The sequence below is a fragment of the Pseudomonas lactucae genome, assembly GCF_016937615.1.
Classification (GTDB): domain Bacteria; phylum Pseudomonadota; class Gammaproteobacteria; order Pseudomonadales; family Pseudomonadaceae; genus Aquipseudomonas; species Aquipseudomonas lactucae.
Genome location: NZ_JAFHKI010000124.1, coordinates 1 through 45,570, shown reverse-complemented (window position 1 = coordinate 45,570; position 45,570 = coordinate 1). Strand labels below are relative to the sequence as shown.

Sequence of the window (45,570 nt, the reverse complement as noted above, 5' to 3'; positions counted from 1 at the left end):
TCGACTGCGCCGGAAGTGGGCGAATTATAGGCCTCCAGAATCTGCCGTCAACTATTAATTTTGATTTTCTATCAAAGACCTGGACTTGATTAAAAAACCACCAACATACTTCTATATATTGAAGAAGCCCTCAGATGACTCCAGCCTCCCTCAGCACGGCCACATTTGCTGGCGCCAGACCCAACACACCCTGCAGCACCTGCGCGGTGTGCTCTCCCAATAAAGGAGGCGCACTCCGATACTCCACGGGCGTCTTGGATAACCGAATCGGACTGGCGACCTGCGGCACCATCCCCGCCAGCGCATGAGGCAACTGCATCGCTAGCCCACGCGCCCTGACCTGAGGATCGGCAAATACCTGCGCCAGGTCATTGATCGGCCCACAAGGCACTCCCACCCGCTCCAGCGCCGACACCCACTCAGCCGTCGTCTTGAAGACAGTCGCCTGGCGAATCAGCGGAATCAGCTGCGCCCGATTAGCCACCCGTGCCTTATTGGTAGAGAACTGCGGATCATCCGCCCATTGCGGTTGCCCAGCCACTTCAGCGAACTTGCGAAACTGCCCGTCATTACCCACCGTCAGGATGAAATCTCCATCAGCCGTAGGGAAATCCTGGTAAGGCACAATGTTTGGATGGGCATTGCCTAACCGCTTCGGCGCCACCCCCGTCGTCAGGTAGTTCATCGCCTGATTGGCCAGGCACGCCACCTGCACATCCAGCAGCGCCATATCGATATGCTGCCCACCGCCGTCATGATCCCTATGCGCCAGCGCAGCAAGCATCGCAACCGTCGAGTAGAGCCCGGTGAGGATGTCAGTCAACGCCACCCCCACCTTCACCGGACCGGCCCCCTCATCACCTTCCGGCCGACCGGTCAGACTCATCAGCCCGCCCAAGCCCTGGATCATGAAGTCATAGCCCGCACGCGCTGCATAAGGTCCTGTCTGACCAAAGCCAGTGATCGAGCAATAGATCAACTCCGGATTGATCTCCTTTAGCGACTCATAGTCGAGCCCATAAGCCGCTAGGCCACCGACCTTGAAGTTCTCGATCAGAATGTCGGATTTGGCCGCCAGATCTCGCACCAGCTTCTGGCCCTCAGGTCGCGTGAAGTCGATAGTCACCGACTCTTTATTACGATTGGCAGACAGGTAATACGCCGCCTCACTGGTGTTTTCACCATAGGCATCCTTAAGGAAGGGAGGCCCCCAGGCACGTGTGTCATCACCATTACCCGGCCGCTCGACCTTAATGACCTCAGCCCCAAGGTCCGCAAGGATCTGCCCTGCCCAAGGGCCCGCCAACACTCGCGATAAATCCAGCACCCGCAGATGCGAAAGCGCGCCCATACCGTGCTCCTATTAATAGAACGCCTGAAGACCGGTTTGCGCACGCCCCAGGATCAGGGCATGTACGTCGTGAGTACCTTCATAGGTATTAACCACCTCCAGGTTCACCAGATGGCGCGCGACTCCGAATTCGTCGGAAATGCCGTTGCCCCCCAACATGTCCCGCGCCATACGCGCGATATCCAGGGACTTGCCGCACGAGTTGCGCTTCATGATCGAAGTAATCTCTACCGCAGCCGTACCTTCATCCTTCATGCGGCCCAGCCGCAGGCAGCCTTGCAGGGCCAGGGAAATCTCAGTCTGCATATCAGCCAGCTTCTTCTGGATCAACTGAGTCGCAGCCAAGGGTCTGCCGAACTGATGACGGTCCAAGGTGTACTGGCGAGCGGTATGCCAGCAGAACTCAGCGGCGCCCAACGCGCCCCAGGAGATGCCATAGCGCGCCGAGTTCAGGCAGGTGAAAGGCCCCTTTAACCCCCGCACATCCGGGAAAATGTTCTCTTCGGGTACGAACACGTTATCCATCACGATCTCACCGGTGATGGAGGCGCGCAGACCGACCTTGCCATGAATCGCCGGCGCACTCAGGCCTTTCCAACCTTTCTCAAGGACGAAGCCGCGGATATCACCCGCGTCATCCTTGCCCCACACTACAAACACATCCGCAATCGGGCTGTTGGTTATCCACATCTTCGCGCCGGTCAGGCTGTAACCGCCCTCCACTTTGCGCGCACGCGTGATCATTGCGCCCGGATCAGAGCCATGGTTGGGCTCGGTCAGACCAAAACAACCGATCCATTCGCCAGAAGCCAATTTCGGCAGGTACTTCTGTTTCTGCGCTTCGGTACCGAACTCATTGATAGGCACCATCACCAATGACGACTGCACACTCATCATCGAACGGTAACCGGAGTCGACGCGCTCGACCTCCCGCGCAATCAACCCATAGCTGACGTAGTTCAAGCCACTGCCACCGTACTGCTCCGGGATCATCGCCCCCAGCAAACCGGTTTCTCCCATCTCGCGGAAGATCGCAGGGTCGGTCTTTTCATGACGGAAGGCCTCGAGGACACGCGGCGCCAGCTTGTCTTGAGCGAATTGCTCAGCGCTGTCGCGCACCATGCGCTCTTCTTCGGTGAGCTGTTGATCCAGCAGCAGCGGATCGATCCAGTTGAAGCTTGCCTTGCCAGCCATGAATAAGTCCTCGCACAGAAATCAGAAGTCGTGGAAGGAGCCTAGGCCGAGGGAGCGACTAGAGCAAACGAGGATTGCGCATAAGGTTGTGCTAATTTCTCACTTCGAAACCCGATAAAGCGCCACATATGCGATTCATAAGTGAGGACAAGGTACATGCGCAGAAAAATTCCCAGCACCACCGCCCTTGTCAGTTTTGAAGCAGCAGCCCGCCACGAGAGCTTTACCAAGGCGGCACAGGAGCTTTCCATCACCCAAGGCGCCATCTGCCGCCAGATCGCCAGTCTTGAGGAGTTTTTGAGTGTCGAGCTGTTTCGGCGCTCACGTCGCGGAGTAAAACTGACAGAAGCAGGGCTGTCCTATAGCCGCAGAGTCGCCGCACAGTTGGATGCCGTGGAGCGCGATACGCTGTCAGTGATGGGACAGCAAGGCGCGAATACCATTGAGCTGGCTGTAGTTCCCACGTTTGGTACGCAATGGTTGATTCCCCGCCTTAAAGACTTCCAACGCCAGCACCCGGAAGTGACGGTCAACCTCACCAACCGTACCCGGCCCTTTCTGTTTGCCGATACCGAGTTTGACGCAGCGATCTATTTTGGCGATGCCGAGTGGTCGGGCACCGAATCGCACCGATTGATGGGAGAAAACCCTGTCCCCGTGTGCAGCCCGCGAATCCTGGGCAAACGCGCGCGCCTCACCCCTCACGAAATCGCCGAACTTCCATTGCTGCAACAAACCACCCGCCCTTACGCCTGGCGACAGTGGTTCAACGCCCAACAGTTGAATATCCCACGCGACATGACAGGCCCGCGTTACGAACTATTCTCGATGTTGTCCCAAGCCGCCATGCATGACATGGGCATTGCGCTGATTCCGCCGTTCCTTATCCAGCGAGAGCTCGAAGAGCGACAGCTGGTGGTTGCAAGCCCTAAGGCACTGACCAGCCTGAAGGCTTATTACTTGATGATTCCTGACCGAAAAGTCGAATCAGCCTCGCTGCACGCATTCAAGGACTGGCTGGTCGATCAATCGAAGCGCTTCAACTCCAGCATTTAGTGATCAATAGTGATTTGCTGACTTTGTAGTCAATAAATAAAATTCCCTACAGATATAAATATATGTCGCATTTAAACAGACTGTACTTGTCGTTGATAAATATGGCCCAACGCTATGATTTTCAGGGCTTGTAGCGACTATCACAGGCCAATGCACGACTATTCACAGCGGCGATGTAAAAACCACCTTGAATTCCATAGACCTCTTTAATTACCTGTATTTAAAGAGATTATTCCAGGGCATTGCGACAATCAGTCACAGGGTGACTTGTAGTTAATTTTTCGTCACCCGTCATAATCCCTTGAAGGCCGTAAAGTTCGCCTGCAAAATGCCGCGCCCCGCTGTCATTTCAGCGGGATCGTGCTGATCGGCCGCCCCAGTTGTGCCACTCGCGGTGCACTGGCCTTTTTACAAAAAGATCAAAAGCAAAAAGATCATGCAGGAGATTTGACGTGCACATTGGTGTTCCTCTCGAAACCCAGACCGGTGAAACGCGGGTGGCTGCCACCCCGGAAACCATCAAGAAGCTGATCGGCCAGGGCCATAAGGTCACTGTACAAAGCGGCGCAGGCATCAAGGCCAGCGTTGTCGACAGTGCCTATGAAACGGCAGGCGCAACGATTGGCAGTGCCGACGATGCATTTGGCGCCGAGCTGATTCTCAAGGTGGTTGCTCCCAGCGACAGCGAATTGGCGCTGATCAAAAGCGGCACCGTGTTGGTGGGCATGCTCAATCCGTTCAGCAACGAAACCATCGCCAAGCTGGCCGAGCGCGGTATCACTGCCTTCGCTCTCGAAGCCGCACCACGCACCTCTCGGGCCCAGAGCCTCGACGTGCTGTCCTCGCAAGCCAATATTGCCGGCTATAAAGCGGTGTTGTTGGCGGCACATCACTACCCGCGTTTCATGCCGATGCTGATGACTGCCGCCGGTACGGTCAAAGCCGCCCGCGTGTTGATCCTCGGTGCAGGAGTCGCAGGCTTGCAGGCCATCGCCACGGCGAAACGCCTGGGTGCGGTGATCGAAGCGTCTGACGTACGTCCGGCAGTAAAAGAGCAAATCGAATCCCTCGGCGCCAAGTTCGTCGACGTACCTTACGAAACCGATGAAGAGCGCGAATGCGCCGTCGGCGTCGGCGGTTACGCACGACCGATGCCGACCAGCTGGATGCAGCGCCAGGCCCTGGCCGTCCACGAACGCGCCAAGCAAGCCGACATCGTCATCACTACCGCCCTGATTCCAGGTCGCAAGGCGCCGACCCTGCTCAGCGCCAAAACCGTCGCCCAGATGAAACCCGGCTCGGTGGTCATCGACCTCGCGGCAGCACAGGGTGGCAACTGCCCGCTGACCGTTGCCGACCAGGTGGTTGTGGAAAACGGCGTGATCATCTGCGGCCCGACCAACCTCGCCGGCGCTGTCGCCGCCGACGCGTCGGCCTTGTACGCGCGCAACCTGCTGGACTTCCTGAAGCTGGTCTTCACCAAGGAAGGGCAGTTTGAAATCAACCTCGAAGACGACATCGTCGCCGCGTGCCTGATGTGCCGCGACGGCCAAGTCATCCGCAAAAACGCCTAAGCAGGGATTCAGACGATGGAAGAGCTTATCTCCCCCGGTATCTACAACCTGATCATCTTCGTGCTGGCGATTTATGTCGGTTACCACGTGGTCTGGAACGTTACGCCTGCGTTGCACACGCCGTTGATGGCAGTCACCAACGCGATCTCGGCGATCGTCATCGTCGGCGCGATGCTCGCCGCCGCACTGACCGTCACGCCGCTGGGCAAAACCATGGGCACGCTGGCCGTAGCGCTCGCAGCGGTCAACGTCTTCGGTGGCTTCCTGGTCACCCGCCGCATGCTTGAGATGTTCAAGAAGAAAGCCCCGAAAGTAAAAGAAGAGGCGCCATCGTCATGAGCATGAATCTCGTAACGACGCTCTACCTGATCGCGTCGATCTGCTTTATCCAGGCCCTCAAAGGCCTGTCGCACCCAACCACGTCGCGACGCGGCAACTTGTTCGGCATGCTCGGCATGGCGCTGGCGGTACTCACTACCGTGGGCCTCATCTATAAGCTCGGTGCCGAGCTTGCGACTGCCGGCATTGGCTACGTGATTGTCGGCCTGCTGGTCGGCGGCACCGCCGGTTCGATCATGGCCAAGCGCGTCGAAATGACCAAAATGCCGGAACTCGTGGCATTCATGCACAGCATGATTGGTCTGGCTGCGGTGTTTATCGCGATTGCCGCCGTGGTTGAGCCGCAATCCCTGGGTATCGTCAAACACTTGGGCGATGCGATTCCTGCGGGCAACCGCCTGGAGTTGTTCCTCGGTGCCGCCATCGGTGCAATCACCTTCTCCGGCTCGGTGATCGCCTTCGGCAAGCTGTCGGGCAAGTACAAGTTCCGTCTGTTTCAGGGCGCACCGGTACAGTTCGGCGGCCAGCACAAGCTGAACCTGGTGTTGGGTCTCGCTACGCTGGGCCTGGGCCTGGCATTCATGCTCACCGGCAACCTCACCGCGTTCGCGCTGATGCTGGCCCTGGCGTTCGTGCTCGGTGTGCTGATCATCATCCCGATCGGCGGCGCCGACATGCCGGTGGTGGTGTCGATGCTTAACAGCTACTCCGGCTGGGCAGCGGCAGGCATCGGTTTCTCGCTGAACAACTCGATGCTGATCATCGCCGGCTCCCTGGTGGGCTCCAGCGGCGCGATCCTGTCGTACATCATGTGCAAGGCGATGAACCGTTCCTTCTTTAATGTGCTGCTCGGCGGTTTCGGCAATGCGCCGGATGCCGGAGCCGCCGCAGGCGCCAAAGAGGCGCGCCCGGTCAAGTCCGGCTCGGCCGACGACGCAACCTTCCTGCTGACCAACGCCGACACCGTGATCATCGTCCCGGGCTACGGCTTGGCGGTAGCGCGGGCGCAACACGCGCTGAAGGAACTGACCGAGAAACTGACCCACCACGGCGTCACCGTGAAGTACGCGATCCACCCGGTGGCAGGCCGTATGCCCGGGCACATGAACGTGCTGCTGGCCGAGGCCGAAGTCCCTTACGACCAAGTGTTCGAAATGGAAGACATCAACTCCGAGTTCGGCCAGGCCGACGTGGTGCTGGTGCTGGGCGCGAATGACGTGGTCAACCCGGCCGCGAAGAACGATCCGAACTCACCGATCGCCGGCATGCCGATCCTGGAAGCGTTCAAAGCCAAGACCATCATCGTCAACAAGCGCTCGATGGCCAGCGGTTATGCCGGGCTGGATAACGAACTGTTTTACCTGGACAAGACCATGATGGTTTTCGGTGACGCCAAGAAGGTCATTGAAGACATGGTCAAAGCCGTCGACTAACACTGCTTCAGCGCAATACTCCAAACCCCGGCCTCACGTAGGCTGGGGTTTTTTATTACTGCGTGAAACCCGACCAAAGGCTCTAAATCGCGGCCTCACATTCGACCATGGTAGCGGGCCGAAATCTTTTGAAATCACTACACTGCCCACCTTGCTTCCGTAGCCTGAGATAACCATTCATGTACCGTGATCGTATCCGCTTGCCTTCGCTGTTGAACAAGGTCATGAGCGCGGCAGACGCCGCCGCACTGATCGAGGACGGCATGACCGTCGGCATGAGCGGCTTCACCCGTGCCGGTGAAGCCAAGGCCGTCCCCCACGCCCTCGCCGAACGCGCCAAGACCTCGCCGCTCAAAATCACCTTGATGACCGGCGCCAGCCTGGGCAATGACCTGGACAAGCAACTGACAGAAGCCGGCGTACTGTCCCGACGCATGCCGTTCCAGGTCGACAGTACCCTGCGCAAGGCGATCAACGCCGGCGAAGTAATGTTTATCGACCAGCACCTGTCGGAAACCGTCGAGCAACTGCGCAACAACCAGCTCAAGTTACCGGACATTGCGGTGATCGAGGCAGTTGCCATCACTGAGCAAGGGCATATCGTGCCCACCACCTCCGTCGGTAACTCGGCCAGCTTTGCGATTTTCGCCAAGCAAGTGATCGTTGAGATCAACCTGGCGCACAACCCGAACCTGGAAGGGCTGCACGACATCTATATCCCGACCTACCGGCCGACCCGCACGCCGATCCCGCTGGTGAAAGTTGACGATCGCATCGGCAGCACCGCGATCCCGATCCCGCCGGAAAAGATCGTCGCCATCGTCATCACCAACCAGGCGGACTCCGCGTCCACCGTGACGCCGCCCGACAGTGACACCCAAGGCATCGCCAATCACCTGATCAACTTTCTCAAGCAGGAAGTGGACGCCGGGCGCATGACCAACAAACTCGGCCCGCTGCAGGCGGGTATCGGCAACATTGCCAACGCGGTGATGTGCGGTTTGATCGACTCGCCGTTCGAAGACCTGACCATGTACTCGGAAGTCTTGCAGGACTCGACCTTCGACCTGATCGACGCCGGCAAACTGAGTTTCGCCTCGGGCAGTTCGATCACCTTGTCGGAGCGGCGCAACGCTGATGTGTTCGGCAATCTGGAACACTACAAGGACAAACTGGTGCTGCGTCCGCAGGAGATCTCCAACCACCCTGAAGTGGTGCGACGCCTGGGCATTATCGGTATCAATACCGCGCTGGAGTTCGACATCTACGGCAACGTCAATTCCACCCATGTCTGCGGTACGCGGATGATGAACGGGATTGGCGGCTCCGGCGACTTCGCACGTAATGCGCACCTGGCGATCTTCGTGACTAAATCGATCGCCAAGGGCGGCGCGATTTCCAGTGTGGTCCCGATGGTCAGCCATGTGGACCATACCGAGCACGACGTCGACATCCTCGTCACCGAAGTCGGCCTGGCGGACCTGCGCGGCCTGGCACCGCGCGAGCGCGCTCGAGTGATCATCGACAACTGCGTGCACCCAGCCTACCGCGACGCGCTGAACAATTACTTCAATACCGCCTGCGCTCTCGGCGGGCATACCCCGCATATCCTGCGTGAAGCACTGAGCTGGCACATTAACCTGGAAGAAACCGGGCATATGCTCAAGGCTTGATTGATACCGATCCGGGCTGATGCAAACACAGTTTCATCAGCTTGGCGCGCTCGGCCTCACTTCTTGAAAAAACTGTACTGCTGTACTGGTGTTTTCCTACCGAAAACTCCTACTAACTCATGCGAAATTGCCCATTTCGCACTATTTCAGTGCAGACAGGTACAGTTGCCCCATTTCCGTACAGTACAGCACCTATAAACAGTTAACTGGCCCCTCACAATACAAGTGAACTGTATCTAGAGAGTCTTGCGCCGGAGGAGGATCATTGGCATCAGTTAAACCACTACCTAATCCCGCCACAAGCGGAAGGATGTCATCATGGAACGTACACTCAGTTCCGAACTGTTCTTCGAAGAAAAAGCTGTAAACTCCCAGGCTTCCCTGCCTTTGCGCGTTCTCGCCAACCTGATGTTGTGGCAGCGCCGCATCTCCAGCCGCCATCAACTGGCTCGTCTGGATTCGCGTCTGCTGGCTGACGCCGGCATCAGCGAAGCTCAACGCTACGAAGAGCTGAGCAAGCCGTTCTGGCGCTAATGGGCGCCCGCTGGCCCTGACCCAACGGGTCCACTGCCAGCACTGATTATTCAAAACAAAGCCCGCCCCGGGAGACCGGAGGCGGGCTTTGTTGTTCTCGGGTCTTGCACTATGAACAGCGAATTTATCGACACAGGTACAGTTTAGAAAATTTACAATATAATAGGTACAGTTATGCGCGCTGCATAAAATCTACCCGAATTGATAAGCCGCAGCCTAATATCCAGTCAGCATCTGGATACCGCCCTGCACCACATTCATTGTTCACTTACAGGAGTCACCCCATGTCCCGCCTTCGTCTGCTCAGCGCTGCTGCCTTGTTGGCCCTGGCTGCCAACGCCAATGCAAGCAGCTTCATCGTGACCACCGACTCCATCGTCGGCGCGCTGAAGGCTACTTCCGACGCTACCTCCGATGCGACTTCATCCCTGCGTGACAACAAGATCGTGCGCGCCGCACGTGACGACGCCGCCAGCTTTGTCGCCAGCGAAGGCGCCATTCGTGGCGTGAAACTGGAAAGTGCGCTGGCACAGATCCGCCAGCAAGCACCGCAATTGAACACCGCAACGGATGCACAACTGGCCCAGGCCATCCTGGCCATTTGAAACGGCCACACAAGGGGAGCGCCCGCTCCCTGACACCTTCACTGGCTCTCGCCCAAGCATTGCGCTAGCCTTGGCGCTCGTTTTCAGTAGTCGAGTCCCATGGCTTTTTCATTCCGTCTGTTCCTGGTCCCCGTATTGTTTTTTGCCTGCTGGTCGCCTTTGGTTTCAGCCTTTGACTTGATCACCCAGGGCACCGTCGCGAGCGCATACGCCACCAGCAAGGTGACCTCGGCGCCCTTCGATCGCAAAGTGATCATGGCCGCTCACGATGACGCTGCCGCGTTTATCGCCACTGATGGCCAATGGAGGAGCGCACGACTGGAATCAGCGCTTGATTACCTGCGTCGCACCCAACCAAAACTTCATGCCGGCGACCTTGAACTGGCGCAGGCAATTCTCGTCCAATAATCATCCTCGTATTTATATCTTTGTAACTGGAGTAATTCCATGCGTAGCCCGCTGATCGCCGCCACCCTTGGCCTGCTGTTGTTGGCCGACGTTGCCCAGGCGCATACCCTGGTGGCCACCAGTAACATCATCGTTCGTGCCTCTGGCCGCACTATTGATTTCACCTCGGACACCACCACCTCCATCCGCGATTCCAAAGTCGTGCGTGAAGCCCACGATGATGCGGCGAGCTTCGTCGCCAGCAACGGCGAAATCCGCGGTGCACAGTTGGAAGCCGCCTTCGACACCTTGCGCACCCGCCTGCCGGAAGCTCGCGACGCCAGTGACCAGACCCTCGCCGAAGCTATTCTCGCTCTGTGAGGCGCCTTGTCGCCTGGCTCCTGGCCGGGATGGTGCTGCTCTGTGCCGGCGCAGCCCAGGCCAGCCTGCAACTGCGGCTCAAGACAGATGGCTTGAGCCGGCCCAACAGCAGGCCAGCCAGGCATTGCTCGATGAAGCGCTGCGTTCGTTGCCACCGCGCTTCGTCGAGCAGTTGGACCGGCGCATCGACGTAGGCTGGACCGACAAGATGCCCGAGAACGCCTATGGCCAGGCTTCGCTGGTGTCGGAACTGGACCTCAACCGCAACCTGCTCGACAGCCTGACCGACGGCAGCGCCGCCACCCAGAAAACCCATCGTCCCCACGGCACCGTGCGCCGGGAAATGCTCGCCACGGTCCTGCATGAACTGACCCATATCTATGACCGTGCGCGCCTATGGTCTCCAGACGAGCGCACCCTGATCCAGCGTTGCAGCCGCCAGAACAGCATCACCGGCCTGATTGGCCTGCCCGATCAGTGCCGCGGCCAGAACGACCGGCGTTTCTCCCTCAGCGATGACCCGCGCCTGCTGGACCTTGCCGGCTGGCCGCAATATGTCGGTCGGCGCGGCGAACGCGAGCAGCACAATCGCCAAGTCGCGCGCAGCCCGGATATTTACGAAACCACCAGCCCACTGGAGTTCGTCGCGGTCAACATGGAGTACTTCCTCCTCGATCCGAGCTACGCCTGCCGACGCCCCGCGCTGTTCCGCTATTACAAGGAGCACTTCGGCTGGGCTCCGCCTGAGCAGGACGCCTGCGCCAAGACCTACCCATTCCTCAATGCCGGCAATGATTTCGCCAAGACGCCGCTGGGCCAGGTGGACCCGGAGCGGGTCTACGAGATCGACTACCTGCTGGCCGAAGCCAACCAGAACCTGGTGAGCCGCTGGGGCCACAGCATGTTGCGCCTGGTAATCTGCGCGCCGGGCCGCCCTCGTGGGCCGGATTGTCGGCTGGATCTGGACCAGCACTTGGTGCTGTCCTATCGCGCGTTTGTCGGCGACGTTCAGCTGTCGAGCTGGGACGGCTTGGTGGGCAAGTACCCGTCACGCCTGTTTGTGTTGCCGCTGGCCCAGGTCATCGACGAATACACCAAGACCGAGCTGCGCGGCCTGGCCTCTGTGCCGCTGAAACTGTCGCGACAGGAAATCAACGACACCGTCGAACACGCTGCAGAAATGCACTGGAGCTACGACGGCAACTACTATTTCCTGTCCAATAATTGCGCGGTCGAAAGCTTGAAACTGTTGCGCAGCGGCAGCGCCAACCCGCAACTCACCGGTCTGGACAACATCACCCCCAACGGCCTGCTCGAGGTGCTGCAAGCCCGCGGCTTGGCCGATACCAGCGTACTGAATGACAAACGCGAAGCGCTGCGCCTGGGCTATCACTTTGACTCGTTCCGCGAGCGCTATCAGGCGATGTTCGACGTACTGCGCAAGCATCTGCCGATCAAGCAGACCCAGGTGGAAGATTGGTTAGCGCTGAGCGCAGCGCAGCGTCGCCAATGGTTCGACCAGGCCGACCTGCGTACCAGCGCCGCGTTGCTGCTGCTGGAGCAAGCCAGCTTTCGCAAACAGTTGATGATCGCTCAGGACGAAGTCAAGCAACGCTACCTCGGCGCCCGCGAGCTGAAAAACGGCGGTATGGAGAAGGCCAACGCCACCCTGCAGCAAATCCTCGCCAACAGCGGCTTCCTCAGCCGTCCGGCGGAGCTGCTGGACAGCGGCGGCTACGGCCTGCCGCAACCGTCGGAAGCCAAGCGCCTGGAGTCGGAAAGTGCCGAGCGCCAGAAGCAATTGCAATCGCTGACAGGGGAGTTGGATAAAGAGGTGAGGGCGCTGCTGGAACCTGCGCGCGCGGCCGAGATTGCCGCGTGCGAGGCCAACCTCAAGCAGTTGGGCGAACACCTGCGGTCACTGCACAAGGCAGCCGGCGGTCTCGAACTACCCTGAATTACCCGAGATAAACACACTCCAATGTGTGTGGGGGCAAGCCCTCTCCCACATTTTGACCTGTGCAAGCTTGAAGACCGTGTGTCTATTCCATATCACCTGTTTTGCCAGCGAAAGCTGGCTGAAAGCTAACCCGTCTAGGATCGCCCCCACTGCCGGCAACAGACCGGCTGTTAACAACAACAATGGTGATTCCCGATGTCCGTCCGTACCCGCCTGTTCGCCCCAACTCCACCCGTACGCCTCGTGCCTTTCGTTCTGCGCTGAGCCCACCCGGTTCGCCATTCCCTAGCCGCGCTACGCCTGGAGTATTCCTATGCTGACTTTCCTTGGCTTTGCCATGGTCATCACGTTCATGTTCCTGATCATGACCAAGCGCCTGTCTGCGCTGATCGCCCTGATCATCGTGCCGATCCTGTTCGCGCTGTTCGGCGGTTTCGCGCCGAAGATCGGCCCGATGATGCTCGAAGGCATCACCAAGCTCGCGCCGACCGGCGTGATGCTGATGTTCGCCATCCTTTACTTTGCCTTGATGATCGACTCCGGCCTGTTCGACCCGGCCGTGCGCAAGATCCTCAAGATGGTCAAGGGCGATCCGCTGAAGGTCTCGGTTGGCACCGCAGTGCTGGCCCTGGTGGTGTCCCTCGACGGTGACGGCGCTACCACCTACATGATCTGCGTGGCCGCCATGCTGCCGCTCTACCAGCGCATCGGCATGAGCCCGCGGATCATGGCCGGCCTGATCATCCTCGCCGGTGGCGTGATGAACATGACCCCCTGGGGCGGCCCGACCGCCCGCGCCGCCAGTGCACTGCATGTGGACCCTTCGGATATTTTCGTGCCGATGATCCCGCCATGGCCGCAGGTGTCGTGGCAATCCTGGTGATCGCCTATATGTACGGCAAGCGCGAACGTGCACGTCTGGGTGAGTTGCACCTGCAGGGTGATGAGATCGACCACAGCGAAATCAGCGTGTCGCAATACCCGGACGCCCGCCGTCCGAAGCTGATCTGGTTCAACGGCGCGCTGACCTTGGCCCTGATGTGCACCCTGATCGCCGGCCTGTTGCCGCTGCCGGTGTTGTTCATGGTGGCGTTCAGTATCGCGATGATCGTCAACTACCCGTGCCTGCAGCAGCAAAAAGACCGTGTCGCCGCCCACGCCGGCAGCGTGCTGGCGGTGGTGGGGCTGATCTTCGCCGCGGGCATCTTCACCGGTATCCTGTCGGGCACCGGCATGGTCGATGCCATGTCCAAGAGCCTGCTGGCGGTGATCCCGGAAGCCATGGGCCCGTACCTGGCGGTCATTACGGCGCTGGTGAGCATGCCGTTCACCTTCTTCATGTCTAACGATGCGTTCTACTACGGCGTGCTGCCAGTACTGGCCGAAGCCGCCAGCCACTACGGCATCACCGCGGTGGAAATGGCTCGCGCCTCGATCGTTGGCCAGCCTGTGCACTTGCTCAGCCCGCTGGTACCGTCGACCTACCTGCTGGTGGCCCTGGCCGGTATCGAATTTGGCGATCACCAGCGCTTCACCCTGAAGTGGGCAGTGCTCGTGTGCCTGTGCATAATGTTTGCCGCATTGCTGATGGGGATTTTTCCGCTGTTCAGCACTCTATAATCGTACAACCCAACCGCACCGGCCTATCCGCCGGTGCGGTTTAACACTTGCTCAAAGGAATACACATGGAATGGCTGACCAATCCGGAAATCTGGATTGCCTTCTTCACCCTGACGGCCCTCGAGATCGTCCTGGGCATCGATAACATCATCATGATCTCGATCCTGGTCAGCCGCATGCCCAAGCCTATGCAGGCGCGCACCCGGATCTTCGGCCTGGCACTGGCCATGGTCACGCGCATCATGCTGCTGCTGTCGATCACCTGGGTCATGCAACTGACCGCCGATCTGTTCGTGGTGTTTGGCCAGGGCATTTCCGGGCGCGACCTGATCCTGTTCTTCGGTGGCCTGTTCCTGCTGTGGAAAAGCTCTCAAGAGATGTACCACGCCCTGGAAGGTGAAGACGAAACCCACGACGAGCCTAAAGGCGCCGGCGGCAAGTTCATCTACACCATCATCCAGATCGCGATCATCGACATCGTGTTTTCGCTGGACTCGGTCATTACTGCGGTGGGCATGGTGTCACACGTTCCGGTCATGGTTGCCGCGATCGTCGTGGCCGTACTGGTGATGATGCTGGCGGCCGGCACCATCAGCGAATTCATCGACAAGCACCCGTCGTTGAAGATGCTGGCGCTGTCGTTCCTGCTGGTAGTGGGTACCGTGCTGATCGCTGAATCCTTCGATGTGCACGTGCCAAAAGGCTACGTCTACTTCGCCATGGCGTTCTCGCTGGCGGTGGAAGCGGTGAACATCAAGATGCGTACCGCCATCGCGAAAAAGAAAAAGCAGCAGGACCCAGTGAAACTGCGCAAGGACATTCCGGGTCAATAATGGTGACCCGCTGTTGAAAAGGGGCTTTCATACGCCCCTTTTTTTCGCCTGCAAAAAGCTGACTTCATGACAGTTTTGTTTCAATCCCCACTTTAGCTATGCGATGCTGGCGCAGAGCCCATTCGCCAACTACAGCTTAAGTACAAGACGTAGAGCGGCACGCGGCAATTTTCATTTGCTCCTGCTGGAGCACACCCACACGGGGGGCCGAGCATGCTGACCTTGCTCAATCTGCTTTCCGCCGTGACCCTGCTTATCTGGGGCACGCATATCGTCCGTACCGGCATCCTGCGGGTCTACGGCTCCAACTTGCGCCAAGTCATCGGGCAGAACATGTCCAAGCGCTGGCTGGCATTTCTCGCCGGCATCCTGGTGACGGCCATGGTGCAGAGCAGCAACGCTACGGCGATGCTGGTGACGTCGTTTGTCGGCCAGGGCCTGATGGGCCTGATGCCCGCCCTGGCGACCATGCTCGGCGCAGATGTCGGTACCGCGCTGATGGCACGGGTACTCACCTTTGACTTGTCCTGGCTGTCGCCACTGCTGATTTTTCTCGGTGTGATCTTCTTCCTGTCGCGTAAACAGACGCGGGCGGGGCAGTTGGGACGCGTGGGGATCGGCCTCGGACTGATCATCCTTGCGCTGCAATTGATCGTCGAAGCCGCCGGGCCGATTACCCATGCCCAGGGCGTCAAGGTGATCTTCGCTTCGCTGACCGGCGACATTCTGCTCGACGCCCTGGTCGGCGCCTTGTTCGCGATGATTTCCTACTCGAGCCTGGCTGCCGTGCTGCTCACCGCCACCCTGGCCGGTGCCGGCGTGATCGGTTTGCACGTAGCCATCGGCCTGGTGATCGGTGCCAACATCGGCAGTGGCGTGCTGGCCTTTCTCAGCACCAGCATGCAGAACTCAGCCGGGCGTCAGGTGGCCTTGGGCAGCCTGTTATACAAACTGATCGGGCTGCTGTTGATCATTCCGGTGCTCGACCCTCTCGTGCGCTGGATGGACGACCTGGATTACAGCGCCCAAGGCATGGTCATCACTTTCCATTTGCTCTACAACGTCAGCCGCTGCCTGATCCTGCTGCCGACTATCGGCCCTATGGCACGCCTGTGTGCGTGGTTGCTGCCCGAGCGCGAAGAGGCCAACGGCAAGGCCAAGCCACGCCACCTGGACCCCACGCCCTCGCCACACCAAGCCTGGCGCTGGCCAACGCGGCCCGCGAAACCCTACGCCTGGGCGACCTCATCGACAATATGCTCACCGCCATGCAGGAAGTGCTGCGTGGTAAGCAAACCGCCATCACCCAGGAAATTCGCAGCCTCAGCGACGACGTCGAAGCGCTCTACAGTGCGATCAAGCTCTACCTGGCGCAGATGCCCCGGGAAGATCTCAGCGAACATGACAGCCGACGCTGGGCCGAAATCATCGAACTGTCGATCAACCTCAAGCTCGCCGGCGACCTGATCGAACGCATGCTGCGCAAAGTCCAGCAGCAAAAGACGTCCCAGCGTCGCCAGTTCTCTGAAGTCGGCCTGGAAGAACTTACCGGGCTGCACGGCCAACTGATCGCCAATCTGCGCCTGGGCCTGTCGGTGTTTCTCAGCGCCGACCGGGAAAGTGCCCGCCAGTTGCTGCGTGAGAAGCGCCGCTTCCGCGCCCAGGAACGGCGCCTGGCCCACGCCCATGTCAGCCGCCTGCAGCGCAAGATCGTACAGAGCCTGGAGACCAGTTCCCTGCATCTGGAGCTGATTGCCGACATGAAACGCCTCAACTCGTTGTTTTGCAGCAGTGCGTATGTAGTGTTGGAAACCTCCGACACCGGCGCGCTCTCGGCTGAAGATATTGCCGACATCACGCATTCGCCCTGAACGTACGATGGCCCGTGAAGTCAGTTAAGGCTGACCTCACTCGCCAGGAAGCCAGTTATGCGTCGCCTGTTATTCGCCTGCCTGCTCATGGGCGCTACCCACGCCTTTGCCTTTGATCGCCTGCAGGTCGAGGGCTACACACTGCCCAATGGCCTGCAAGTGCTGCTCAAACCGGGCAATGAGCGCGGGCATGTGGCGATCCGTCTGGTGGTCGGTGTGGGCCTGGATGACTTCAGGTGCGCAGACAAGGAACTGCCGCACCTGTTCGAACACTTGCTGTTCAGCGGCATCGATGGCGGCGGCGAAGGTGACCTGGAAGACCGCATGCAAGCCCTGGGCGGCGAGTGGAACGCCTACACCAGCAACGCCGACACCACCTTCGTGATCGAAGCGCCAGCGCAAAACCAGCGCAAGGTGCTCGACCTGCTGCTGGCGATTCTCACGCGCACCGAATTGACCGATGCAAATATCGACGCTGCCAAAAAAGTGGTCGAGCGCGAAGACGGCGGCCATTACTCACATTTGCAACGCCTGCTCGACCGCCAGGACCTGGGGCACACCGCCAGCAATCAATTGGCCGTCGAGCTGGGCCTCAAGTGCGCCGAACGCGCCGAGGTCCATCACCTGACCCGCGACCAACTGCAAAAGCTGCGCAAAGATTGGTACGCCCCCAACAACATGACCCTGATCATCGTCGGCGAACTCGACAAGCTGCTGCCGGCCTACCTGGAACGTACCTACGGCCAGCTCGACCCGGTCGAGCCCAGCGAGCATGCACCGCTGCCGCAGATCCAGCAGGCCGCCGCCGGTCATCGCGAATTGATCCACGGCTGGGTGGGCAACAGCGCCAAACTGCACTGGTTGCTGCCCGAACCGGTGCTGGACGACCAACATGACGAAACCTACGACCTGCTCAAGGACTATTTCGACTGGGCGCTGTACCGTCAACTGCGCCTCAAGCACGGTTTGTCCTACGGCCCCTGGAGCGAGCGCGAAGTATTCGGCGGTGTGGGTTTTCTCAGCCTGAACGCCGACGTTGAACGGGAAAATCTCGACAATGCCGAACAGGTACTGCAAGACCTCAAGGCCCAATTGCTCAAGGACGGCCTCAACCCGCAGGTGTTTGCCCGGCTGCAGCAAGCCGCCATTGCGCGCCAGGCCTGGGCCGTGCAGGGCAACAGCGCCCTGGCCGACTATTACTGGAGCGCCATGGGCGACTACGACAACGGCCATTTCAGCGATCCGGTCAAACGCATCAAAGCGGTCAAACTGGAACAAGCCAATGAGGCGATGCGTCAAGTTCTCAAGCAACCAGGCTACTGGCGCATCGAGAAACCGCTGCTGAGCTACGATGCCCTGAGCTGGATCGGCGCCGGCCTGCTCGGGCTGGCCGTCCTTGTGCTGATCGGCGTGCGGGTTTATCGCAAACGGATCACGTAATGAGGCACCGAACGGCCGGCTAAGGCGTTATTCTGTCTTGGATTTTTTCCTACAAAACTGCGAACCGCCGAATGCCCAACCTGACCCACTTAATCCAGCGCATCCTCGAACTAATGAAGCGCTACCCAGGGGTGATTGCACTCGGCGGTTTCATTTCGGGTGTGAGCAGCTTCATCCTGGTGGATCGCCAGCAGGGCATGGCCAGTTGGATCGCGGTGATCATGCTGGTCAGTTGGTTGTGGCTGATGCTGGAAAACAGCTTCACCCAGCTGTTTACCAAGCTGTTCAAGCGCGAAATTCCCGAGCCCCTGCTGCGCTACGCCACCCAGATGATCCACCAGGAAAGTCTGTTCTTTGTACTGCCGTTCTTCTTCGTCACCACCGCCTGGAACAGCGGCCAGTCGATTTTTACCGGCCTGCTCGGCGCGGCGGCGCTGGTCTCGATTATCGACCCGCTGTACTACAAGTGGCTGGCCCCCAAGCGCTCGCTGTTCCTGGCGCTGCACACCCTGACCCTGTTCGCCGCATTGCTCACCGCGCTGCCGATCATCCTGCACCTGACCACCGCTGAGAGTTACAAGCTGGCGCTTGGCGTCGCCATGGCCCTGTCGATCCCGAGCCTGGCGGTGAGCCTGCCGCTGCGCAGCCTCAAGGGCTGGGGGATGCTGCTGGGGGTGACGGCCGCCATAGGTTGCGCGGGCTGGTTCCTGCGCAGCTGGGTACCGCCGGCCACCCTGTGGATGACCGAAGTGGCCATCAGCACCCAGTTGCAGGACCGCACGCCAGGCGATGACCTCAAGGACGTCAGCGCCGCGCAACTGCGCAGCGGCGGGCTGTACGCCTACACCGCGATCAACGCACCGCGCGGGCTGGACGAGCGGATCTACCACGTGTGGAAATTCAACGGCAAAGAGGTGGACCGCATCGCTCTGGATATCCACGGCGGGCGCAAGGAGGGCTACCGCGCCTGGACCCACAAACAGAACTTCCCGAACGACGCAGTAGGCCGCTGGCAGGTTCAGGTGCTGACCGAAGATGGGCAAGTGATCGGCGTACTGCGTTTTAAAGTCTCGGACACAGCACAAACGGACAACCCACAGTAGGCGGGATCGTGCTATTACGTAGCAATTGCGGATAGCCAATACAAGCTCGGAGCTTATGACCAGTAGGACCACCGCCGGCGCAGCCCAACTCGATACGTCCTCCGTCCCTGCGCTGTTGCGGATTACCGGGGACTGGACGCTTGCCCACTACGCAAACCTGAAGAAGCTGGCGGACAAGCTCGACGGCCAATACGATGCCGGCGCACGCATTGACCTCAATGGCCTCGGCGCCTTGGATACCGCCGGCGCTTCATTGCTGGTGGAGCTGCTGGGGCCGACCCGTATCGAACAGTCTGCCGAGCAGACCGACTGCACGCTGTCCGCCGCCGATCGTGCACTGCTCAAGACGGTCTACCGCTCCCTGAATGATTTCTGCGTACCGGAAAAGTCTCCGGAAGAAACCGCCGGCATGCAACTGCTGGCGCGCATCGGCCGAGCGGTGGACACCGTCTGGCAGGACAGCAAACAACTGCTCGGCTTTATCGGTCTGATCCTCGAAACATTCGCCCGTGGCATTTTCCGGCCCAAGCGCTGGCGCATCACACCGATGGTCGCGCACCTGGAACAAGTCGGCCTCGACGCCGCGCCTATCGTGGCCTTGTTGACCTTTCTGGTGGGCGCCGTGGTGGCCTTCCTCGGCGCGACGGTACTCAAGAGCTTCGGCGCAACGATTTTTACCGTAGACCTGGTGGCATTCTCGTTCCTGCGCGAATTCGGCGTGTTGCTCACCGCAATCCTCATCGCCGGCCGCACCGCCAGTGCCTTCACCGCGCAAATCGGCTCAATGAAGGCCAACGAGGAAATCGACGCCATCCGTACCCTGGGCCTGGACCCAATGGAACTGCTGGTGCTGCCCCGCGTGCTTGCATTGCTGGTGGCGCTGCCGATGCTGACGTTCCTGGCGATGCTCTCGGGGATTGTCGGCGGCGGCGTGGTGTGCGCGGTGGCCTTGGATATTTCGCCGGCGATGTTCCTGTCGCTGCTGCAATCGGACATTGGCGTGCAGCACTTCCTGGTGGGCATGGTGAAAGCGCCGATCTTTGCCTTCCTGATCGCGGCCATCGGCTGCCTGGAAGGCTTCAAGGTCAGCGGCAGCGCTGAATCAGTCGGTGCGCATACCACCTCCAGCGTGGTGCAGTCGATCTTCGTGGTGATTGTGCTGGACGCGGTCGCAGCGCTGTTCTTCATGGAGATGAGCTGGTGAGTCGCTTACACCGTGCGCCCACCGAGGCGGTGATCGAAGTACGCGGTCTGTGCAACCGCTTCGGCAGCCAGAGCGTGCACGAAAATCTCGACCTGTCGCTGTACAAGGGCGAGATCCTTGCGGTGGTCGGCGGCTCCGGCAGCGGCAAATCGGTGTTGCTGCGCAGCATCGTCGGCCTGCGTCGGCCCAGCGAAGGCGAAGTACGGGTGTTCGGCAAGAACCTGCCAAGCCTGCCGGAACATGAACGTTCCCTGGTGGAGCGGCGCTTTGGCGTGTTGTTCCAGAAGGGCGCACTGTTTTCCTCGCTGACCGTGACCGAGAACGTCGCGCTGCCATTGATCGAACATGCCGGCCTCAGCCGCCGCGACGCCGAGCACCTGGCCGCGGTCAAACTGGCCCTGGCCGGGTTGCCACTGTCGGCCGCCGACAAGTACCCGGCGTCGCTGTCCGGCGGCATGATCAAGCGCGCGGCCCTGGCCCGGGCATTGGCGCTGGACCCGGACATCCTGTTCCTCGATGAGCCCACCGCCGGCCTCGACCCGATTGGCGCGGCGCAATTCGACCAACTGATCCTGACCCTGCGCGACGCATTGGGCCTGAGCGTGTTCCTGGTCACCCATGACCTCGATACGCTGTACACCATCACCGATCGCGTGGCGGTACTGGCGCAGAAAAAAGTGTTGGTGGCCGGTGCCATCGATGTCGTCTCGGAAACCGACGACGCGTGGATTCACGAATATTTCCACGGCCCCCGTGGCCGCGCGGCATTGGATGCCGCTCAATCGCTCAACGAGGTATGACATGGAAACCCGAGCCCATCATGTGATGATCGGTCTGTTCAGCGTGATTGTGGTAGTCGGCGCGATGCTGTTTGGCCTGTGGCTGGCCAAATCCAGCGTCGACAGCGCCTTCCAGGATTACGAAGTGATCTTCAACGAAACGGTCAGCGGCCTGTCCCAGGGCAGTTCGGTGCAATACAGCGGGATCAAGGTGGGCGACGTGATCAGCCTGAGCCTGGACCCCAAGGACCCGCGCCGCGTCCTCGCACGCATCCGCCTGGCCGGGCAAACGCCGGTCAAGGAAGATACCCAGGCCAAGCTGGCGCTGACCGGCATCACCGGCACTTCGATCATCCAGCTCAGCGGCGGCACCCCGCAAAGCCCGGCACTCAAGGGCAAGGGCGGCAACCTGCCGCAGATCATTGCCTCACCGTCACCTATCGCGCGGCTGCTCAACGACAGCAGCGACTTGATGACCGGCATCAACCTGCTGCTGCACAACGCCAACGCGATGTTCTCCTCGGAGAACGTCGACCGCATCAGTAAAACCTTGGATAACCTGCAACAAACCACCGGCGCCATCGCCGACCAACGCGGTGATATCAAGGTGGTGATGCAGCAACTGATGCAAGTGAGCAAACAGGCCAGCGCCGCGCTGGAGCAGACCACGCTGCTGATGCGTAATGCCAATGGCTTGCTCAACGATCAAGGCAAACAGGCTTTCGGCAGTGCCGAGCAGGCCATGAAATCCCTGGAACACAGCACCGCGACCCTCAACACCTTGTTGACCGATAACAAGGACTCGGTGAACAGCGGCCTGCAAGGTCTCAATGAACTGGCGCCGGCGGTGCGTGAACTGCGTGAAACCCTCGGTTCGCTGCGCGCTATCTCCCGCCGCCTGGAAGCCAACCCCAGCGGTTACCTGCTGGGCAGCGACAAGAACAAGGAGTTCACGCCATGAAGCGTGCGTATCAGCTGATCGCCCCCGTGGCACTGGCGCTGATCAGCGCGTGTTCGATTCTGCCCAAAGCCGACCCTTCGGACGTGTATCGCCTGGCTGCCACCCAGACCGCCACACAAGGTGCGCCGGTCAGTTGGTCGCTGCGCGTGACCAAGCCGCAGACCAGCGAGTTTCTCGATAGCCCACGCATCGCCGTGGTGCCCAATGGCGATTTGATCAGCAGTTATGCCAACTCGCGCTGGAGCGATCCGGCACCGGTGTTGTTGCGTAACCGCCTGCTCGATGGTTTCCAGCGGGATGGCCGGGTGACGTTGCTCAGTACCGACGAGACTAACCTGCAGGCCGACTATGAATTGGGCGGGCAGTTGCAGGCGTTTCAGACTGAGTATCGAGGGAGCGCGGTGGAGGTGGTGATTCGCCTCGACGCACGCCTGGTGCGAGGGAGCGATCAACGGATTATGGCCAGCCGGCGGTTTGAAGTGCGCCAGCCGGTGGCAGATACCAAGGTGCCAGCGGTGGTGGCTGCTTTTGGGCAGGCCGGGGATCAATTGAACAAGCAGGTAGTGGATTGGGTCGTGGCGCAAGGCAACGGTGCGGTAAAACGCTGAGGGCCTCATCGGGGGCAAGCCCCCGATAGCAATCCAAGCCTTAGGCAAAAAACCAGTAGCACACCGCAATCGCCGCCACGACGCCAGCAAACTCCGCCAGCAACGCACAGCCCACCGCATGCCGCGCCCGCTGGATGCCCACCGAACCGAAGTACACGGCCAACACATAAAAGGTGGTTTCGGTACTGCCCTGGATCGTCGCCGCCACCAGCGCCGGGAAGCTGTCCACGCCTTGGGTCTGCATGGTCTCGATCAACATCGCCCGAGCGGCACTGCCGGAGAACGGCTTGACCATCGCGGTCGGCAACGCATCGACAAAGCGCGTGTCCATCCCCGTCCAGGCCACCACATGGCGAATGCCTTCCAGACCGAAGTCCAACGCGCCGGACGCACGCAACACGCCCACCGCACAGAGCATCGCCACCAGGTACGGCAACAGGTTCTTGGCAACGTCGAAACCTTCTTTGGCACCTTCGACAAACGCCTCGTACACCTTCACCTTGCGCAGCGCGCCGATCACCAGGAACAGCATGATCAAGCCAAACAGCGTGAGGTTACCGAGGATCGACGACAAGCCGGCCAACGCCGTGGCGGACAAGGTCGCCAGCAACGCCATGAAGCCACCCAATATCAACGCGCCGGGAATCAGGTAGGCCAGCACGACCGGGTCCCACAGGCGCAGGCGCTGCATCACCGCCACAGAAAGCAGGCCAACCAGGGTCGAGGCGCTGGTGGCCAGCAGGATCGGCAGGAACACCAGCGTCGGGTCGGCGGCCCCTTGCTGGGCGCGGTACATGAAGATGGTCACCGGCAACAGCGTCAATGAAGATGCGTTGAGCACCAGGAACAGGATCTGCGCGTTACTGGCCGTGTTGGGGATGGGGTTGAGTTCCTGCAACGCCTTCATCGCCTTCAGGCCGATGGGCGTAGCCGCATTGTCCAGGCCCAGGCCGTTGGCGGCGAAGTTAAGGGTGATCAAGCCGATGGCGGGGTGGCCGGCGGGCACTTCCGGCATTAACCGGCGGAACAGCGGACCGAGAGCCTTGGCCAGCCAATCGACAATTCCGGCTTTTTCGGCGATGCGCAAAAAGCCCAGCCACAACGTAAGCGTGCCGAACAGCAGCACCATCACTTCCACCGACAACTTGGCCATGGCAAAAATGCTTTCCACCATGGCCGCAAAAATCCCGGCGTTACCGCCCACCAGCCATTGCGCCAGTGCCGACACCATTGCCACGACGAAGAAGCCAAGCCATAGGCCATTGAGCATCAGTTAAATCCCCCGAAAGATGGGGCGAATGATAGCGGGGCTGGCAGAAACGACAAACCCCGGAATTTTCCGGGGTTTGTTTCAGTGCAAGTGTGCTATCAGCTGCGAGTGGCTTGGGCCGTCGGCAAGGCTTCCTTGCTGCGCCAGTGCGGCAGCGAGTTCCAGTAGCGCTCGCCCTTGGCATCGTCATACATGCCTTCCCAACGGGAGATCACCAGCACGGCCAACGCGTTGCCGATCACGTTGAGGGCGGTACGCGCCATGTCCATGATGCGGTCGACACCGGCGATGAATGCCAGGCCTTCCAACGGGATGCCCACGCTGCCCAGGGTAGCCAACAGCACCACGAAGGAAACCCCCGGCACACCGGCAATACCCTTGGAGGTGACCATCAGGGTCAGCACCAGCATCAGTTGCTGGCCGATCGACAGATCGATGCCGTAAAGCTGGGCGATAAAGATCGCCGCAATGCTCTGGTACAGGGTCGAACCGTCGAGGTTGAACGAGTAACCGGTCGGTACCACGAAGCTGCAGATGGCCTTGGGCGCACCGTAGCTTTCCATCTTCTCGATCACGCGCGGCAGCACGGTTTCGGAGCTGGCGGTGGAGTAGGCCAGGACCAACTCGTCCTTGAAGATGCGGATCAACTTGAGGATCGAGAACCCGAACAAGCGGGCGATCAGGCCCAGTACGGCAAAAGCGAAGAACAGGATGGCGACGTAAACCAGGATCACCAGCTTGGCCAGCGGCAACAGCGAGGCAAAGCCGAAGTTGGCCACTGTCACCGCGATCAGCGCGAATACGCCGATCGGCGCGTACTTCATGATCATGTGGGTGACTTTGAACATGCTCTCGGACACGCCCTGGAACATAGTTACCAGCGGCTCGCGCAGATCAGGCTTGAGGCTCGACAATCCCAGGCCGAACAGCACGGAGAAGAAAATGATCGGCAGCATTTCGCCACGGGCCACGGCGGCGAAGATATTCGACGGAATCAGGTTGAGGATGGTCTGGATGAACGCGTGTTCATGCTGAACCTCGGCAGCGGTCGCCTGGTACTTGGAAATGTCCACAGTGCCCAGGGTACTCATGTCGATACCCGCGCCCGGGTGAAAGACGTTGGCCAACACCAGGCCGACCACAATGGCGATGGTTGTGACGATTTCGAAGTAAAGGATGGTTTTGACACCGATGCGGCCGAGTTTTTTCGCGTCACCCACACCGGCAATACCGACGATCAGCGAGGAAATCACAATCGGGATCACGATCATCTTGATCAGGCGGATAAAGATATCGCCCGCCGGCTGCAGCACATTGCTGATCCACCAGGCTTTTTCAGCACTGAAATGGTTAAGCACTGCACCAATTGCAATCCCCAGCACCAAACCGATGAGGATCTGCCAGGCGAGGCTTAGCTTTGCCTTCTTCATGTCATTACCCTTACTTCAAGTGAACTTAAGGCGAATGCGCCAGCTGCAACGCTCGAGAGCGAAAAAGTGTGTGCATCGGCCTCCATGGAAGGTCACCGCAGCGTGGCCGAAATGGCTTACTGGCAGGCGAAAAAAGGCGCAACTATTCCGATGCAAGGGAGCGCCGTCTAATGCCGTAAACGCCTACCCCATGCCGAATCGGCATGAGTTTTTTTCATCATAACTGTCCGATCGGTCAGTTCAAATGCGACATTTTGCCCGGTGAATATGCCGTGAACCGGCCAATTTAGGCTCGCCCAGAGGTTCCGCCCCCCTTTGGGGCACTGGCGCAGAAGCCTAGGAATTCAGCGGGCCAACATCAGAAATGGCCGATAGCGGTGTAAAAACTTTCTCGATAGATGGTCACCCCGACATACCAAGTAATGGTTGGGCGCGAGCAAAAAAGGAATTGTGCGACTAAGGGCGGAATAAGAGGGCGGGATTGAGAGTGACAAGCACGCCGCAAGTTCAGCAAGCCGTGGGCCTGTGAACCTGCGTCGCAGCTTTTCGCCTGACCCGGCCCTTGCGCAGGCACTCCCTGTGCCCGTAGGTCGCGCCGATCCCAGTTGATCAGAGCAACCCGGCCCCCTGGTCATGCACCGCCCATGGCGAGCGGTGCAGACAGAAAGAAGCAAGCGTGCCTCTCTATGGATGATGGCCCCGTAGACGACAGACGCGTCAGACGGCACCTAGTACCAATTCGGATCTTTCTTCAGTTGCTCCATCAGCAACTTCTGCATGCCTTCATCCGGCTTACCGATAAACCGGTAATCGGCATGGCGCGTTGGCGATTTATCCTTCGGCAGTCCGGCCGGGACCTCTACCAACATCGCGTAGGCGTCTTCCTTGTCGAAGCTGAAGGCAACGATCAGGCGTTTGTTCAGGCACGTATCTGCGGTTTCGCACAACGGCCCCACCAAATACTTGTCGCCATCTTCTTCCACGGCCGTCATTTGCTCGGCCGTACCCGACAGGTTCATCACCCACTCCGGCAGACGCTCTTCTTTCTTCACCACGTCTTGCCAGGTTTCGCGGTATTGCGGGTCCGCGCTGAGCAGTTCATTGGCTCGCGATTGGCCGTCGTTGGCGGCCATCGCCAAGCCGCTGCCGCCTAATAGCAAGACGGCAGCAATGGCTTTGAGAGACAAAGTGGTCATATTCAGCCTCGGCCGCGACGACCAAAGAAGAACGAAGCAATGAACATCACCAGGAAGACGACAAACAGGATCTTGGCGATACCCGTAGCGGTGCCCGCGATACCACCGAAGCCCAGTACTGCAGCCACAATGGCGATGATCAGAAATGTGATTGCCCAACTCAACATGGTGATTCTCCTTATGCTTCTATAAAAGGTAACAGCGGTAGTGCAGTGCGGGCGCTCAACTCAAGCGGCCGCCTTCTTGCCTAGAACACCCAACGCTCTTGGGTGGGCAGCTGATCCAGGGTGGAATCCTGATCAACGACTCTCAATTGCGGGGCGGTCACATCAGCAGAAACGCTACCGACGGCACGGCTGCCAATGGAACTGAAATGGGTTTGGGTCATCACCGGACGTTCGAACTGCGGGGTTTGCTGCTGACTCTGCTGCCAATGCTGAAACTGCTGGCCTGCAATAAGCGTCACCATAAGGGCAAGGCTGGCGAACAGACCTTGTTGCAAGCGCAGTGGCGATACACGCAATTGGCTGAGGCTTTGGCGAGTCATGCTGTTCTCCCGCATTCTGATTATTCGTTCGTGACGCTCTTGGGAGAGATATTGCAGAGCGCATGCCAGCTTTTTTTTAAAATAAAACCCATTAAAATCAATTGGTTAGTAAATTTCATTTAAGCCACACCCCAGCATCCTGCACGATGCCTCCTTGTAGGCCGTGCGAAATGCACGATGGCCAGCGGTCGGCTCAGGGGATCGAAAGCAAGGAAGACGTTGCCGAAGTGGCAAGAAGACATGAAAAAGCCATCATCTCGGGCTTTGTAGGAATAGATGCAGATAGCTGCACGATATTGTTATTTATCAATCAGAATAAACCATGCAACTTGCCCGATTATTCCGGGACTAACCAAGATCACTCACCGTTAAGGAGCGCAGCACAGATGGAATCAGGCAAGGAACTTCAAGGCCGCATTCTTTTAGTGGATGACGAATCCGCGATCCTGCGCACCTTCCGTTATTGCCTGGAAGACGAAGGCTACACCGTCGCCACTGCCAACAGCGCCGCGCAGGCCGATACCTTGATGCAGCGCCAAGTGTTCGACCTGTGCTTTCTGGACCTGCGCCTGGGCGAGGACAATGGTCTGGATGTGTTGGCGCAAATGCGTATACAAGCGCCGTGGATGCGTGTGGTGATCGTCACCGCCCACTCCGCCGTCGACACCGCGGTGGACGCGATCCAGGCCGGGGCCGCCGACTACCTGGTCAAGCCCTGCAGCCCTGATCAATTGCGCCTGGCCACCGCCAAGCAACTGGAAGTACGCCAACTCTCCGCACGCCTGGAAGCACTGGAAGGCGCCGTGCGCCAGCCCAAGGACGGCCTCGACTCCCACAGCCCGGCGATGATGGTGGTGCTGGAAACCGCCCGCCAAGTGGCCGGCACCGACGCCAACATTCTGATCCTGGGCGAGTCCGGTACCGGTAAAGGTGAACTCGCCCGGGCCATCCATGGCTGGAGCAAACGCTCCAAGAAATCCTGCGTGACTATCAACTGCCCGTCGCTGACCGCTGAGCTGATGGAAAGCGAGCTGTTTGGCCACAGCCGTGGTGCCTTTACCGGTGCCAGTGAAAGCACGTTGGGCCGCGTCAATCAGGCGGATGGCGGTACGCTGTTTCTCGACGAGATCGGCGACTTTCCCCTCACGCTGCAACCCAAGTTGCTGCGCTTCATCCAGGACAAGGAATACGAGCGCGTGGGCGATCCCGTCACCCGCCGCGCCGATGTACGCATTCTCGCGGCCACCAACCTGAACCTCGAAGACATGGTGCGCGATGGCCGCTTCCGTGAGGATTTGCTCTACCGTCTCAACGTCATCACCCTGCACCTGCCGCCGTTGCGCGAACGCAGTGAAGACATCCTGACCCTGGCCGACCGTTTCCTGGCGCGCTTCGTCAAGGAATACGCCCGCCCGGCTCGCGGCTTCAGCGACCAAGCCCGCGAAGCGCTGCTCAACTACCGCTGGCCAGGCAATATTCGCGAGTTACGCAACGTGGTTGAGCGCGCCAGCATCATTTGCCCGCAGGAAAAAGTCGAAATCAGCCACCTCGGCATGGCCGAACAGCCGACCAACAATGCCCCGCGCATCGGCGCCGCGCTAAGCCTGGACGAGCTGGAAAAAGCCCATATCGGTGCCGTCCTGGCCACCAGCGACACACTGGACCAAGCGGCTCGTACCCTCGGCATTGACGCGTCGACCCTGTACCGCAAACGCAAACAGTACAACCTGTGAGCTGCACCTTATGAAGTTAGCGATGACACTGCGCACTCGGTTGTTCCTGAGCATCTCTGCGCTGATCACCGTCGCTCTGCTGGGATTGATCCTGGGCCTGGTCAGCGTCATGCAGATGGCCAAGACCCAGGAATCGCTGATTCGCAGCAATTTCGTCACCCTCGAACTGGGCCTGAAGCTGCGCCAAAGCCTGGGTGACCAATTGATTCTGATGCTTGAAGAGCGCCCCAACGCTCACGCATTCGAGGAATCCAAACAGCAGTATTTCGACTTGCTCAACCAGGGCATAGCCCATGAGCAGCAGGACGGCAGATCCAGTGGCTTCGCACGGGCGCGAATCGACTACCTGAACTTTCTCAAAGCCTATGACGAATCACAGCCCGCTTCACTGGTCAGCAGCAATAACGACAGACTCACCGAATCATTCAACGTACTGCGCAACGGCTTGATCGACGAACACAAGCGCGCACTGGAAACCATCAACCTCAGTGAGCGCAAGTCCCACGACCGAGCCTTATTGATCGCCGGGCTGATGGGGTTGGTGGGCCTGGCGGTGCTCATCATTGGCTTCGTCACCGCCCATGGCATCGCCCGGCGCTTCGGCGGTCCCATCGAAGCCTTGGCCAAGGCGGCGGACAGGATCGGGCAGGGCGATTTCGAGGTGACGCTGCCGATCTCGTCGGCCTCGGAAATGAACCAGTTGACCCGTCGCTTCGGCATCATGGCCGAAGCCTTGCGCCAGCATCAGGCAACCAATATCGACGAGCTGCTGGCCGGTCAACAGCGCCTGCAAGCGGTACTCGACAGCATCGACGACGGGCTGTTGATGATTGATCGCCAGGGCCGCCTGGAGCACCTCAACCCGGTTGCACAACGCCAGTTGGGCTGGGACGAGGAACGTCTCGGCCAGGGCCTGGGCGAAGCCCTCGTACGCCCGGAACTGGATGAGCAACTGCAGCTGGTGCTGCGCGGCGGCAACCTGGAGCGCGCACCGGACGATCTGGAAGTGGAGGTCGAGGGCGAATTGCGGTTGCTAACATACAGCCTGACACCGGTGAGCCATACCCAAGGGCATATTCTGGGCGCGGTGATGGTGCTGCATGACGTGACCGAACAGCGAGCGTTCGAGCGGGTACGCAGCGAGTTTGTACTGCGCGCCTCCCATGAACTGCGCACACCGGTAACCGGCATGCATATGGCCTTCGGACTGTTCCGTGAACGGGCGAAGTTTCCTGCCGAGTCTCGCGAGGCGGACCTGCTGGACACGGTCAACGAAGAAATGCAGCGCCTGATGCAGTTGATCAACGACTTGCTCAACTTCTCGCGCTACCAGAGCGGCCTACAGAAACTGACCCTGGGCCCCTGCGATGTCCCCGACCTGCTCGAACATGCACGGGCACGCTTTGTGGAGCCGGCCAAAGCGCAGAACATCGAACTGTTGGTAGAAGCCCAGGACGATCTGCCCCGACTGTACGCCGACCAGGCGCAGTTGGAGCGAGTGCTCGACAATTTGCTGGGCAATGCCTTGCGCCACACCGCGGACAGTGGGCAGATCCGGCTGCAGGCGCGCCGTCATGGCGAGCGTGTGATCATCAGCGTCGAGGACAACGGCGAAGGTATCGCCTATGGCCAGCAAGGTCGCATCTTTGAACCATTCGTCCAGGTCGGTCGCAAAAAAGGCGGCGCCGGCCTGGGGCTGGCCCTGTGCAAGGAGATCGTACAGTTGCACGGCGGCCGCATGGGCGTGTATTCGCGGCCGGGACAAGGCACCCAGTTCTACATGGCATTGCCGTTGTAGGAACTCGGCTTTTGGGGGGCCTCTGTCCCCTGGCGCAAGCAGGTTTGCTCGCCACAGTTCAGTGCACGCAGGATCGCAGCCGTTTCAGCATCCGGCGCACCATCGAACAACGTTGGCCGGAAGCGCATCTGGAACGCGGCGATCACATGGCGCGTGGCAACATCCAGCTCGCCGGTCTGGGGTGTCGGGTAGCCCAAGTGGGCCAACTCTTCCTGAAACCAGCTGGCACTTGGCGGCTCGGCGGCATATTGCGCCTGGAGACGTGCGACCGTCTGCGCATTCGGCCACACGCCGAGCCCTTCATCCGCCAGACGCTTCCAGGGGAACAACGACCCGGGTCCAGCTTGCGCAGCGGGGCGATATCGCTATGGCCGATGATGTTCCGGGGGTCGATGCCATTGCGCTTGCTGATGTCCTTGAGCAACACCACCAATGCTTTCACCTGCGCCTCGGAGTAGGGGTACCAGACCCGGCCGGTCGGCGTATCGCGGTAGCCGGGATTTACGATCTCGATACCGATAGAGCTGGAGTTGAGCCAGGTACGCCCCATCCACTCGCTCTCTCCGGCATGCCAGGCTCGCTGGCTTTCATCCACCAGCTTATAGATGGTCGCGCCAGCATCATCGCCGATCAGGTAATGGGCACTGACCTGGCCGTGGGTCAGCAGGGCCAGGGAGCGTTCAAGGTTGGTGGAGGTGTAGTGGACGACCACGAATTGCACGCGATTGTCGTGGTTCACCGAGGGGTGGCTGGTGTCCAGGCGCGGGCCACTGGCGCAGCCGGCGAGCAGGAAACATACACATGCAAAATACAAGGATTTCATGGCGGAAGACGTTACGCTGAAGACGATAATGCAACAGTGTAACGTACCGTTTGTGGCCCGGCGGTCAAATTACATAATGGAACATCTTTTACGCCGCCTGCACCTGGTTACGCCCGGCGGCCTTGGCTCGATACAACGCCTCGTCCGCTCGCTTGAGCGCCAGCTCACTGCGCTCACCCGACTGGAGCTGGGCCACGCCCATCGATACCGTGATCGTCACCGGCTCACCTTTGAAGTGGAATGGGCAAGCCTCGATCGCGTTGCGCAATACCTCACCCACCGCCAGCGCATCCGCCAAGGGTGAGTCAGGCATCAACAACACAAACTCTTCACCGCCAAAGCGCGCGATAAAGTCAGTCGGGCGCAGGCGCTTGCTCAGTACGTTGGCGATGATCTTCAGCACCTTGTCGCCGGCCAGATGACCGTAACCGTCGTTGATACGCTTGAAATGATCCAGGTCGAGCATCGCCAGCGACAGGCTGTTACCGCGCTGATGCCAGGCATTGACCTCCTGGTCGAGGCGCTCGCTCCAGGCGGCACGGTTGGGCAAACCGGTAAGCGGGTCGATCAAGGCTTTTTGGCGCTGCACTTCCAGGTGCTCGCGATAACCCTGAGCTTCCTGTTCCATATTGGCGACCCGTTCGGCCAGGCCTTTGAGACGAGCCGCCACCTCCTGCTCGCGCTGGTCACGTTGCTGCTGGTGCTCATCCATGGTACCGAGCAAGCCTTCAAGGTGGCTTTCCAGTACCTGCTTGAGACTGTCCAGATCGGCCGCTTCCTGCACGCTGTTTTGCAGGCCATCGACTTGTTCACGAATCTGCGTGTCCAGTTCCCGCGCAGCGGAACGGCTGTCGGCATGCCCCTCACTGGCCACCTGCAAGTGGCCCTGGAACGCTTCAAGACGCTCGTTGAGCTGTTTGAGGTACGCCTCGAATTCATGCTGACCGCTGTCGGTGACCGCCAGCATCAACACCGCCAGGTCGTCAAGGATTGGTAGCAGCTCGTACCAGTTCAAGCCATGGGCCAGGCGCTCGCGCATGGCTTCGGCCTGGGGGCGATGACGCTCGGGCAGGGCAAGCTCTTCCAGCAGCCCCATCAAAGTGTCTTCGATATGTTTGGCTACTGAGCTGTAGGACGGCTCCGGAGAATCCGGCAGGGAATAGGTACCGTCCGATTGCAATTCATCGGGGTCGCGCTCCTCGGTTTCCAGCACAGGGGGCAGCGAAAGGCTGCCGATTACCGTTTCATCCGGCGTTTCGACCGAAACCTCGGCTGTTTCGATAAAGGCGGCGAGGGCGCTTTCAGGGGTGGGCTCTTCGATCTGCGGCTCGGGCGCCTTGACCCCGACAGCGACTACCGCTTCTTTCACAGGCTCCACGGCTAAGTCCGTCTGCGCAGGCGGCTCGTACACAAACGTTTCGCTGACGACGTCGGCAATCTTGACGGGCGCTGTGGGGTCAGGCGGTGGGGCAACCGATGTTTCGGCCTGGGGCGCAAAGGCCCGCAAGGCTTGGGTAAGCTCTTCGGATTGCTCGGGTTCCGGCGGCACAGCGGCAGGCTTGGGTGCAGCGGGTTGCGGTGCAGGACCGGGCGCCGGATCGCTTGCCGGTTCATGGGTGACGTCTTTTGTACCAAACAAGCGTTGCAACAAGCCCGGCCCAGAGCGCGCAGTTTCAGCGTCGGGCTCCAGGTTATTCAGCGCTTGCCCTTGCAGGCCGCTCAACTCGCTGAGTAACAGGGGAATCTCGCGCGCCTGGCTGACGCGACCGTCCAACTGCTTGGCGAAGGTCTTCAGCGGGCGCGCCACTTCACGGGGCAGCGGCAGTTTTTGCAGCTGCGTGACCAGTGAGGTCAGGGCGGTGCTGATCTGGTCGATCCTGGTTTCGCGGCGCTGCTCCGAATCCAGCACGGCTTTTTCCAGGCGCGGCAGCAGGGCAGCCAGCGCAGCGTCCATGTCGTCGGTGCGCACGATGTCGCGCATTTCCTTCATGCACTGGTCAACCGCGCGGTCTGTGCCTTCAGCAGCCAGCGTGCTGCGCACCAACCCGCGACGCAGCAGGTCGAGGCGAGCGGCCCAGCGGCGTTCGAGCTTTTCTTGTTGCTCGATACTTAACAGGTATTTTTCTTTCCAGCGCTGGGCGTCGTCGCTCATGCAAGGGGTCCGCTGGTGCCTGGGTTCAACGCGGGCAACGCATCAACCGTGAGCGAACCCGGCAGACGAATCTCCACCGCGACCGGCAGGTGATCGGAGATGGGATGCGCAAGTACCTGCACACTTTCGAGAGTAAGGGTGGGGCTGAGCAGGATATGGTCCAGACAGCGTTGCGGGCGCCAGCTGGGAAACGTGGCTTCGACTTGCGGTGCCAGCAACCCAAGGTCACGCAACGGTGAATTCTGCAGCAGATCGGTGGCGTGGGTGTTCATGTCCCCCATCAGCACCTGATGCTTGTAGTTGCCAATCAGCTCACGCACGTACGCCAGTTGGAGGTTGCGGGTACGCCCCCCGAGTGCCAGGTGCATCATCACCACCACCAAGGCTTCCGGGCCCTCGCCAAAACGCACGAGAATTGCCCCGCGCCCCTTGGGGCCCGGCAACGGATGATCTTCGATGACCGTCGGTTTCAGGCGACTAAGCACACCATTGCTGTGCTGCGCCAGGCGACCGAGGTTGCGATTGAGCTGTTGGTACCAGTAGGGAAAGGCACCCAACTGGGCCAGGTGTTCAACCTGGTTGATATAGCCGGAACGCATGCTGCCGCCATCGGCCTCCTGCAGGGCGACCAGGTCGAAGTCATTCAACAGGTCGCCAATCTTCTGCAGGTTGCTGGTACGCCCCTTGTGGGGCAGCAGGTGCTGCCAGCCACGGGTGAGGTAGTGCCGATACTTCTCGGTACTGTTGCCCACCTGGATATTGAAGCTGAGCAGGCGCAGGCGACTGTCCGCCGGCAGGCCTGTGGATTCCAAGTGATGCTCATTGACCCGCGGTTCATGCAGGCCAACCCCACGTTCGGTGCCCCAGCGGCGCATAACGAGCCCCTTACTTGGCTGCGCGTTCTTTGGCGATCAGTTGGTCAGCCACATTGAGGGTCTGCTCAGGACCACCGGTGGTGCCCAGGTCGAAACGGTACTTGCCGTTGACGATCATGGTCGGTACGCCTTGCACGCCGTACTTCTGCGCCAGCTCCTTGGCCTGCTTGATCTGGCCCTGGATGGCGAAGGAGTTGAAGGTGGCCAGGAACTTGTCCTTGTCGACACCTTGAGTGGCAACAAAGTCAGCCATGTCTTCAGGTTTGGTCAGGCGTTTGCCTTGTTTCTGGATTGCGTCAAATACGGCGTTGTGGACCTTGTGCTCCACCCCCATGGCTTCCAGGGTGAGGAACAGTTGGCCGTGGGCATCCCATGGACCGCCGAACATCGCGGGGATGCGCTTGAAGTTCACGTCTTTCGGCAGTTTTTCAACCCATGGGTTGATGGTCGGTTCAAACGCGTAGCAATGCGGGCAGCCGTACCAGAACAGCTCCACCACTTCGATCTTTCCCGGCACCGAGACTGGCACTGGGTTGGCCAACTCAACGTAGGTTTTACCGGCTTCAAGCGGCACGTCGGCAGCTTGTGCAGTCATGCCGAAAAGGCTGGCAGTGACGAGAGCGGCGCTGAGGATCAGATTACGCATGCTTTACTCCTGGGCAAATAAAGTCGCCTCACGCGACCTTTAGGTGTGACAGGTCTACGCGGACATCAGTTCGTTAGTGTAACGGCACCGGCCACAAAAAAGGGCGGCCAAGGCCACCCTTTTTATGCTTGCATCGCGGGATTAATCGAGCGTTAACGTAGCACGCGCTTAGTGCAGGCCCTGGATGTAACTGGAGACCGCTGCGATGTCTTCGTCGCTCAGCTTGCGCGCGATGGTGCGCATGGTCATCGCATCCCCATCGTTGGCGCGACCGGCTTCTTCCTTGCGGAACTCGGTCAGCTGTTTGGCGATGTACGCAGCGTGCTGGCCACCCAGGTGCGGGAAGCCTGCTGCCGCATTGCCCGCGCCATTGGGCGAGTGGCAACCGGTACAGGCGGGAAGGCCTTTGTCCAGGTCACCGCCACGGAACAGCTTCTCTCCACGAGCAACGAGTTTTGGATCGGCAGCTCCCACGCTGCCTTTCTGGCTGGCAAAATACGCCGCGATATCCGCCAGGTCCTGATCGCTGAGGTTGGTCAGCAGGCCGGTCATTTCCAGCACCGTGCGCTTGCCGCTCTTGATATCCTGCATCTGCTTGGTCAGGTAACGCTCACCCTGGCCGGCCAGCTTGGGAAAGTTCGGCGCCGGGCTGTTGCCATCCGGTCCGTGGCAAGCACCACACACGGCGGCTTTCGCCTGGCCCGCTGTAGCGTCGCCTGCAGCATGGGCAACACCGGTGATGCCCAAGGTCAACAGCAGACTCACGATCAGTTTGTTCATCAGCTAATCCAACTACGGCTAAGGGTTTAAGAGTTATCTACCGGGTTTACTCACCATCAACCCAATGATGGCCTGGTAATCCTCAGTACTGCAGTCCATGCACAAACCACGCGGCGGCATTGCCTTGAAACCCTGCGGCGCGCGAGCATCAGCGCGACCTAAGCAAACTCGGTTGTACAGCACTCCTGGATCCTGTGTAGCCTGAGCGCCAAAAAGCGGGATCAGGACACCAAAAGCGCGCAACCATCAGGTCATACATCGACCTTTTCAGGGTTTGAGAGCGTTTTGCGTTCTAATGCGCAATAAAGGTCTATCGCTCTCGTGAACCTCATCCTTCGCTGGGACAAAGCACACACAAAATCTGCGGCATTATATACTGGCGCTACTGAAACGGAAACGACACCGCTTGCCGCACCCTTTCTCGGCACCGCCCACATCGGAAATCTCATGCAACTCAAGAATCCCATCCTCGGCCTGTGCCAACAGTCCACGTTCATGCTCAGCGCCGCCAAAGTGGACCAATGCCCCGATGACGAAGGCTTTGAAGTCGCCTTTGCCGGCCGTTCCAACGCCGGCAAGTCCAGCGCGCTGAACACCCTGACCCATGCGAGCCTGGCGCGCACCTCGAAAACCCCGGGCCGCACGCAACTGCTCAATTTCTTCAAGCTAGACGATGATCGGCGTCTGGTCGACCTGCCGGGCTACGGATATGCAAAAGTACCTATCCCACTGAAGCTGCACTGGCAGCGTCACCTGGAGGCTTACCTGGGTGGCCGGGAGAGTTTGAAGGGGTTGATTCTGATGATGGACATCCGTCATCCAATGACCGACTTCGACCTGTTGATGCTCGATTGGGCGGTCGCCAGCGGCATGCCGATGCATATCCTGCTGACCAAGGCCGACAAGCTGACCTACGGCGCGGCCAAGAACACCCTGCTCAAAGTGCAGTCCGAAATCCGCAAAGGCTGGGGTGATGCGATCACTATCCAGTTGTTCTCGGCGCCCAAGCGCATGGGCCTGGAAGACGCTTACACCGTGCTGGCCGGCTGGATGGAATTGGCGGATAAGGGCACGGAAATCGCTGAATAACTTTTCTGCAGGCAAAAAAAACCCCGGACTTCGTATGGGGAGGGGAAGTTCGGGGTTCAAGTTCCGGACCGCTAGGGCGGGGTCCAGATATCTGCCAACACTTAACACAACATAGGAGCATTGAAGGGCTTCACCACCCATTCAGTAACTCTGAGTGGCGGTTCACGGGTTAAGTTCCGACCGCTTCGAAAAACTATTGGAAATAACTGACGACGGTTTCCGACATAAAGCGCTCTGCCACCACGCCCGGTGGTGGCCTCACCCCCGAAATCAGTGCGCTTCGTCCCAGTTATCGCCCACGCCCACTTCCACCAGCAGCGGCACGTCCAACTGCGCTGCAGCGCTCATGTGTTCACGGACTTTCTCGCTGACTTCGGCAACCAGGTCTTCACGCACTTCGAGCACCAGTTCGTCGTGCACCTGCAGGATTACCTTGGCGTCCAGGCCCGAAGCCGTCAGCCAGTTATCCACCCGCACCATGGCTTTCTTGATGATGTCGGCCGCCGTGCCCTGCATCGGCGCGTTGATCGCGGTACGTTCCGCGGCCGCACGCTCTTGAGGCTTGTTGGAGTGGATGTCCGGCAAGTACAGCCGACGGCCGAAGAACGTCTCCACATAACCCTGATCGGAAGCCTGGGCGCGGGTACGCTCCATGTATTCGCGAACCCCGGGGTAGCGCGCGAAGTACACGTCGATATACGCCTTGGCGGTCTTGGTATCGACCCCAATGTCCTTGCCCAGCTTTTGCGCGCCCATGCCGTAGATCAGGCCGAAGTTGATCGCCTTGGCGCTGCGACGCTGATCGGACGTGACCTCGCCCAACTCAACCTTGAACACCTCGGCAGCGGTGGCCGCGTGCACATCCAGGTTATGGCGGAAGGCGTTCATCAACCCTTCGTCCTTGGACAGGTGCGCCATGATGCGCAACTCGATCTGCGAATAGTCCGCCGCCAGCAGTTTGTAGCCTTTGGGTGCAACAAACGCCTGGCGAATGCGCCGCCCTTCAGCCGTGCGCACCGGGATATTCTGCAGGTTCGGATCGCTCGAAGACAGACGACCGGTGGCCGCCACCGCCTGCTGGTAAGACGTGTGGATACGCCCGGTACGAGGGTTGATCTGCTCCGGCAGGCGGTCGGTGTAGGTGCTTTTGAGCTTGCTCATGCTGCGGTACTGCATCAGCACCTTGGGCAGCGGATAGTCATCTTCGGCCAGCTTGGCCAGCACGTCTTCAGCGGTGGACGCCTGCCCTTTACCGGTCTTCTTCAGCACCGGCATCCCCAGCTTCTCGTAGAGGATCGCCCCCAATTGCTTGGGGGACCCCAGGTTGAATGCCTCACCGGCGATTTCGAAGGCTTGACGCTCCAATTCCACCATTTTGTTGCCCAGCTCGATGCTCTGGACACCCAGCAACTGCGCATCCACCAACGCCCCCTGACGCTCGATGCGTGCCAGCACCGGCACCAATGGCATCTCGATATCCGTCAGCACACTGGCCAGGCTCGGGATAGCGGCCAGTTGCGCATGCAGCGCCTGGTGCAAACGCAGGGTCACATCGGCATCTTCGGCCGCATACGGGCCGGCCTGTTCAAGCGCGATCTGGTCAAACGTAAGCTGCTTGGCGCCCTTGCCGGCGATGTCCTGGAAACTGACCGTGTCGTAGTCCAGGTACTTCTTGGCCAGGCTGTCCATGTCGTGACGGGTTGCGGTGGCATTGAGCACATAGGATTCGAGCATGGTATCGAACGCGATGCCTTGCACAGTGATGCCCTGCGCGGGGTCGCCATCGATGGCGCAGTTGGCCAGGATGTTCATGTCGAACTTGGCGTGCTGGCCGATCTTGAGTTTGGTCGGGTCTTCAAGCAATGGCTTCAACGCCCGCAGCACCGTGTCACGATCCAACTGGTCCGGCACGCCGATGTAGGCATGGGTCAGCGGGATGTAGGCCGCTTCATGGGGCTGGACGGCAAAGGAAACCCCGACCAATTGCGCCTGATGGGCGTCGATGCCGGTGGTTTCGGTGTCGAAGGCAAACAGCTTCGCGTCGTTGAGTTTCTTCAGCCAAAGGTCGAAGGTGGCCTGGTCGAGGATGGTGGTATAGATCGCCTCCACCGGCACGGATATCACCGCCTCGACCGACACGTCGACGACAGGCGCGACCTCGTTTGCCGTCTTGAGCTCAACCCGCTTGGTATCGCGCTGGATCTCGTCGTACCAGCTCTTGAACTCGAGCAGGGTGTACAACTCAAGCAGCTTTTCACGATCAGGCTCGATCAGGTGCAGGTCATCCAGGCCCACGTCCAGCGGCACGTCGATCTTGATCGTCGCCAACTGGTACGACAGGAAGGCCATTTCCTTGTGCTCTTCCAGCTTGGCCGGCAGCGTCTTGGCGCCGCGGATCGGCAGGGTCGGCACGATATCGAGCTGCTCATAAAGCTCTTTGAGTCCGCCATTCACGCCCACCAGCAAGCCGGAAGCCGTCTTCGGCCCAATGCCCGGAACACCTGGAATGTTGTCGGACGAATCGCCCATCAGCGCCAGATAGTCGATGATCTGCTCCGGAGCGACGCCAAATTTCTCCTTTACGCCGTCCACGTCCATGGCGCTACCGGTCATGGTGTTGACCAAGGTAATGTGCCCGTCGACCAGTTGCGCCATGTCCTTGTCGCCGGTGGAAATCACCACCGGACGGTCGGCGGCCGCGCTGCTGCGGGCCAGGGTGCCGATCACGTCATCGGCCTCGACGCCTTCGACGCACAGTAACGGAAAGCCCAGGGCGATTACGCTCTGGTGCAGGGGTTCGATCTGCAGGCGCATGTCATCGGGCATGCTCGGGCGGTTGGCCTTGTATTCGGCGTACATGTCGTCGCGAAAGGTCCCGCCCTTGGCGTCGAACACCACCGCGAAAGGACTGTCCGGGTACTGCTTGCGCAGGCTCTTGAGCATGTTCAACACGCCCTTGACCGCACCGGTCGGCATGCCTTTGGAGGTGGTCAACGGTGGCAGCGCGTGGAAGGCGCGGTACAGGTAAGAAGAACCGTCCACCAGGACGAGGGGCGCTTGGCTCATGAGCAGGATCAACCTTTTCGGCGGGTCTGGCGCTAGAATAGCCGGACCAATGAAAACAAAGGGACAAGGTTATCATGCGTACATTCAATCGCCTGCTGTTGACTGGCTTGATTGCACTCGCTCCGATGGCTGCCATGGCGGCAGACGATGCCCCTTCGGGCGATCCGGAAGTAACTATTCGCACGGAAGGCGACAAGACCATCCAGGAATACCGCCAAAACGGCTTCCTGTACGCCATCAAGGTCACTCCGAAGGGGGCGCCACCGTACTTCCTGGTGCGCGCGGACGGAACCGACGCGAACTTCATCCGCTCTGACCAGCCGGATATGCTGATCCCGTCATGGAAGATCTTCGAATGGAAATGATTTCTTAACTTCAATTGGCGCCGTGCAGTACGGCGCCCGTACTGGCAGTTTTAACCATGTCTGTGTTCACCCCCCTGGCTCGGCCCGAGCTGGAAACCTTTCTCGCCCCATACGGGCTCGGCCGCCTGCTTGATTTCCAGGGGATTGCCGCTGGTAGCGAAAACACCAATTTCTTTATCAGCCTGGAACAGGGCGAGTACGTCCTGACCCTGGTTGAACGCGGCCCGGTGGCGGAAATGCCATTTTTCATCGAACTGCTCGACGTGCTCCACGCCGCCGACCTGCCGGTGCCCTACGCCCTGCGCACCACCGATGGCGTGGCCTTGCGCGAACTGGCCGGCAAACCGGCACTGCTGCAACCACGCCTGGCCGGCAAGCACATCAAGGAGGCCAATGCGCAACATTGCACCCAGGTGGGCGACCTGCTGGGCCATCTGCACTTGGCGACGCAAGGCAATAAAGTACTGGAGCGCAAGACTGATCGCGGCCTGGACTGGATGCTCAGCGAAGGCGCGCAGCTGATTTCGCACTTGAGCGAGGCACAGCAAAGCCTGCTGCACGCTGCATTGACTGAAATCGAAGCCCACAAGGCCGAAATTCTCGCCCTGCCGCGCGCCAATGTGCATGCCGACCTATTCCGCGACAACGCCATGTTCGAAGGCACGCACCTGACGGGCTTGATCGACTTCTACAACGCCTGCTCCGGGCCGATGCTGTACGACGTGGCCATCGCCCTGAATGACTGGTGCTCGGACGCCGATGGCGTGATCGACGGGCAGCGCGCCCGTGCCTTGCTGGGGGCGTATGCCGGGCTGCGGCCGTTTACAGCGAAGGAAGCGGAACTGTGGCCGACCATGCTGCGCGTGGCATGCGTGCGGTTCTGGCTGTCACGCCTGATCGCCGCTGAATCGTTTGCCGGACAGGATGTGTTGATTCACGACCCAGCGGAGTTCGAGCATCGCCTGGCACAACGTCAGCAGGTTACGATCCAGCTGCCTTTCGCGCTCTGATCTTCGTTAAACCTTACAACGACTCCAGGCACCCGGCCAAGTCGTTCCCCAGTTTATCCAGCACCTGCTCATAGCCTTGAGCAGTGGCCGGTGTATAACCGCCCAACGCATCCAACTCCGCCAGCTTCACCGGCAACCCCGCCACCAGTGTCTCGGCCAAACGCGGACGCAAGGGCGGCTCACTGAACACGCAAGTCTTGCCCACTTCCTGCAAACGCGCGCGCATCGCAGCTACGTGCTGGGCGCCCGGCTGCACTTCGGCAGCGACACTGAATACGCCGGCATGCTTCAAGCCATAAGCGTCTTCGAAGTAATCAAAGGCTTCGTGGAACACAAAGTAAGGTTTGCCATCGACGGAGGCCAGACGCTTTTTCAGCCGCGCATCCAACGCATCCAGGCGCCCTGCAAAGGCCTTCGCATTGCTCTGATAACGCTCGGCGTTCGCCGGATCAGCCTGGCTGAGGTCCGCCGCCATGCGCGCCGCGATCACCCGCGCATTCACCGTGGACAGCCACAAATGGGCATCGACGCTGCCTGGACGGTGATCATGGTCATGTTCGTCGGCATCATCGGCGTGGGAATGGCTATCTTCGCCGAAACGACGCAATTTCATGCCCGGCAGGTCCTGCACCGCAACCGTCGGCGCCGTACGGCCTGCCAGTACGCGCGGCAGGAAGGTCTCCATATCCGGCCCGATCCAATACAGCAGTTCCACCGACTGCACACGCCGTACGTCGGATGGACGCAGCGCGAAGTTATGCGGCGACGCACCCGGCGGCAATAACACCTCCGGCACCGCCACACCGTCCTGCACCGCAGCGGCAATCAACTGCAATGGCTTGATGCTGGTCAACACCCTGACCTCGGCCTGAGCCAGGCCTGCGATGAACAAACTGGTGACAAATACGACAAAAACGGGAAAAAGTCGGGACACGATGACCACTCAATGGCGTAGGAACGGGTAACATAATAACGTCTCTATCAAATATCTGTCGCCGCTCATGCCTATAACACCGCTTGCCAGCCGTCCCCACGATCACTCTCACTGCGTGCACATTGCGCTGTCGGAGGCCGACACCCTGTGCACACAGAAGGGTTTGCGCCTGACCGCCTTGCGCCGCCGCGTGCTGGAACTGGTGTGGCAGAGCCACAAGCCGCTGGGCGCCTACGACATCCTGGGTGTGCTCAGCGAGCAGGACGGCCGCCGCGCCGCGCCGCCAACCGTGTACCGCGCGCTGGACTTCCTGCTGGAGAACGGCTTGGTGCATCGCATCGCCTCACTCAACGCGTTTGTCGGCTGCAACCACCCGGAACATGCGCATCAGGGCCAGTTCCTGATCTGCCGCGAGTGCCACGCCGCCATCGAACTTGAACAAAAAAGCATCAGCGACGCCATTATCAAGAGTTCTGCCGACGTGGGCTTCAAGGTCGAAGGGCAGACCGTCGAAGTGGTCGGCCTGTGCTCCGGATGCCAGGGGGCTTGATGAACAACGCGTTAATCCGCCTGGAGCAGGTTGGCGTCACGTTCGCAGGGCAAAACGTGCTGGATAACATCGCGCTGAGCGTGGAACCGGGGCAGATCGTCACGCTGATCGGCCCCAATGGCGCCGGCAAAACCACCCTGGTCCGTGCCGTGCTCGGCCTGCTCAAACCCGACAGCGGCAGTGTGTGGCGCAAACCCAGGCTGCGCGTCGGCTATATGCCGCAGAAACTGCACGTCGACCCGACCCTGCCGCTGTCCGTGCTGCGCTTCCTGCGGCTGGTGCCCGGTGTGGATCGCGCCCGTGCGCAGGCCGCGCTCAAGGAAGTCGGCGCCGAGCAGGTGATCGATAGCCCGGTGCAAAGCATCTCCGGCGGTGAAATGCAGCGCGTGCTGCTGGCCCGTGCCCTGCTGCGCGAGCCAGAACTGCTGGTACTCGATGAACCCGTGCAAGGCGTCGACGTCGCAGGCCAGGCCGAGCTGTACAGCCTCATCACCCGCCTGCGCGACCGCCATGGCTGCGGCGTGCTGATGGTCTCCCATGATTTGCACCTGGTGATGAGCACCACCGACCAGGTGGTATGCCTCAACCGCCACGTGTGCTGTTCCGGCCACCCGGAACAGGTCAGCGGCGACCCGGCATTCGTCGAGTTGTTCGGCAAGAACGCCCAGAGCCTGGCGATCTACCACCACCATCACGACCACGCCCATGACCTGCATGGCGCAGTTGTGGACGATAGCGTGACACCCCACACCCACGTTCATGGAGATGGCTGCAAGCATGGCTGATTTTCTGCTCTACGCCCTGCTGGCAGGCTTGGCTTTGGCGTTGGTGGCGGGCCCATTGGGCTCGTTCGTCGTCTGGCGACGCATGGCCTATTTTGGCGACACCTTGTCCCACGCCGCGCTATTGGGCGTGGCCATGGGCTTCTTGCTGGACGTGAGCCCGACCATCGCCGTGACCGTGGGCTGCCTGCTGCTGGCGGTGCTGCTGGTGACCTTGCAACAGCGTCAGCCGCTGGCCTCGGACACATTGCTCGGCATTCTGGCGCCGAGTACCTTGTCCCTGGGCCTGGTGGTGCTGAGTTTCATGCATGAAGTGCGCATCGACCTGATGGCCTACCTGTTCGGCGACCTGCTGGCGATCAGCCCTACCGATCTGGCATGGATTCTCGGCGGCAGCGCCGCAGTGCTAGTGCTGCTGGTGGTGCTGTGGCGGCCCTTGCTGGCAATCACGGTGCATGAAGAGCTGGCCAAGGTCGAAGGCTTGCCCGTATCGGGCCTGCGCATGGCCCTGATGTTGCTCATCGCCGTGGTGATCGCTGTCGCGATGAAGATTGTCGGCGTATTGTTGATCACATCGCTGTTGATCATTCCCGCCGCCGCCGCCCAGCGCCACGCCCGTTCACCGGAGCAGATGGCGATCGGCGCCAGCCTGCTGGGGATGCTCGCCGTGTGTGGCGGCCTGGCACTGTCGTGGTTCAAGGACACGCCGGCCGGGCCATCGATTGTGGTCGCAGCCGCCGCCCTGTTTCTGCTGAGTTTTGTTCTGCCCCGTCGAGGGGTGTAGACTTGCTCGCTTTTTGCGCAAATAGAGAGTCGCAGGAATGAAGCCGTTCACCTCCCGTTATCTGCTCCTTGCCGCATTTTCCTTGCTGCTGGGCGCCTGTCAAAGCACACCGCCCGCCGCCCCCGAGGCCACGGACCCACGTGCTGCGGCCATCGCGCAGCTGGAGCAAAACCTGGCCAGCAGCGAGCTGGCCACCGCCGAAGACCAGCTGGCGGCATTGCAGGCCCAGTCGCCCAACGACCCGACACTGGAGCCCTACCAGCGCCAATTGGCCGAAGCCTACCTGCAGCGCAGTCAGATCGTGCTGCAAAAGGGCGACGTCAACGCCGCCGCCACCGCCCTGAGCCGCGCCCGCGCCTTGATGCCCAAGGCTCCCGCGCTGACCGGCGGCGTCAACAGCGCCATCACCCACGCACGCAAAGTCGAGCTGGATAAAGCCGAGGAAGCCCTCAAAGCCGCCGAAGCCAAGCCGGCCGCCAAAGTCATCGACCCGGCGGCGCCCAGTACCACCGTGGCGTTGAACCTCACCGATATCGAAGAACTTCGCCATCAACTGGATGCGATCGCCACCGACGTGGTGAATTACCAGTGCGATGTGAGCATCCAGGCGCCACGCACCGAGGATTACCCGTGGCTGGCCACGTTGCTGACCAAACGGGTGAAACGCATCGATTCGGGGTATGACCTGAAGATTCACCGGCAGATCCTGAAGAAGGTCCCGGCGCAGATCGTGCTGATCCCGCGCAAGGCGGACTAAAGCATTGGGAGCAAGTCGAATCGTCGCACCGCCCCTCCCACATTTTGAACGGTGGACACATTCAAAATGTGGGAGGG

The 45,570-nt window shown here is 60.1% G+C and carries 39 protein-coding genes and 4 pseudogenes; 28 read left to right on the top strand and 15 right to left on the bottom strand.

The window, feature by feature from the left end; all coding sequences use genetic code 11:
• Positions 1–130: 130 nt before the first annotated feature.
• Both JWR98_RS21690 and JWR98_RS21685 read right to left on the bottom strand, forming a co-directional pair.
• Positions 131–1,351 carry a CaiB/BaiF CoA transferase family protein gene (locus JWR98_RS21690; RefSeq protein ID WP_078735412.1) on the bottom strand — a complete coding sequence of 407 codons (1,221 nt, stop codon included), beginning with the start codon at positions 1,349–1,351 and terminating at the stop codon, positions 131–133.
• Between the two features lie 12 nt (positions 1,352–1,363).
• Positions 1,364–2,545: an acyl-CoA dehydrogenase gene (locus JWR98_RS21685; protein WP_078735411.1), complete on the bottom strand. Its 1,182-nt coding sequence runs from the start codon at positions 2,543–2,545 to the stop codon at positions 1,364–1,366.
• Between the two features lie 156 nt (positions 2,546–2,701).
• Between JWR98_RS21685 and JWR98_RS21680 the strand changes: the two genes are divergently transcribed.
• The 19 genes and pseudogenes from JWR98_RS21680 to JWR98_RS21590 all read left to right on the top strand — a co-directional run bounded on the left by JWR98_RS21680 (position 2,702) and on the right by JWR98_RS21590 (position 22,906).
• A complete protein-coding gene (locus tag JWR98_RS21680) occupies positions 2,702–3,601 on the top strand; it encodes a LysR family transcriptional regulator (protein ID WP_205491160.1) in 900 nt (299 codons plus the stop codon).
• 452 nt (positions 3,602–4,053) lie between these two features.
• A complete protein-coding gene (locus JWR98_RS21675; RefSeq protein WP_078735409.1) occupies positions 4,054–5,175 on the top strand; it encodes a Re/Si-specific NAD(P)(+) transhydrogenase subunit alpha in 1,122 nt (373 codons plus the stop codon).
• A gap of 15 nt (positions 5,176–5,190) precedes the next feature.
• Positions 5,191–5,514, top strand: a complete 324-nt coding sequence (locus JWR98_RS21670) for an NAD(P) transhydrogenase subunit alpha part 2 (RefSeq protein WP_003170836.1) — start codon at positions 5,191–5,193, stop codon at positions 5,512–5,514.
• The gene (locus JWR98_RS21665) at positions 5,511–6,947 is read left to right on the top strand and encodes an NAD(P)(+) transhydrogenase (Re/Si-specific) subunit beta (RefSeq protein WP_078735408.1); all 1,437 of its coding nucleotides are present in this window, start codon (positions 5,511–5,513) and stop codon (positions 6,945–6,947) included. The genes JWR98_RS21670 and JWR98_RS21665 overlap by 4 nt, the downstream gene beginning before the upstream one ends.
• A 179-nt stretch (positions 6,948–7,126) precedes the next feature.
• A complete protein-coding gene (locus tag JWR98_RS21660) occupies positions 7,127–8,620 on the top strand; it encodes an acetyl-CoA hydrolase/transferase family protein (RefSeq protein WP_205491158.1) in 1,494 nt (497 codons plus the stop codon).
• A 318-nt stretch (positions 8,621–8,938) separates the two neighbouring features.
• Positions 8,939–9,154 (top strand): DUF1127 domain-containing protein, encoded by a 216-nt coding sequence (locus JWR98_RS21655; protein WP_003170833.1) that lies wholly within the window; start codon positions 8,939–8,941, stop codon positions 9,152–9,154.
• Between the two features lie 284 nt (positions 9,155–9,438).
• Positions 9,439–9,759 (top strand): DUF2388 domain-containing protein, encoded by a 321-nt coding sequence (locus JWR98_RS21650; protein WP_078735406.1) that lies wholly within the window; start codon positions 9,439–9,441, stop codon positions 9,757–9,759.
• A gap of 99 nt (positions 9,760–9,858) precedes the next feature.
• Complete coding sequence (locus JWR98_RS21645) at positions 9,859–10,167, top strand: DUF2388 domain-containing protein (RefSeq protein ID WP_205491156.1); 309 nt, start codon at positions 9,859–9,861, stop codon at positions 10,165–10,167.
• Positions 10,168–10,206: 39 nt separating this feature from the next.
• Positions 10,207–10,527 (top strand): DUF2388 domain-containing protein, encoded by a 321-nt coding sequence (locus JWR98_RS21640; protein WP_003170830.1) that lies wholly within the window; start codon positions 10,207–10,209, stop codon positions 10,525–10,527.
• Positions 10,524–12,484, top strand: a pseudogene (locus JWR98_RS21635) (DUF7844 domain-containing protein). Before JWR98_RS21640 ends, JWR98_RS21635 begins: the two are co-directional and overlap by 4 nt.
• A 316-nt stretch (positions 12,485–12,800) precedes the next feature.
• Positions 12,801–14,107: pseudogene (locus JWR98_RS21630) on the top strand (CitMHS family transporter).
• 65 nt (positions 14,108–14,172) lie between these two features.
• Complete coding sequence (locus tag JWR98_RS21625) at positions 14,173–14,940, top strand: TerC family protein (RefSeq protein WP_078735402.1); 768 nt, start codon at positions 14,173–14,175, stop codon at positions 14,938–14,940.
• A gap of 213 nt (positions 14,941–15,153) precedes the next feature.
• A pseudogene (locus JWR98_RS21620) lies at positions 15,154–16,811 on the top strand (Na/Pi cotransporter family protein).
• A gap of 57 nt (positions 16,812–16,868) precedes the next feature.
• Complete coding sequence (locus JWR98_RS21615; RefSeq protein WP_205491154.1) at positions 16,869–18,251, top strand: M16 family metallopeptidase; 1,383 nt, start codon at positions 16,869–16,871, stop codon at positions 18,249–18,251.
• A gap of 71 nt (positions 18,252–18,322) precedes the next feature.
• Entirely contained in the window at positions 18,323–19,354 is a 1,032-nt protein-coding gene (locus JWR98_RS21610) for a DUF5924 family protein (protein ID WP_078735399.1), read from the top strand.
• Positions 19,355–19,409: 55 nt separating this feature from the next.
• Complete coding sequence (locus JWR98_RS21605; protein ID WP_078735398.1) at positions 19,410–20,558, top strand: ABC transporter permease; 1,149 nt, start codon at positions 19,410–19,412, stop codon at positions 20,556–20,558.
• Positions 20,555–21,358, top strand: coding sequence for an ABC transporter ATP-binding protein (locus JWR98_RS21600; protein WP_042943983.1), 804 nt, complete (start codon positions 20,555–20,557; stop codon positions 21,356–21,358). Before JWR98_RS21605 ends, JWR98_RS21600 begins: the two co-directional genes overlap by 4 nt.
• Position 21,359: 1 nt before the next feature.
• On the top strand, positions 21,360–22,298 hold the full coding sequence (locus JWR98_RS21595) for an MlaD family protein (protein ID WP_078735397.1): 939 nt from the start codon (positions 21,360–21,362) through the stop codon (positions 22,296–22,298).
• Positions 22,295–22,906: an ABC-type transport auxiliary lipoprotein family protein gene (locus JWR98_RS21590; RefSeq protein WP_078735396.1), complete on the top strand. Its 612-nt coding sequence runs from the start codon at positions 22,295–22,297 to the stop codon at positions 22,904–22,906. Before JWR98_RS21595 ends, JWR98_RS21590 begins: the two co-directional genes overlap by 4 nt.
• Before the next feature lie 40 nt (positions 22,907–22,946).
• On the opposite strand, the gene JWR98_RS21585 is transcribed toward JWR98_RS21590, so the two are convergent.
• From JWR98_RS21585 to JWR98_RS21565, 5 genes are all read right to left on the bottom strand, one after another.
• Positions 22,947–24,176 (bottom strand): nucleoside recognition domain-containing protein, encoded by a 1,230-nt coding sequence (locus tag JWR98_RS21585; RefSeq protein WP_003170812.1) that lies wholly within the window; start codon positions 24,174–24,176, stop codon positions 22,947–22,949.
• Between the two features lie 98 nt (positions 24,177–24,274).
• Entirely contained in the window at positions 24,275–25,606 is a 1,332-nt protein-coding gene (gene gltP, locus JWR98_RS21580; RefSeq protein ID WP_078735395.1) for a glutamate/aspartate:proton symporter GltP, read from the bottom strand.
• 728 nt (positions 25,607–26,334) lie between these two features.
• On the bottom strand, positions 26,335–26,802 hold the full coding sequence (locus JWR98_RS21575; RefSeq protein WP_003170807.1) for an inhibitor of vertebrate lysozyme family protein: 468 nt from the start codon (positions 26,800–26,802) through the stop codon (positions 26,335–26,337).
• A 2-nt stretch (positions 26,803–26,804) separates the two neighbouring features.
• On the bottom strand, positions 26,805–26,969 hold the full coding sequence (locus JWR98_RS21570; RefSeq protein ID WP_003170804.1) for a DUF1328 domain-containing protein: 165 nt from the start codon (positions 26,967–26,969) through the stop codon (positions 26,805–26,807).
• Between the two features lie 80 nt (positions 26,970–27,049).
• On the bottom strand, positions 27,050–27,349 hold the full coding sequence (locus JWR98_RS21565; RefSeq protein WP_078735393.1) for a hypothetical protein: 300 nt from the start codon (positions 27,347–27,349) through the stop codon (positions 27,050–27,052).
• 386 nt (positions 27,350–27,735) lie between these two features.
• Here JWR98_RS21565 and algB point away from each other — a divergent pair, with 386 nt between their 5' ends.
• Positions 27,736–29,082, top strand: coding sequence for a sigma-54-dependent response regulator transcription factor AlgB (gene algB, locus JWR98_RS21560; protein ID WP_078735392.1), 1,347 nt, complete (start codon positions 27,736–27,738; stop codon positions 29,080–29,082).
• 10 nt (positions 29,083–29,092) lie between these two features.
• Positions 29,093–30,880: an ATP-binding protein gene (locus tag JWR98_RS21555; RefSeq protein ID WP_205491152.1), complete on the top strand. Its 1,788-nt coding sequence runs from the start codon at positions 29,093–29,095 to the stop codon at positions 30,878–30,880.
• On the opposite strand, the pseudogene JWR98_RS21550 reads toward JWR98_RS21555, so the two are convergent.
• The 6 genes and pseudogenes from JWR98_RS21550 to JWR98_RS29575 all read right to left on the bottom strand — a co-directional run bounded on the left by JWR98_RS21550 (position 30,859) and on the right by JWR98_RS29575 (position 36,399).
• Positions 30,859–31,703: pseudogene (locus tag JWR98_RS21550) on the bottom strand (N-acetylmuramoyl-L-alanine amidase). The gene JWR98_RS21555 and the pseudogene JWR98_RS21550 overlap by 22 nt on opposite strands.
• An 88-nt stretch (positions 31,704–31,791) precedes the next feature.
• Positions 31,792–33,855, bottom strand: coding sequence for a diguanylate cyclase (locus tag JWR98_RS21545; protein WP_078735389.1), 2,064 nt, complete (start codon positions 33,853–33,855; stop codon positions 31,792–31,794).
• Positions 33,852–34,730: an endonuclease/exonuclease/phosphatase family protein gene (locus JWR98_RS21540; protein ID WP_205491150.1), complete on the bottom strand. Its 879-nt coding sequence runs from the start codon at positions 34,728–34,730 to the stop codon at positions 33,852–33,854. The genes JWR98_RS21545 and JWR98_RS21540 overlap by 4 nt, the downstream gene beginning before the upstream one ends.
• 10 nt (positions 34,731–34,740) lie before the next feature.
• The gene (gene dsbA / locus JWR98_RS21535; protein ID WP_078735387.1) at positions 34,741–35,376 is read right to left on the bottom strand and encodes a thiol:disulfide interchange protein DsbA; all 636 of its coding nucleotides are present in this window, start codon (positions 35,374–35,376) and stop codon (positions 34,741–34,743) included.
• A 168-nt stretch (positions 35,377–35,544) separates the two neighbouring features.
• Positions 35,545–36,156: a c-type cytochrome gene (locus tag JWR98_RS21530; RefSeq protein WP_003170791.1), complete on the bottom strand. Its 612-nt coding sequence runs from the start codon at positions 36,154–36,156 to the stop codon at positions 35,545–35,547.
• Positions 36,157–36,189: 33 nt separating this feature from the next.
• The gene (locus tag JWR98_RS29575) at positions 36,190–36,399 is read right to left on the bottom strand and encodes a cytochrome (protein ID WP_225908814.1); all 210 of its coding nucleotides are present in this window, start codon (positions 36,397–36,399) and stop codon (positions 36,190–36,192) included.
• A gap of 204 nt (positions 36,400–36,603) precedes the next feature.
• Here JWR98_RS29575 and yihA point away from each other — a divergent pair, with 204 nt between their 5' ends.
• Positions 36,604–37,245, top strand: coding sequence for a ribosome biogenesis GTP-binding protein YihA/YsxC (yihA, locus tag JWR98_RS21525; protein WP_078735385.1), 642 nt, complete (start codon positions 36,604–36,606; stop codon positions 37,243–37,245).
• A gap of 270 nt (positions 37,246–37,515) precedes the next feature.
• Here yihA and polA read toward each other — a convergent pair whose 3' ends face one another.
• Positions 37,516–40,311, bottom strand: coding sequence for a DNA polymerase I (gene polA / locus JWR98_RS21520; protein WP_205491148.1), 2,796 nt, complete (start codon positions 40,309–40,311; stop codon positions 37,516–37,518).
• 74 nt (positions 40,312–40,385) lie between these two features.
• On the opposite strand from polA, the gene JWR98_RS21515 reads away from it, so the two are divergent.
• Together JWR98_RS21515 and JWR98_RS21510 are read left to right on the top strand one after the other, a co-directional pair.
• The gene (locus JWR98_RS21515; RefSeq protein ID WP_017528747.1) at positions 40,386–40,676 is read left to right on the top strand and encodes a DUF2782 domain-containing protein; all 291 of its coding nucleotides are present in this window, start codon (positions 40,386–40,388) and stop codon (positions 40,674–40,676) included.
• Between the two features lie 56 nt (positions 40,677–40,732).
• Complete coding sequence (locus JWR98_RS21510; protein ID WP_078735383.1) at positions 40,733–41,686, top strand: homoserine kinase; 954 nt, start codon at positions 40,733–40,735, stop codon at positions 41,684–41,686.
• 13 nt (positions 41,687–41,699) lie between these two features.
• On the opposite strand, the gene JWR98_RS21505 is transcribed toward JWR98_RS21510, so the two are convergent.
• Positions 41,700–42,629 carry a zinc ABC transporter substrate-binding protein gene (locus tag JWR98_RS21505; protein ID WP_078735382.1) on the bottom strand — a complete coding sequence of 310 codons (930 nt, stop codon included), beginning with the start codon at positions 42,627–42,629 and terminating at the stop codon, positions 41,700–41,702.
• A gap of 58 nt (positions 42,630–42,687) precedes the next feature.
• On the opposite strand from JWR98_RS21505, the gene JWR98_RS21500 reads away from it, so the two are divergent.
• From JWR98_RS21500 to JWR98_RS21485, 4 genes are read left to right on the top strand one after another with little or no spacing between them, the layout of a single operon-like run.
• Positions 42,688–43,170 carry a Fur family transcriptional regulator gene (locus JWR98_RS21500; protein ID WP_425273208.1) on the top strand — a complete coding sequence of 161 codons (483 nt, stop codon included), beginning with the start codon at positions 42,688–42,690 and terminating at the stop codon, positions 43,168–43,170.
• A complete protein-coding gene (gene znuC, locus JWR98_RS21495) occupies positions 43,170–43,955 on the top strand; it encodes a zinc ABC transporter ATP-binding protein ZnuC (protein ID WP_205491146.1) in 786 nt (261 codons plus the stop codon). Before JWR98_RS21500 ends, znuC begins: the two co-directional genes overlap by 1 nt.
• Entirely contained in the window at positions 43,948–44,736 is a 789-nt protein-coding gene (znuB, locus tag JWR98_RS21490) for a zinc ABC transporter permease subunit ZnuB (RefSeq protein WP_003170780.1), read from the top strand. The genes znuC and znuB overlap by 8 nt, the downstream gene beginning before the upstream one ends.
• 37 nt (positions 44,737–44,773) lie before the next feature.
• On the top strand, positions 44,774–45,493 hold the full coding sequence (locus JWR98_RS21485) for a PA5502 family lipoprotein (protein WP_078735380.1): 720 nt from the start codon (positions 44,774–44,776) through the stop codon (positions 45,491–45,493).
• Positions 45,494–45,570 lie beyond the last annotated feature (77 nt).

Excerpts from the sequence above, each read along its gene's own strand:
- JWR98_RS21690 (WP_078735412.1), bottom strand. The coding sequence starts at position 1,351 with ATGGGCGCGCTTTCGCATCTGCGGGTGCTGGATTTATCGCGAGTGTTG.
- JWR98_RS21650 (WP_078735406.1), top strand. The coding sequence starts at position 9,439 with ATGTCCCGCCTTCGTCTGCTCAGCGCTGCTGCCTTGTTGGCCCTGGCT.
- JWR98_RS21640 (WP_003170830.1), top strand. The coding sequence starts at position 10,207 with ATGCGTAGCCCGCTGATCGCCGCCACCCTTGGCCTGCTGTTGTTGGCC.
- JWR98_RS21555 (WP_205491152.1), top strand. The coding sequence starts at position 29,093 with ATGAAGTTAGCGATGACACTGCGCACTCGGTTGTTCCTGAGCATCTCT.
- JWR98_RS21670 (WP_003170836.1), top strand. The coding sequence starts at position 5,191 with ATGGAAGAGCTTATCTCCCCCGGTATCTACAACCTGATCATCTTCGTG.
- yihA (WP_078735385.1), top strand. The coding sequence starts at position 36,604 with ATGCAACTCAAGAATCCCATCCTCGGCCTGTGCCAACAGTCCACGTTC.
- JWR98_RS21680 (WP_205491160.1), top strand. The coding sequence starts at position 2,702 with ATGCGCAGAAAAATTCCCAGCACCACCGCCCTTGTCAGTTTTGAAGCA.
- JWR98_RS21515 (WP_017528747.1), top strand. The coding sequence starts at position 40,386 with ATGCGTACATTCAATCGCCTGCTGTTGACTGGCTTGATTGCACTCGCT.
- JWR98_RS21660 (WP_205491158.1), top strand. The coding sequence starts at position 7,127 with ATGTACCGTGATCGTATCCGCTTGCCTTCGCTGTTGAACAAGGTCATG.
- JWR98_RS21605 (WP_078735398.1), top strand. The coding sequence starts at position 19,410 with ATGACCAGTAGGACCACCGCCGGCGCAGCCCAACTCGATACGTCCTCC.
- JWR98_RS21595 (WP_078735397.1), top strand. The coding sequence starts at position 21,360 with ATGGAAACCCGAGCCCATCATGTGATGATCGGTCTGTTCAGCGTGATT.
- JWR98_RS21610 (WP_078735399.1), top strand. The coding sequence starts at position 18,323 with ATGCCCAACCTGACCCACTTAATCCAGCGCATCCTCGAACTAATGAAG.
- JWR98_RS21500 (WP_425273208.1), top strand. The coding sequence starts at position 42,688 with ATGCCTATAACACCGCTTGCCAGCCGTCCCCACGATCACTCTCACTGC.
- gltP (WP_078735395.1), bottom strand. The coding sequence starts at position 25,606 with ATGAAGAAGGCAAAGCTAAGCCTCGCCTGGCAGATCCTCATCGGTTTG.
- JWR98_RS21585 (WP_003170812.1), bottom strand. The coding sequence starts at position 24,176 with ATGCTCAATGGCCTATGGCTTGGCTTCTTCGTCGTGGCAATGGTGTCG.
- znuC (WP_205491146.1), top strand. The coding sequence starts at position 43,170 with ATGAACAACGCGTTAATCCGCCTGGAGCAGGTTGGCGTCACGTTCGCA.
- dsbA (WP_078735387.1), bottom strand. The coding sequence starts at position 35,376 with ATGCGTAATCTGATCCTCAGCGCCGCTCTCGTCACTGCCAGCCTTTTC.
- JWR98_RS21570 (WP_003170804.1), bottom strand. The coding sequence starts at position 26,969 with ATGTTGAGTTGGGCAATCACATTTCTGATCATCGCCATTGTGGCTGCA.
- JWR98_RS21575 (WP_003170807.1), bottom strand. The coding sequence starts at position 26,802 with ATGACCACTTTGTCTCTCAAAGCCATTGCTGCCGTCTTGCTATTAGGC.
- JWR98_RS21625 (WP_078735402.1), top strand. The coding sequence starts at position 14,173 with ATGGAATGGCTGACCAATCCGGAAATCTGGATTGCCTTCTTCACCCTG.
- JWR98_RS21565 (WP_078735393.1), bottom strand. The coding sequence starts at position 27,349 with ATGACTCGCCAAAGCCTCAGCCAATTGCGTGTATCGCCACTGCGCTTG.
- JWR98_RS21485 (WP_078735380.1), top strand. The coding sequence starts at position 44,774 with ATGAAGCCGTTCACCTCCCGTTATCTGCTCCTTGCCGCATTTTCCTTG.
- JWR98_RS21615 (WP_205491154.1), top strand. The coding sequence starts at position 16,869 with ATGCGTCGCCTGTTATTCGCCTGCCTGCTCATGGGCGCTACCCACGCC.
- JWR98_RS21590 (WP_078735396.1), top strand. The coding sequence starts at position 22,295 with ATGAAGCGTGCGTATCAGCTGATCGCCCCCGTGGCACTGGCGCTGATC.
- znuB (WP_003170780.1), top strand. The coding sequence starts at position 43,948 with ATGGCTGATTTTCTGCTCTACGCCCTGCTGGCAGGCTTGGCTTTGGCG.
- JWR98_RS21540 (WP_205491150.1), bottom strand. The coding sequence starts at position 34,730 with ATGCGCCGCTGGGGCACCGAACGTGGGGTTGGCCTGCATGAACCGCGG.
- algB (WP_078735392.1), top strand. The coding sequence starts at position 27,736 with ATGGAATCAGGCAAGGAACTTCAAGGCCGCATTCTTTTAGTGGATGAC.
- JWR98_RS21685 (WP_078735411.1), bottom strand. The coding sequence starts at position 2,545 with ATGGCTGGCAAGGCAAGCTTCAACTGGATCGATCCGCTGCTGCTGGAT.
- JWR98_RS21645 (WP_205491156.1), top strand. The coding sequence starts at position 9,859 with ATGGCTTTTTCATTCCGTCTGTTCCTGGTCCCCGTATTGTTTTTTGCC.
- polA (WP_205491148.1), bottom strand. The coding sequence starts at position 40,311 with ATGAGCCAAGCGCCCCTCGTCCTGGTGGACGGTTCTTCTTACCTGTAC.
- JWR98_RS21510 (WP_078735383.1), top strand. The coding sequence starts at position 40,733 with ATGTCTGTGTTCACCCCCCTGGCTCGGCCCGAGCTGGAAACCTTTCTC.
- JWR98_RS21655 (WP_003170833.1), top strand. The coding sequence starts at position 8,939 with ATGGAACGTACACTCAGTTCCGAACTGTTCTTCGAAGAAAAAGCTGTA.
- JWR98_RS21545 (WP_078735389.1), bottom strand. The coding sequence starts at position 33,855 with ATGAGCGACGACGCCCAGCGCTGGAAAGAAAAATACCTGTTAAGTATC.
- JWR98_RS21665 (WP_078735408.1), top strand. The coding sequence starts at position 5,511 with ATGAGCATGAATCTCGTAACGACGCTCTACCTGATCGCGTCGATCTGC.
- JWR98_RS21530 (WP_003170791.1), bottom strand. The coding sequence starts at position 36,156 with ATGAACAAACTGATCGTGAGTCTGCTGTTGACCTTGGGCATCACCGGT.